At 42.3% G+C, this 57,671-nt stretch carries 46 protein-coding genes and 3 pseudogenes (2 of these 49 cut by a window edge); 23 read left to right on the top strand and 26 right to left on the bottom strand.

What is annotated here, in order from left to right; genetic code table 11:
* Together HG267_RS01955 and HG267_RS01950 are read right to left on the bottom strand one after the other, a co-directional pair.
* Positions 1–87 (bottom strand): annotated as a pseudogene (locus HG267_RS01955) (cytochrome ubiquinol oxidase subunit I) (it extends 1,358 nt beyond the left edge of the window).
* A gap of 286 nt (positions 88–373) precedes the next feature.
* Positions 374–1,366, bottom strand: a complete 993-nt coding sequence (locus HG267_RS01950) for an MbnP family copper-binding protein (protein WP_263420022.1) — start codon at positions 1,364–1,366, stop codon at positions 374–376.
* Between the two features lie 213 nt (positions 1,367–1,579).
* Between HG267_RS01950 and HG267_RS01945 the strand changes: the two genes are divergently transcribed.
* Positions 1,580–2,359, top strand: a complete 780-nt coding sequence (locus tag HG267_RS01945) for a hypothetical protein (RefSeq protein ID WP_045869835.1) — start codon at positions 1,580–1,582, stop codon at positions 2,357–2,359.
* Between the two features lie 350 nt (positions 2,360–2,709).
* Here the strand turns inward: HG267_RS01945 and HG267_RS01940 are convergent, their stop codons facing one another.
* The 4 genes from HG267_RS01940 to acpP all read right to left on the bottom strand — a co-directional run bounded on the left by HG267_RS01940 (position 2,710) and on the right by acpP (position 7,331).
* Positions 2,710–2,976 (bottom strand): hypothetical protein, encoded by a 267-nt coding sequence (locus HG267_RS01940; protein WP_045869834.1) that lies wholly within the window; start codon positions 2,974–2,976, stop codon positions 2,710–2,712.
* Positions 2,977–3,101: 125 nt separating this feature from the next.
* Positions 3,102–5,114, bottom strand: a complete 2,013-nt coding sequence (gene tkt, locus HG267_RS01935) for a transketolase (RefSeq protein WP_045869833.1) — start codon at positions 5,112–5,114, stop codon at positions 3,102–3,104.
* A gap of 540 nt (positions 5,115–5,654) precedes the next feature.
* Entirely contained in the window at positions 5,655–6,902 is a 1,248-nt protein-coding gene (fabF, locus tag HG267_RS01930) for a beta-ketoacyl-ACP synthase II (protein WP_045869832.1), read from the bottom strand.
* A gap of 177 nt (positions 6,903–7,079) precedes the next feature.
* Positions 7,080–7,331, bottom strand: a complete 252-nt coding sequence (gene acpP, locus HG267_RS01925; RefSeq protein WP_045869831.1) for an acyl carrier protein — start codon at positions 7,329–7,331, stop codon at positions 7,080–7,082.
* A 437-nt stretch (positions 7,332–7,768) separates the two neighbouring features.
* Here acpP and HG267_RS01920 point away from each other — a divergent pair, with 437 nt between their 5' ends.
* Positions 7,769–8,674: a CoB--CoM heterodisulfide reductase iron-sulfur subunit B family protein gene (locus HG267_RS01920; protein ID WP_045869830.1), complete on the top strand. Its 906-nt coding sequence runs from the start codon at positions 7,769–7,771 to the stop codon at positions 8,672–8,674.
* Between the two features lie 652 nt (positions 8,675–9,326).
* Here the strand turns inward: HG267_RS01920 and HG267_RS01915 are convergent.
* Positions 9,327–9,722: a hypothetical protein gene (locus HG267_RS01915; protein WP_045869829.1), complete on the bottom strand. Its 396-nt coding sequence runs from the start codon at positions 9,720–9,722 to the stop codon at positions 9,327–9,329.
* 545 nt (positions 9,723–10,267) lie between these two features.
* Positions 10,268–11,152, bottom strand: coding sequence for a hypothetical protein (locus tag HG267_RS01910; protein ID WP_045869827.1), 885 nt, complete (start codon positions 11,150–11,152; stop codon positions 10,268–10,270).
* A 223-nt stretch (positions 11,153–11,375) separates the two neighbouring features.
* Between HG267_RS01910 and HG267_RS01905 the strand changes: the two genes are divergently transcribed.
* The 3 genes from HG267_RS01905 (at position 11,376) to HG267_RS01895 (ending at position 16,296) form a co-directional block, all read left to right on the top strand.
* Positions 11,376–11,969, top strand: a complete 594-nt coding sequence (locus HG267_RS01905) for a hypothetical protein (protein WP_045869826.1) — start codon at positions 11,376–11,378, stop codon at positions 11,967–11,969.
* Positions 11,970–12,463: 494 nt separating this feature from the next.
* Positions 12,464–15,052 (top strand): CHAT domain-containing protein, encoded by a 2,589-nt coding sequence (locus HG267_RS01900; protein ID WP_045869825.1) that lies wholly within the window; start codon positions 12,464–12,466, stop codon positions 15,050–15,052.
* Positions 15,053–16,080: 1,028 nt separating this feature from the next.
* Positions 16,081–16,296, top strand: coding sequence for a hypothetical protein (locus tag HG267_RS01895; RefSeq protein ID WP_155539158.1), 216 nt, complete (start codon positions 16,081–16,083; stop codon positions 16,294–16,296).
* A gap of 313 nt (positions 16,297–16,609) precedes the next feature.
* On the opposite strand, the gene HG267_RS01890 is transcribed toward HG267_RS01895, so the two are convergent.
* The 7 genes and pseudogenes from HG267_RS01890 to HG267_RS01865 all read right to left on the bottom strand — a co-directional run bounded on the left by HG267_RS01890 (position 16,610) and on the right by HG267_RS01865 (position 26,593).
* Positions 16,610–21,004 carry an NB-ARC domain-containing protein gene (locus tag HG267_RS01890; protein ID WP_369792179.1) on the bottom strand — a complete coding sequence of 1,465 codons (4,395 nt, stop codon included), beginning with the start codon at positions 21,002–21,004 and terminating at the stop codon, positions 16,610–16,612.
* A gap of 56 nt (positions 21,005–21,060) precedes the next feature.
* Positions 21,061–21,135, bottom strand: a pseudogene (locus HG267_RS41855) (hypothetical protein); the annotation flags it as partial.
* 630 nt (positions 21,136–21,765) lie between these two features.
* Complete coding sequence (gene lpxD, locus HG267_RS01885; RefSeq protein WP_045869822.1) at positions 21,766–22,797, bottom strand: UDP-3-O-(3-hydroxymyristoyl)glucosamine N-acyltransferase; 1,032 nt, start codon at positions 22,795–22,797, stop codon at positions 21,766–21,768.
* A 78-nt stretch (positions 22,798–22,875) separates the two neighbouring features.
* Positions 22,876–23,448 (bottom strand): hypothetical protein, encoded by a 573-nt coding sequence (locus HG267_RS01880; RefSeq protein WP_045869821.1) that lies wholly within the window; start codon positions 23,446–23,448, stop codon positions 22,876–22,878.
* A complete protein-coding gene (locus HG267_RS01875; RefSeq protein WP_045869820.1) occupies positions 23,439–24,272 on the bottom strand; it encodes a DUF692 domain-containing protein in 834 nt (277 codons plus the stop codon). The genes HG267_RS01880 and HG267_RS01875 overlap by 10 nt, the downstream gene beginning before the upstream one ends.
* Positions 24,273–24,412: 140 nt before the next feature.
* A complete protein-coding gene (locus HG267_RS01870; protein ID WP_045869819.1) occupies positions 24,413–25,360 on the bottom strand; it encodes a TIGR04222 domain-containing membrane protein in 948 nt (315 codons plus the stop codon).
* Between the two features lie 441 nt (positions 25,361–25,801).
* Positions 25,802–26,593: an ion transporter gene (locus tag HG267_RS01865; RefSeq protein WP_045869818.1), complete on the bottom strand. Its 792-nt coding sequence runs from the start codon at positions 26,591–26,593 to the stop codon at positions 25,802–25,804.
* Positions 26,594–26,684: 91 nt separating this feature from the next.
* Here HG267_RS01865 and HG267_RS01860 point away from each other — a divergent pair, with 91 nt between their 5' ends.
* A complete protein-coding gene (locus HG267_RS01860) occupies positions 26,685–27,110 on the top strand; it encodes a nucleoside deaminase (RefSeq protein WP_045869817.1) in 426 nt (141 codons plus the stop codon).
* Positions 27,111–27,407: 297 nt separating this feature from the next.
* On the opposite strand, the gene HG267_RS01855 is transcribed toward HG267_RS01860, so the two are convergent.
* Together HG267_RS01855 and HG267_RS01850 are read right to left on the bottom strand one after the other, a co-directional pair.
* Positions 27,408–28,070: a response regulator gene (locus HG267_RS01855; protein ID WP_045869816.1), complete on the bottom strand. Its 663-nt coding sequence runs from the start codon at positions 28,068–28,070 to the stop codon at positions 27,408–27,410.
* Positions 28,067–29,299, bottom strand: coding sequence for a sensor histidine kinase (locus HG267_RS01850; RefSeq protein WP_045869815.1), 1,233 nt, complete (start codon positions 29,297–29,299; stop codon positions 28,067–28,069). The genes HG267_RS01855 and HG267_RS01850 overlap by 4 nt, the downstream gene beginning before the upstream one ends.
* A 350-nt stretch (positions 29,300–29,649) precedes the next feature.
* Between HG267_RS01850 and HG267_RS01845 the strand changes: the two genes are divergently transcribed.
* The 4 genes from HG267_RS01845 (at position 29,650) to HG267_RS01830 (ending at position 32,032) form a co-directional block, all read left to right on the top strand.
* A complete protein-coding gene (locus tag HG267_RS01845; RefSeq protein ID WP_045869814.1) occupies positions 29,650–30,204 on the top strand; it encodes a Spy/CpxP family protein refolding chaperone in 555 nt (184 codons plus the stop codon).
* 170 nt (positions 30,205–30,374) lie between these two features.
* Positions 30,375–30,902, top strand: a complete 528-nt coding sequence (locus HG267_RS01840) for a Coq4 family protein (RefSeq protein ID WP_045869813.1) — start codon at positions 30,375–30,377, stop codon at positions 30,900–30,902.
* A 272-nt stretch (positions 30,903–31,174) separates the two neighbouring features.
* Positions 31,175–31,429, top strand: a complete 255-nt coding sequence (gene sipA / locus HG267_RS01835) for a regulatory protein SipA (RefSeq protein ID WP_045869812.1) — start codon at positions 31,175–31,177, stop codon at positions 31,427–31,429.
* Positions 31,430–31,474: 45 nt separating this feature from the next.
* Positions 31,475–32,032: a peroxiredoxin gene (locus HG267_RS01830; protein WP_045869811.1), complete on the top strand. Its 558-nt coding sequence runs from the start codon at positions 31,475–31,477 to the stop codon at positions 32,030–32,032.
* A gap of 105 nt (positions 32,033–32,137) precedes the next feature.
* Here HG267_RS01830 and HG267_RS01825 read toward each other — a convergent pair whose 3' ends face one another.
* The gene (locus HG267_RS01825) at positions 32,138–32,404 is read right to left on the bottom strand and encodes a hypothetical protein (protein WP_194007813.1); all 267 of its coding nucleotides are present in this window, start codon (positions 32,402–32,404) and stop codon (positions 32,138–32,140) included.
* A gap of 250 nt (positions 32,405–32,654) precedes the next feature.
* Positions 32,655–33,053, bottom strand: coding sequence for an IS200/IS605 family transposase (tnpA, locus tag HG267_RS01820; protein WP_045870113.1), 399 nt, complete (start codon positions 33,051–33,053; stop codon positions 32,655–32,657).
* 37 nt (positions 33,054–33,090) lie between these two features.
* Here tnpA and HG267_RS01815 point away from each other — a divergent pair, with 37 nt between their 5' ends.
* The gene (locus tag HG267_RS01815; protein ID WP_045869810.1) at positions 33,091–34,272 is read left to right on the top strand and encodes an RNA-guided endonuclease InsQ/TnpB family protein; all 1,182 of its coding nucleotides are present in this window, start codon (positions 33,091–33,093) and stop codon (positions 34,270–34,272) included.
* A 90-nt stretch (positions 34,273–34,362) separates the two neighbouring features.
* Here HG267_RS01815 and HG267_RS01810 read toward each other — a convergent pair whose 3' ends face one another.
* On the bottom strand, positions 34,363–35,880 hold the full coding sequence (locus HG267_RS01810; protein WP_045869809.1) for a thioredoxin-like domain-containing protein: 1,518 nt from the start codon (positions 35,878–35,880) through the stop codon (positions 34,363–34,365).
* Positions 35,881–36,035: 155 nt separating this feature from the next.
* Between HG267_RS01810 and glsA the strand changes: the two genes are divergently transcribed.
* Positions 36,036–36,950, top strand: coding sequence for a glutaminase A (gene glsA, locus HG267_RS01805; RefSeq protein ID WP_045869808.1), 915 nt, complete (start codon positions 36,036–36,038; stop codon positions 36,948–36,950).
* A 10-nt stretch (positions 36,951–36,960) separates the two neighbouring features.
* Here the strand turns inward: glsA and HG267_RS01800 are convergent, their stop codons facing one another.
* Entirely contained in the window at positions 36,961–38,568 is a 1,608-nt protein-coding gene (locus tag HG267_RS01800) for a hypothetical protein (protein WP_052335154.1), read from the bottom strand.
* 686 nt (positions 38,569–39,254) lie between these two features.
* Here HG267_RS01800 and psaA point away from each other — a divergent pair.
* From psaA to HG267_RS01785, 3 genes are all read left to right on the top strand, one after another.
* A complete protein-coding gene (gene psaA / locus HG267_RS01795; protein WP_045869806.1) occupies positions 39,255–41,513 on the top strand; it encodes a photosystem I core protein PsaA in 2,259 nt (752 codons plus the stop codon).
* A 125-nt stretch (positions 41,514–41,638) separates the two neighbouring features.
* Positions 41,639–43,864: a photosystem I core protein PsaB gene (psaB, locus tag HG267_RS01790; RefSeq protein ID WP_045869805.1), complete on the top strand. Its 2,226-nt coding sequence runs from the start codon at positions 41,639–41,641 to the stop codon at positions 43,862–43,864.
* 178 nt (positions 43,865–44,042) lie between these two features.
* The gene (locus HG267_RS01785) at positions 44,043–44,513 is read left to right on the top strand and encodes an REP-associated tyrosine transposase (RefSeq protein WP_045869804.1); all 471 of its coding nucleotides are present in this window, start codon (positions 44,043–44,045) and stop codon (positions 44,511–44,513) included.
* Between the two features lie 98 nt (positions 44,514–44,611).
* Here the strand turns inward: HG267_RS01785 and HG267_RS01780 are convergent, their stop codons facing one another.
* The gene (locus HG267_RS01780; protein WP_052335153.1) at positions 44,612–45,826 is read right to left on the bottom strand and encodes a tetratricopeptide repeat protein; all 1,215 of its coding nucleotides are present in this window, start codon (positions 45,824–45,826) and stop codon (positions 44,612–44,614) included.
* 265 nt (positions 45,827–46,091) lie between these two features.
* On the opposite strand from HG267_RS01780, the gene cynS reads away from it, so the two are divergent.
* Entirely contained in the window at positions 46,092–46,532 is a 441-nt protein-coding gene (gene cynS, locus HG267_RS01775; RefSeq protein WP_045869803.1) for a cyanase, read from the top strand.
* A 93-nt stretch (positions 46,533–46,625) separates the two neighbouring features.
* On the top strand, positions 46,626–47,528 hold the full coding sequence (locus tag HG267_RS01770; protein WP_045869802.1) for a DNA-methyltransferase: 903 nt from the start codon (positions 46,626–46,628) through the stop codon (positions 47,526–47,528).
* A gap of 185 nt (positions 47,529–47,713) precedes the next feature.
* Here HG267_RS01770 and HG267_RS01765 read toward each other — a convergent pair whose 3' ends face one another.
* Positions 47,714–47,908: a hypothetical protein gene (locus HG267_RS01765; protein WP_167725788.1), complete on the bottom strand. Its 195-nt coding sequence runs from the start codon at positions 47,906–47,908 to the stop codon at positions 47,714–47,716.
* A 561-nt stretch (positions 47,909–48,469) separates the two neighbouring features.
* Between HG267_RS01765 and HG267_RS01760 the strand changes: the two genes are divergently transcribed.
* Positions 48,470–49,399 carry an ion channel gene (locus HG267_RS01760; RefSeq protein WP_045869800.1) on the top strand — a complete coding sequence of 310 codons (930 nt, stop codon included), beginning with the start codon at positions 48,470–48,472 and terminating at the stop codon, positions 49,397–49,399.
* 32 nt (positions 49,400–49,431) lie between these two features.
* Here HG267_RS01760 and HG267_RS01755 read toward each other — a convergent pair whose 3' ends face one another.
* Complete coding sequence (locus tag HG267_RS01755) at positions 49,432–49,626, bottom strand: hypothetical protein (protein WP_052335152.1); 195 nt, start codon at positions 49,624–49,626, stop codon at positions 49,432–49,434.
* 251 nt (positions 49,627–49,877) lie between these two features.
* Between HG267_RS01755 and HG267_RS01750 the strand changes: the two genes are divergently transcribed.
* Positions 49,878–51,548, top strand: coding sequence for an alpha/beta hydrolase (locus tag HG267_RS01750; protein WP_045869799.1), 1,671 nt, complete (start codon positions 49,878–49,880; stop codon positions 51,546–51,548).
* A 91-nt stretch (positions 51,549–51,639) separates the two neighbouring features.
* Here the strand turns inward: HG267_RS01750 and HG267_RS01745 are convergent, their stop codons facing one another.
* Positions 51,640–52,272 carry a hypothetical protein gene (locus HG267_RS01745; protein WP_263420020.1) on the bottom strand — a complete coding sequence of 211 codons (633 nt, stop codon included), beginning with the start codon at positions 52,270–52,272 and terminating at the stop codon, positions 51,640–51,642.
* A gap of 506 nt (positions 52,273–52,778) precedes the next feature.
* On the opposite strand from HG267_RS01745, the gene HG267_RS01740 reads away from it, so the two are divergent.
* The 4 genes and pseudogenes from HG267_RS01740 (at position 52,779) to HG267_RS01725 (ending at position 57,409) form a co-directional block, all read left to right on the top strand.
* Entirely contained in the window at positions 52,779–53,609 is an 831-nt protein-coding gene (locus tag HG267_RS01740; RefSeq protein WP_045869797.1) for an SDR family NAD(P)-dependent oxidoreductase, read from the top strand.
* A gap of 491 nt (positions 53,610–54,100) precedes the next feature.
* A complete protein-coding gene (locus HG267_RS01735) occupies positions 54,101–55,603 on the top strand; it encodes a glycosyl hydrolase family 57 (RefSeq protein WP_045870111.1) in 1,503 nt (500 codons plus the stop codon).
* A 282-nt stretch (positions 55,604–55,885) separates the two neighbouring features.
* Positions 55,886–56,782, top strand: a pseudogene (locus HG267_RS01730) (caspase domain-containing protein); the annotation flags it as partial.
* Positions 56,783–56,914: 132 nt separating this feature from the next.
* Positions 56,915–57,409 (top strand): DUF2808 domain-containing protein, encoded by a 495-nt coding sequence (locus tag HG267_RS01725; protein ID WP_235623043.1) that lies wholly within the window; start codon positions 56,915–56,917, stop codon positions 57,407–57,409.
* 95 nt (positions 57,410–57,504) lie between these two features.
* Here HG267_RS01725 and HG267_RS01720 read toward each other — a convergent pair whose 3' ends face one another.
* Positions 57,505–57,671 carry the 3' end of a sensor histidine kinase gene (locus HG267_RS01720; RefSeq protein WP_045869796.1) on the bottom strand. The gene runs 1,192 nt beyond the window's last position, so only the last 167 of its 1,359 coding nucleotides appear in the window; the start codon falls outside the window, past its right edge — the gene reads right to left on this strand; the stop codon is at positions 57,505–57,507.

Raw genomic sequence — 57,671 nt, 5'->3', positions numbered from 1 at the left:
AGTCAGCACAGGCCAAAGCATATGAAAGATGGCTGTCAGCGCAAACTGCATCCGTGATAGCACTACGGAATCGGATAAAAATTCCACTAAGTTTTCTCCATTAGCTAGCCACAATATTTAAGATAAATGATTACTGGTTAACGCAATTTTAGCGCCGCCAATGATGCGTTAGCGGTAGCGTAACGCATCCTACTGGCGCGGCAAGGCTAAAATGTGGCAATATAATTTTCTTGTGGGGTGGACATCTTGTCCGCCCAGGACGGGCAAGATGCCCATCCCACAAGAGTTTGACTAATGCACTACTTAAGGCTAGACACGCCACTACTGTTTTTGTAACCAATCCAAAATCCAAAATCCAAAATCTAAAATCGCTTTATTCCACTCTAAAAAATGCTTGCCCAGCAGTAGGTTTATTAGCAAATGGGATACCAATATTAGCCATAATTCCAGCGCAATCACCATCATCAGGGGATGACATACAACCTGGTGGGCTATTGGGCTGATTAGCTGCTAAATTCGTATTTGCTACTAATGCTGCAACGTCGGCAATAATTACATTCTTTGTCAGATCAAACTTCGTAAAAAATAACTTGACTCTATTACGATTGCTACAACTTGCGGGTTTTTGACTACCTTCAGCAGCTTGACAACCAGTACTACCCAAGTGAATGGGGAAACCTTGTCCGTGATGACTATGTTGATCATCCTTTGGACTTGCGCCTAGACTTTGACTCGCCAAATCCAGGCGCAGAAATTTATACCCCGATAGCCAATTCCACCAAAGTGAAGTCAAATTCAGTGGTGATGGCGCTGTCACAACATCAGCATGATTGAGATTGAAGGGTACACCCAGAGTAAATTGCAGTCCTTGATAATTGCCTTTGGGTACTGTGCCAATAACTTGATTACGTGTCTCTACTGTGCCATTTGCACAAGCACCAGATTTATTTTCAAAGTCTAGCAAGGCTACGTTTTGATATTGCCATTTATTATCTTGGGTTAAAGTTACGGGTACAGTTTTGCCGTTACTATCAACTAATGCAACATCAGATACATAAAACCTAAAGTCAGAGAAAGTGACTTTTGTTGCTGGTTTGCCTAAACCAACGTAGCTTCTACCACACTCAAAAGGCAGTTTGCCGACTTTGGCGTTAAATTTAATACTTACTTCTTGGGTTTGACCATTGGCAGTTAAAGCTACACCATCATTCCCTAAAACAGCAGTCAGGGGAATTGCCATCATTGCGATCCACTGAAGGCTTTTAGCTACACCAATCGCGGCTGATTTGACAAACAACAGCATTTCTTTACCACTGCTTAAATCGAGGTGTGTGACAATTCTCGATAACAGTGGAGTTACTGTCAAAAGACGGGTTGTCGTATTACCAAATAGTCTATGGCCTGCACCGCAAATTTCCCTGATGGTATATAAGCGCACAGTTTGATACTTTGACGATGAAGTAAAGTTGCATCTCGTATAAAAAGACAGTCTGTCAAAGATTTTTTAATTCTGTCGAGAACAATAAAAAAGCGATCGCTTAGTGTAAATTGCAGCTTAATATCTGAAAGGAGAATAGATATGCAGCTTCTGGAAGCTCCTAGCGTGACGGTCATTGCTGGTGAAAATGCGGTGACTGTTTCTCAACTACCTGCTGTGTGGCAAAATATCGCCAGAGGGGTGGCTGATGTGGGAATGTGCGATCCACAATGCTATGTTGAGATGGCGCAGTTGTTTCAATACAAATTGGAACATGGTGATGTAGACTTATTTAGCGATCGCCCAGATTTAGCTCACTTCAAACCTACTTTTTCTCAGTTATTTGGGCAGTTAGCCAGAGAAACCCTAGAATTCTACGGTCAAGATTTCCTGATTAGTAGCTATCCCAACTTTGCAGAAATTCTCCGCGATGTCGAGTCAAAGGGTGTAGAGTATGCCGATGAGGTAAAAGTAGCGCGCATTGGCATCGAACTTTTTGAAGAATTTGGTTATGAGTTACCCGCCAGCTTTTATCATGTCCATCTAGCGCCAATTTATCGAGATCATGTGTTTGAAGAACGCGCTTTAAGATTTGACAAGCGCGATATAGAACACAAACGTTCTTGGGATGCTGTATTACACGCGGGTAAAGTATTTGCTATCCAAATGAGGGTACAAAGCATTGCTGCTAAATACGGTTTTACCTATCAACATGGCTGTGGTTGCAACTCTCACCTTTCATCTATTGATGCATCGGCTGGGGCTTTTGCATACGAAATCAGCCCCCAAAAGCGTCAACGTTGGCTTCGTAGCTTCATTTGGACTGCTTGGTATGAGTACGCTTTCTTTGCGATCGTACCGAATACTATTTATCTAGTCTGAGGTTTATTACCTGAATTTCTCACCAGATTTTTGTTGGCAAATTTCTATAGCAATCCTATTGAATTCACCAAAATTGTAATACCACAAATTTTGAGAATTAATGCTTTAGGTAGATATTTGTTCTGCCTGTGAATTTTAAACTCGGGAGTGGTAGGACACTTATGTAATGACTCACACAAGCTTTTCCTCACATCATTGATGTGGGGATTTTATTTTTGTTGGGCGTGCGTAACGCACCGTCGCGTGGATGGTGCGTTAGGCGCTAGGATAGTTATTTCGTGACAAATTATATTGGAAATCAGCGCCTAACACACCCTACATTAATTTTATGTTTACTTGATAAATAAACTCTAATAAAAGTGATTATTTATATCCTCTTCTCCTTCAATCAATAACAAAGTCATCATATCTGCCTCAATAAAACTCGTTAATTTAAAATCAGACATAGCTTTCAAGTCCTCAATAGCAACTTTTTCAGAGTAGTATTTAAATATTATTTGAATCGCTTTATTTTTATCTAAATAATTTTGGTAGCTACTATCCTTTTGCATCAAATGTTCAACAATTTTTGATATTCTCTCCAACAGAGCTTCTTGATATCCATAAACTTCTGGCATAATATTCTTTGATTTTGAATCTATTACCCCAATTATAATTTCTCTTAATTCATTTACTTTGCCATTAAAAAAAGGCGGGCAAGATGCCCACCCTACAAGAGAATTCCAAGAATTTGCTGTTGCGATTAACCCAACAATTCTTTTGCTTTAGCTAATACATTATCAACACTAAAGCCAAACTTCTCTAGGACAACATTACCAGGCGCGGAAGCACCAAATGTATCAATACTAACGGTAGCGCCTTCACTACCTACATACTTGTGCCAGCCGAAGCTAGAAGCTGCTTCTACAGACAAACGCTTGGTGACGGCTTTTGGTAATACAGACTCTCTATAAGCTGCATCTTGTGCGTCAAACAAATCCCATGCAGGTAAGGAAACAACGCGAACTTTCTTACCTTCGGCTGTGAGTTTTTCAGCAGCAGTCACAGCGAGGCTCAATTCTGAACCAGTACCAATCAGGATGATATCTGGTGTGCCTTCGCTATCTACCACAATGTATCCACCCTTAGCTACACCTTCAATCGAGGTACCTGCTAAGTTAGGAACATTTTGACGGGTTAACGCTAACAAAGTAGGAGCATTTGCCTTTGCTCTCTCAATTGCTATTTTGTAAGCACCAGAGGTTTCTGTACCGTCTGCGGGGCGAAGCACTGTCAGTTTAGGAATAGCACGCAGGGAAGCCAGGGTTTCGATGGGTTGGTGGGTGGGGCCGTCTTCACCTTGACCGATGGAGTCGTGAGTCATTACCCAAATACTACCGGCTTGGGACAAAGCAGATAAGCGGATGGGTGCGCGCATGTAGTCTGTGAAGATCAGGAAGGTAGCGCCGTAGGGAATTAAGCCGGAACTGTGCAACGCGATACCATTGACAATTGCACCCATACCATGCTCCCGTACACCATAGTGGATGTTGGGGTTTTGGTATTGTCCTTTTTGGAAGTCGCCCTTACCTTTGAGTTCGGTTAAGTTGGAGTGGGTTAAGTCAGCGGAACCACCGATTAACTCTGGTAATACTGCCGCAAGTTTGTTGAGGCAAGTTTCGGAGTGTTTCCGGGTGGGTAGTCCTTTGTCTTCGGGGGTGTAGGTGGGTAGTACTTTATCCCAGCCATCAGGCAATTTACCGCTTAGGTAACGTTCAAATTCAGCTGCTTCTTGGGGATACTTAGCTTTGTAATCAGCAAAAGCTTTGTTCCATTCAGATTCGTAACCTGCACCACGTTCGACAGCTTTGTGAGTGTGGCTGAGGACATCTTGGGGAACTACGAAAGGTTCATATTCCCAACCCAAGTTTTTGCGGGTTAATGCAACTTCATCTGTACCCAAAGCCGCACCGTGAACGCCAGCGGTGTTGGCTTTGTTGGGGGAACCGTAACCAATGGTGGTTGTGACCTTAATGAAAGAAGGCTTATCGGTAACAGCTTTCGCAGCTTCAATTGCTTTGGCGATCGCATCTAGGTCGGTGTTGCCGTTCTCTACATGTTGAACGTGCCAGCCGTAAGCTTCAAATCGCTTAGAAACATCTTCGGTGAAGGCTACATCTGTAGAACCATCAATGGAGATGTGGTTATCATCGTACAGAGCAATCAGTTTGCCTAATCCCAAGTGTCCTGCGAAAGAACAAGCTTCACCAGAAACACCTTCCATGTTGCAACCATCACCCAAAATTACGTAGGTGTAATGGTCAACAATGTTGGCATCGGGTTTGTTGTATTTAGCCGCTAGGTGAGCTTCTGCGATCGCAAAACCAACTCCATTGGCAATCCCTTGACCCAGAGGCCCGGTAGTCACTTCTACACCAGCAGTCATGAAGTTTTCTGGGTGTCCAGGGGTTTTGGATTCCCACTGACGGAATAGCTTGATGTCCTCAATAGTTACACTGTCATAACCAAAAAGGTACAGCAGGGCATACTGCAACATCGAGCCATGACCAGCAGACAGGATGAAGCGATCGCGGTTAAACCATTTGGGATTTTTGGGATTAAACCGCATAAAGCGATCCCAAAGTACAAAAGCCATCGGAGCAGCGCCCATCGGCAGCCCTGGGTGTCCCGATTTTGCTTTTTCTACGGCATCAATAGCCAAGAAGCGAATCGAGTTAATAGATAGTTCTTCGAGGGATTGGGTTGCAACAGCCATAAATAAGATTGTTTTTAACGACGGGTTAGCACTCTTGGTAGCTCACACAGTTACCGGGGAGGCAAAAAAAGCTTGGATTTTGTCCAAATTGATTGCCTGATTGTTTTGACATTCCCCCTATTCTTATCATCCCACTGCCAATTGTTGATGGACAAGCGGGATATTTAGTGATGACTGTGATAAATCCAGCTAATAATTGGGTTGTTTTGAACCGTTGATTTAGTTGGAAATGAAATCGATGATACTGTTACCACCAACTTGCGGCAGAGCGACCAGCAGATAAATTGGTGATGTTCTAAAGAATTCCAGCAATTAAATTATCCAATTTTGAGAGCAAAGATCATAGGCAAAATTTGCTTTATCTGGGCATGGGGCATTGGGCATGGGGCATTGGGCATGGGGAAAATCAATTTTGGATTTTGGATTTGTGATTTTGGATTAGGTTTAAATCTAAAATCCAAAATCTAAAATCTAAAATTCCTGCTTCCTCCGCCTCCTCTGCTCCCACAGCAAAGGGATAATTTATTGACTAGAAGTCCCTTAGAGGTATTTCTTAAAGGCTAGGGTCACATTATGACCGCCAAACCCAAAGGAATTGGATAATGCCACGTTGACTTCTTGAGCGCGGCTGGTGTGAGGAATATAATCCAGGTCACACTCTGGATCGGGATTTTGAAGATTAATTGTTGGTGGAACTTGATCGTTGGCGACGGCCAGTACTGTTGCTACGGCTTCAATACCTCCAGAACCACCTAAAAGATGACCTGTCATTGATTTGGTAGAGCTGATGGCTACTTTATAGGCAGAATCGCCTAGGGCCTTTTTCATCGCAGCTGTTTCCGTGGAATCATTAGCTGGGGTACTGGTGCCGTGAGCATTGATATAGTTCACCATCTCTGGGGTTAGCTCCCCATCTTTCAGGGCTATTTCTATGGCTCTGGCTGCACCTAATCCACCGGGAACTGGGGAAGTCATGTGATAGGCATCACAGGTCATCCCATAACCGACCATTTCTGCGTAAATGTGAGCGCCTCGACTCAAAGCATGTTCGAGTTCTTCTAGCACCAAAATTCCCGCACCTTCACCCATGACAAATCCATCGCGATCGCGGTCAAATGGACGGCAGGCATTAGCTGGGTCATTGAGGGTTGAAAGTGCCCGGGCTGCAGCGAATCCAGCTACACCCAATGGTGTAATTGCTGCTTCACAGCCGCCGCAAATCATGGCTTTGGCATAACCCCATTGAATTTGGCGAAAAGCATCGCCGATGGCATTGGAACCTGCTGCACAAGCGGTTACAGAGCAGGAATTTGGCCCTTTGGCTCCGGTATGAATAGCTGTTAATCCAGCCGCCATATTGGCGATCATCATCGGAATCATGAACGGACTACAGCGATCGGGGCCGCGGTTTAGGTAGACTGTTTGCTGGTCTTCTAAAACCTTCAAACCGCCAATACCAGAACCAATAATTACACCGACCTGTTCTGCATTCAGTTCATTAATCTCTAAACGCGCGTCAGATATAGCTTGTTTTGCCGCTGACACCCCAAATTGGGAAAACCGATCCATGCGCTTGGCTTCTTTGCGCTCTAAATAAATATGTGGATCGAAGTTTTTGACTTCACCAGCAATGCGGCAATCATGGCGAGAGGCATCAAAAGCGGTGATGAAATCAATGCCATTACGACCGCTTAACAATCCTTCCCAATACTGTGCTGGTGTATTGCCAATTGGTGTAATCGCGCCAACACCAGTTACCACAACGCGTTTACGTTTATAATCTGTCATGACTCAGTTAAAGGTGGCGAGAAAGCAGCAAAAAGGTGACTAGTAATTAGGGACTGGGGGCTGGGGATTGGGGACTGGGTACTAGGTACTGGGGACTGGGTGAAAGATTTAAGTTAAATTTTTCCTGATCCCCAATCCCTAATCCCCGATCCCCAATCCCCGATCCCCAAATACCGTTCAGGCAGATGTAGGAGCTTTGCTGTTGATATAATCCACTGCATCTTGAACCGACAAAATCTTTTCAGCGGATTCATCGGGAATTTCAATATCAAATTCTTCTTCAAAAGCCATTACTAACTCCACGATATCTAAGGAGTCAGCTCCTAAATCATCAACAAATGTAGATATTGGTTTGATAGTATCGGCCTCAACACCTAGTTGTTCGACAACGACTTTCTTCACTCTTTCAAAAGTGTTCTCTTGGCTCATAGATAAAATTTCCTTAACCAGTTGCTATGATCTGTTCTTTGTGGGCGACATTGTTTTGAGCATATACATCTTATCGGAAAGCGCGATCGCCCGTATACTGCCACAAAGTTTTCCCAAAACAAAACCTGACCACGTGTAATTGCCGCATAAAACAACTCTTAATGAGCATTTAGGCACCAAACCATGCTAGATAATGCTGGGGATGTTACTGAGGCATTTTCTGCGTGAAAATTGCTCAACCTGCTCCTGGGGAGCAAGCTAGGGCAATAGAATTCGCAAGATAATTGCATATACTCTCAACATGTCTCTGTTTTGCAATTCTTACCGATTTTTTTTACAATGTCCAAATCCCGATACATAGCCTTCCAATGTACACTGGCAAGGGAAGATCAAAAATTTATTGTTGAGGGCAATTGTTCTCAACCTGCTATAGTTCTATGCTATCTCAAAGTCTAAAATACGCTTACTTTCCTGGTTGTGTTGCTCAAGGTGCTTGTCGGGAACTGTACCAATCAACTCAAGCTTTAACCAGGGCTTTAGGTATTGAATTAATTGAACTGAAAAAAGCCGCTTGCTGTGGTTCGGGTACTTTTAAAGAAGATTCCCAACTGTTAGAAGATACAGTTAATGCGCGCAATATTGCTTTAGCTGAAGAGTTGAATTTACCTTTACTAACTCATTGCAGCACTTGCCAAGGTGTCATCGGTCATGTTGATGAACGGCTCAAAGAATGTCAGACCAAAAATCCAGCATATATTGAGCAAGTGAATGGATTATTGGCAAAAGAAGGCTGTTTACCTTATCGCGGTAATACAGAAGTTAAACATCTGCTTTATGCCTTAGTCACAGATTACGGTTTAGCAGAGATTACCAAACGCGTTACCCGCAAGTTGAGTGGGCTAAAATGTGCGGCGTTTTATGGTTGCTATCTCCTCCGCGCCCAAAAATCCATGCCTTATGATGACCCCTTTAACCCAGAAGCGATGGAAAATGTGTTTCGGGCTGTAGGTGCAGAACCAGTTTATTACCGAGGACGCACACAATGTTGTGGCTGGCCTTTATCTAGTTACGCCACTACCGAATCTTTTCAAATGGCGGGGAAACATATTCAAGATGCTTTGGCGGCTGGTGCTGATTGTATGGTTACCCCTTGTCCTTTGTGTCATTTAAATTTAGACTCTCGTCAGCCAGAAGTAGAAAAGGTAATTGAAAAGAAGCTGGGTTTGCCAGTATTACATTTACCGCAATTAATTGCTTTGGCGTTAGGCGTTAGTCCTCAAGAATTGGGTTTAGATAAACATATTGTTTCGACAAAGCCAGTTTTGGAGAAATTAGGGTTTTAGGAATGGGTAATTGGGTTTTTGGTGTTTGCTATCAATTGCCAATTGATAAAAATGCTATTTCAGTAGAGACGCGATTAATAGCGCATACGTGTCAACTTAAGCTAAAAGCTATATAGGACGGGCTTTGTACAAAAACCCTCGCCCTCATCCCCTCACCCCTTCTCCCTCAGGGAGAAGGGGAATTAAATCTCTTGCTCCCCTCTCCTGCTGGGAGCTACGGTGTACACACAAGTACTCTCCGCATACGTTTCAGGGATTTCAACCCCCTTAAATTGTCATTGCGAGGAGGAACGACGAAGCAATCGCTTGGTGCTGGGATTGCTTCTCTTCGAGACGCTACGCGAACGCTTCGCTCGCAATGACAGGTTTTGAGCGATTTTTATCTGAGTTTAAAACTCCCTTCCAGGTAGGATTTCAAGACTTCTGTGTACACCGTAGCCTGCTGGGAGAGGGGCTGGGGGTGAGGGCAAAACCTTTGCACAAAGCGGGTTTCACGTTAAGTTGACACCAATGTTAATCGCGTCTCTACAACGCAGTGGGGATTAGAGGCAAAGGAGAAAGGTTTTGTATTTTCCCCTTCCCCTTTAACCTTTTCCCTTTTCCCAGATATCTAATGTTGATTGTTAACCGTCAACAGTCAACATCCGAAAGCTTATGCTGTTTCTATCGGCTCAACAGGTGGTTTCTCTACACCTGATTTTATGCGGGTAATAGTACCTTTGCGGATGCGATCGCTCTTTAGCACACCACCAGCTTGCACATATTCAGCGCTTTCTTTTCCGTATCTGCCAGCAACAGACATCAGCATATTTTCACATACAACGCTCAAGGTTTTTTCTAATTTGTCAATATCAGTTTTGGAGGCATCTATTACAGCCAAAGCTGTGTTATGAGCGTTGAGTTTATTGCGTAATTCTTCAATTATTTGCTGCATATTTTGCAAGCTGTTAGAACTGCCAAAATCAAGATTTGGATCAATAGCTTGCATTCCAGAAGCTCTCTGTAAAGCTTTTTCGAGAATCCGAGATGAGCGTTTAGGTAAGGTCATATAATAGCTTCACTCCTCATAAACTTTGCCACTACAGCACCGCGTAAATAAATCAACAATTCTCCAACAATGAAATGCTTTGCTGCATTCATTTTGAATTTTGCGGTGCTACTGTTAGCTTGTCTTAAAATAGGTGGATTTCGGTTCAGGGAAAATAACAAATTTTTAGCTTTTTTTAACAATATTTTGGGTGATAATTCTGTAATTATGCGTAATCTCTCGCGATCGCCTCTTAATGGCGAATTTCTACCAGATGAGTAGGTTGGGTTGGCGTAAGGAAACCCAACACCGAGATATCGGTTAAGCGTTTTGAAACCAAAATTGGTTTTGGGGAAAAGGTGAAAGGTTAAGGGTTAGGGATTTCCAAGAAATAAATTATTCCATCTTGTGGGGCGGGCAAGATGCCCGCCAAATAAACTGGGCGGACATCTTGCCCGCCCCACAATAAATACTAGGATATTTTTTTATTTGGAAGTCCCTTAAAGGTTTTTTCTTCCCCTTCCCCTTCCCCCTTCCCCGACAAGTTACGCTGCGCTTAACACAACTCAAGGAACGATAGTTTTAGAAACTTCTGGACTGCGAATGAGCAAATGTCCTTTATCACTGTTTTGAATAGCAATCACTGCTGGGCGATCGCTAGGTGTGGCATTTAGAGGTAAAGTTTGAAATAAATAAATCCAGCCGCCTCGTTCTAGCAGTAAGCGCCAAATTCTCGGTTGGTTGGGGTTGCTGGTATCAGTATCTTCTCTACCGCGTAAATCTTCAAATAGTCCTCTGTCACCAATGATTTTGTAACCTTTTAATGGCGGATCAGTAAACTCATCATCTAGTTTGCGTCCCGCGACAAATTTCTCTTCTGGTGATATTAGGGCAATTACAGGCAAAGTAGAATTTTGACTAGCATCTCTTCGAGCATCTGTAATGCCTTGCCACTTAGCTAACCAGAATATTGTAATTAAAACCCAAGAGACGATGACAATTTCATTGACTAAAGAACGCAAAAAATCTACAGAACGCAATTGTACAGAACTGTAGACCGCCAGAGAATTCAGCAATTTAGCTCTCTTTGTCTGCTGACGTTGGGTAGCGGGAATGATGCGACGTGATAGCAAGTGGTTGAGAGTAGCAACTACCGCTTCGCTGATGATTCTAATTAACCATAGGGTAATGTTAATGGCGATCGCAGTTAACAAAAAAGCGATCGCAGTTTTGCCAATCGCCCAACCATCCCCAAAGAAGATTTGTAGGGGAACCATGAGAAACGACTGTGCAGGTAAATCGAGGTTAGCAACTTCTAGCTGAAAAAAATAGAAATATGACCAACGATAAATCCAGCCTGCAAAGAACAGCGCCGCACCTAGTAAACCAAGTACACTTGTAAACTTACCTAAAATGTTCGGGTCTGAGGTGGGATTGGGGGCTGAACTCACAGAAGCACTCCAAAAGCAAGAGATTGGATAGAAAAAAGGCAAGGGGGCAGGGAGCAGGGAGCAGAGAGAAATAAGTAGTAAATATTTGACCCTTGACTCTTGACCCTTGACCCTTGACAATTCCTTAAATCAATCAAATTATTTTCCGTTATTTTACGGAAATTTGGTAAATAGTAAGGAAGTTAAACAAAGAATTAATACGTAATTAAACAGTGTTAAGACTATGACTGCTTTTTTTAAAGTAATAGTTGTGGGAGTCTTGGCAACAGCAGGAGTGCTGGCAGGAAACACCATATCTGCAATTGGTAAAGAAGTCAAGACAGGAAATGTTTTGCTAGCACAAACACCAGTACAATCAGAGTCAATCGCATTACCAATAGCTTTACCAGAGATGGCAGCTATTAATTTGAAGAAAGGCGGATCACAGAGTGGTCAGGTGGTTGGTATAGATGCTCAAGGGCAAAAATTAACGATTCAGCGTAATAGAAAAACTTACTTAATTCCTTTAAATCAAATTGAAAAAGTAGCATTTAGGAATAGTGCTAAAGCTTACAGAACTGATGGACGGATGATTATCCGGGGTGAAAGGCAACGTTACACAGCTAAAGTAATGACTTGGAGTGGTTTACCTTTAGATACTTTGAGGATTAAAAACCCTGTTCAAGGTCAAGCAGAAGTGAAGCTGGGGCCACCTGTAGTTTCTTCAGATTTATTATCTGGTATTCAGTCCGTGGCTAAAGATAGACAATATGTGGTGGAGCAAATCCAGTTTAATCCGCAAAAAAGAACAATGACGATTCAGGCGACACCGTATTAGGGGATGGGGAATGGGGAATGGGGAATGGGGAAGGGGGAATGGGGAATGGGTAACGTAGGGTGTGTTATGCCGTAGGCTAACGCACCTTCAACAATTCAAGGTGCATTGCACTTGATGCAATTGTCTTGCCACCCCATACAATCTGCATTACCACCCAATACAATCCCTATATCTAAATTTCTATCGTTGCATGAATTGACTTTTGTACAGACGCGATTAATCGCGTCTCTGCAACTTTTGACTTCCCAAAGGGGCTGATTCATTCCCTGTTCTCTCCCATCGCTAAAATAATTGGGCAAATTAATCTCCCATATTTTTTACTATGCCCAATGCCCAATGCCCCATGCCCAACCCAATACTTGTCGGTTAAGGGCAAAAGGGGAAGGGGAAAAGGGGTAAGAAAAAACCTTTAACCCTTACCCTTTCACCTTTTCCCCAAACCAAATTCCCAGTTGAAAATCCTTAACCGAGCAGTATTGATTCCCAACCCTTCTATGCAAAAAATTCTCACCAGTATATTAGCTGTAGGTATTTACCTAACACCCCTAACACTGACACTCATCGCTCAACCCAGTTGGGGACAAACTCAAAACCCCCAAGCACAAACAGCCGAAAACCTACTAGAACAGGCGATAGAAAAGAGACAACAACAGGAATATCAACAAGCAATACCTATATTTCAGCAAGTTCTGGTGATGCTACGAGAACTTAAAGACCAAAAACTTGAAGCACTCGTACTCAATAACCTAGGTTATTGCTACTCCGCATTAGGAGAAAAGCAGCAAGCACTGTCATTCTACAATCAAGCTCTGCCCCTTAGACGGGCGGTGGGCGATCGCTCTGGCGAAGCCACGACTCTTAATAACATCGGTTTAGTCTACAACGCATTAGGAGAAAAGCAGCAAGCATTGTCATTCTACAATCAAGCTCTGCTCATACTTCGGGCGGTGGGAGATCGCTCTGGTGAAGCGCTTACTCTCAATAACATAGGTGGAGTCTACAATGCATTAGGAGAAAAGCAGCAAGCACTGTCATTCTTCCAGCAATCTCTGCCCATACTTCGGGCGGTGGGCGAGAGATCAGGCGAAGCTGCTACTCTCAATAACATCGGTGCAGTCTACTCCGCATTAGGAGAAAAGCAGAAAGCACTAGAATTCTACAACCAATCTCTACCCCTGAGGCGGGCGGTGGGCGATCGCACTGGCGAAGCTGCTACTCTCAATAACATCGGTTTAGTCTACAACGCATTAGGAGAAAAGCAGAAAGCACTAGAATTCTACAACCAATCTCTACCCCTGAGGCGGGCGGTGGGCGATCGCACTGGCGAAGCGATTACTCTCAATAACATCGGTGGAGTCTACTACGAATTAGGAGAAAAGCCGCAAGCACTGTCATTTTTCAATCAAGCTCTGCCCATACTTCGGGCGGTGGGTGATCGCACTGGTGAAGCTGCTATTCTCAATAACATCGGTGGAGTCTACGACGATTTAGGAGAAAAGCAGCAAGCACTGTCATTCTACAATCAAGCTCTGCCCATATTTCGGGCGGTGGGCGATCGCTCAGGCGAAGCCAGAACTTTGGCTAACAGGGGTATTTTATTTCATAATACAAATCGCTCCACTGAAGCTATTACCGATTTAGAAAAATCTCTGCAAATCACTTTAGAAATGCGTCGGGGTTTACAGCAACAAAATCGCCAAAATTTTTTACAGGAATATGATTGGGGTGCAGCTTTAACCCATGTGCTGATTGAGCAAAAGAAAAATGCTCAAGCTTTTGAATGGGTGAATCTTTTCACTACTGCCGATTTAGCTGACTACAATCGCCTCATTAACGCCAAAGTTGCCAACCGCGAAGCACAACAAGCGATTGATAATTGGAATCAAAAAAATCAACAACTAGAATCGCGGCGACAACAACTGCAAAATCAGTTTTCTGAAACTTCAGCCCAAGAAATTCGCCAATTAGAAACCCAAGTCTATCAACAAGCCGAAGCAATATCCCGCAAGTTTCCCGAAGTTGCCGAACTATTTGAAACCACACCCGCAGATATTGCCAAGCTGAAATCATCCATCCCCTCTGGAACAGTGGTAATTCAACCTGTTCTATTGACAAATGTGGAGAATATACCAAAGTCTCTAACAATTTTTATCTTAACTAACAATAAATTAGATGTTATTAAAACAGAGATTAAGCCTGCAGAATTTGACAAAATTCTCACCCAATATCTAGAGCAAGTGCAGGATGATGGTGATGCTGGTTATGCAGAAAATAGCGTGAAATTGTATGATATTCTCATCCGCCCGATTGAAAAGACAATCCAGAAATTGCAACCCCAGCAATTGAGTATTATCGCCACTGGTAAACTCCGCTATCTGCCTTTTGAAACCCTGAGAGACAGTAAAACTCAAAAATATTTAATCGAAAAATATCCCGTCAATTATCTCACGCGCATTTCCACTCGTTCTCTACAACCGCTAAAGGAAACTCGCCAACCAAAAAAAGTCTTAGCTTTTGGTAATCCTATGCCCCGTGAATCACAAAATTTACCAGATGCAGAAACAGAAGTCAAAAGGATTCAGCAATTACTACCAGGAAGTGAAGCGTATATCGGTAGTGAAGCCACTTTCGCAAAGTTTGAAACTCAAGCCTTAAACTTTGATTTTTTGCATTTAGCAACTCATGGCTGCTTCCAAGACCAAGACTGTAAAACAATAAACTTAAAAAAGAATTCTTTGCTATTTGCCGATAAACAATTTGATATTGCTGATGCCGCATATTTAGGCTTACAAGGTACGCAATTACTTACTCTCAGCGCTTGTCAAACTGCTAAAGAAATTAATAATAAAGGTGCAGGAATTGCCGGAGTTGCCTATATATTTGAACGTGCTGGCGCGCAAGCCGTGATGGGTACTTTGTGGGCGGTTGAAGATAGCGCCACCAAAGATTTGATGATTGATTTTTATCAAAATCTCCAGCAAGGTAGGAGTAAAGGCGAAGCATTACAAAGAGCAAAGTTGAAGCAAATTGACCGTCATCCGTTTTACTGGTCGCCATTTATTTTAATTGGCGACGCACGATGAATAGCGTTTCGGAGAGCAAGAGATTTAGCGCTCTTTAATCATTCTCAGTAGATAAAAATCTAAACCCCTTATTATTCCGGACTTTTATGAATTTAGGCGTAGGTTGGGTTGAGGAACGAAACCCAACATCCAAAAACCTCGATATAGTTGGGTTTCACCGGGTTCAACCCAACCTACATTTATTTTCTCTCCCCAGAGCGACGGAAGAGCGTTAGTTCCCCTTCTCCTGCGGGAGAAGGGGTTAGGGGATGAGGGCGCGAGGTATTTGTACAACGCCCGCCCTATATAGCTTTTAGCTTAAGTTGACACCAATAGGCAGTACCCAGTGGTGTCAACTTAACGTGAAACCCGTTTGGTTGCAAGGTTTCGCCCTCACCCTGTGCCCCTCTCCCACAGGGTGAGGGGAGTAAGAGATTTAGTTCCCCTTCTCCTAGGGGAGAAGGGGTTAGGGGATGAGGGCGCGAGGTATTTGTACAACACCCGCCCTATATAGCTTTTAGCTTAAGTTGACACCAATGGGCACTGCCATACCCAGTGGTGTCAACTTAACGTGAAAACTGCTTGGTTGCAAGGTTTCGCCCTCACCCTGTGCCCCTCTCCCACAGGGCGAGGGGAGCAAGAGATTTAGTTCCCGCTATTACTGGCAGAGTACATGAGTTTTTGTTACTCTCCCACAGGGTGAGGGGAGTAAGAGATTTAGTTCCCCTTCTCCTGCGGGAGAAGGGGTTAGGGGATGAGGGCGCGAGGTATTTGTACAACGCCCGCCCTATATAGCTTTTAGCTTAAGTTGACACCAATGGGCACTGCCATACCCAGTGGTGTCAACTTAACGTGAAAACTGCTTGGTTGCAAGGTTTCGCCCTCACCCCCAGCCCCTCTCCCACAGGGCGAGGGGAGCAAGAGATTTAGTTCCCCTTCTCCTAGGGGAGAAGGGGTTAGGGGATGAGGGCGCGAGGTACAGACTCTTAGTGCAAAAAATTGGCTCGTTGGTTGTGAAGGAGATCTGGTTGTGAACGAAGGAGCGCTCATTGATAGACAACCCGATCGCGTTGGTTATGAAGGAACCGATGTTCTCTATGGATGAGCGCTCATTGATAGACAACCCGATCACGTTGGTTGTGAAGGAACCGATGTTCTCTATGGATGAGCGCTCATTGATAGACAACCCGATCACGTTGGTTATGAAGGAACCAATGTTCTCTATGGATGAGGCAATTTTGCTAAAGAAGGCTGATTTGGCGTAGATGCTGCATGGCTTGGTGGTAGAAATCGCAGTGAAGAGATAGAGTGCGAATCTTACAAGGTTAAGCGATCGCATTTTCTGGAGTAGTTATACCATTTTGAAACAAGACAGATGGGTAGGGGCACGGCACCAGTAAGATATTGGATATGCCAAAAGATTGTGGATGCCGTGCCCCTACAAAGAATTTATCTGTCGCCAACATTATTTGAATTGGTATTAACAGCGATCGCACTCTATACTTGTGAGACTGGGAAGGCGATCGCACTCCATACTTGTGAGGTGTAAATTACGAATTACGAATTACGAATTACAAATTATTTCCACCATCGCCCCACATCTGCGATCGCACTGGCAAGTTCTACCGTTGCAACTTCACCACCTAATGCAAAGATAACCGGAAACAATGCTTTGATATCCTGCAGCAAATTAGGGCGAGTGTGAACAGATAACTGATGAAGGGTATCTTGCCAAAGTGGAAAAAGTATGGCGGATGGCATTTGTGACAGACCAAAAGCTAAGGCACTGAGGGCCTTGGTGCGATACTGCTCATCCTCAATTGCCCTAGCAGCAGCGAGTGCTTCTGGTAATACCTCTGGCAGTTTGTCGGCTAAGGCAGTGAGGGCATCGGCGCGATAATACTCATCCTCAATTGCCCTAGCAGCAGCAAGGGCTTCTGGCAAAACTTCTGGTAGTTTCTGGGCTAAGGCAATCAAAGCATCGGCACGATAAAGGTTACCCTGAATCTTTCTAGCAGCAGTCAGGACTTCTGGTAATAATTCTGGTGGTAGTTTCTCGGCTAATTCCCTTAACCCCCCGACACGATAAGACTGATTCTCCATTGCCTCGGTAGCAGCAATAGCTTCTGGCACAACTTCTGGTAGTCTTTGGACTAAGGCAATCAAAACCTCAGCACGATCATACTCATTCTGAGTTTCTCTAGCAGCAGCAAGGGCTTCTGGCAAAACTTCTGGTAGTTTCTCTACTAAAGCTATCAAAGCATTAGCGCGCTCGTAATGATTCTGCATTTTCCGAGCGATCGCTAGGACTTCTGGTAATAATTCTGGTGGTAGGTTCTCGGCTAATTCACTTAAACGATGACCACGACAAGACTCATCTTGAATAGTCTTGGTAGCAGCAATAGCTTCGGGCAAAACTTCTGGGAATCTTTGGGCTAAGGCAATCAAAATCTCAGCACGATGATAGTTCTCCTGAGTTTCTCTAGCCGCAGTCAGGGCTTCTGGCAGTAGTTTTGGCGGTAGTTTCTCTACTAAAGGTACCAAAACTTCACCACGAGTCATTCCATCCTCAATCCCTCTGGCAGCAGCAATAGCTTCGGGCAAAACTTCTGGTAGTTTCTCTAATAAAGCTATCAAAACTTTAGCACGATAATACTCATTTTGAATCGCCCTGGCAGCAGCAACAGCTGCTGGCAACAACTCTGGTGGCAGTTTGTCTGCTAAGGCACTCAAGGCTTGGGTAAGATAATACTCATCCTCAATCGCCACAGCAGCAGCAAGAGCTGCTGGCAACAACTCTGGTGGCAGTTTGTCTGCTAGGGCACTCAAGGCTTGGGCACGATTCCGCTCATGCCCAAGTGCCACAGCAGCAGCAAGAGATGCTGGCAACAACTCTGGTGGCAGTTTGTCTGCTAAGGCACTCCAGGCATCGGTACGATCATCCTCATCTCGAACCATCCTGGCAGCAGCAAGAGCTGCTGGCAACAACTCTGGTGGCAGTTTGTCTGCTAAGGCACTCAAGGCATCGGTACGAGCATTCTCGTACCACATCGTCCTGGCAATAGCAATGGCTTCTGGCAATACTTCTGGCAGTTTATCTGCTAAGGCAATCAAGGCATCGGCACGATAATTCTCATGCCCAAGTGCCCTGGCAGCAGCAAGAGCTGCTGGCAACAACTCTGGTGGCAGTTTGTCTGCTAAGGCACTCAAGGCTTTGGTACGAGAATACTCATGCCAAATCGCCTTGGTAGCAGCAAGAGCTTCTGGCAACAACTCTAGTGGCAGTTTATCTGCTAAGGCACTCAAGGCATCGGCACGATTCCACTCATCCCCAATCGCCCTGGCAACAGCAAGTGCTTCTGGTAATACTTCTGGCAGTTTATCTGCTAAGGCACTCAAGGCTTGGGCACGATAATACTCATCCCCAATCGCCCTGGCAACAGCAAGGGCTTCTGGTAATACTTCTGGTAGTTTATCTGCTAAGGCACTCAAGGCATAGGCACGATAATACTCATCCCCAATCGCCCTGGCAACAGCAAGGGCTTCTTTTAACAACTCTGGTGGCAGTTTATCTGCTAAGGCACTCAAGGCATCGGCACGATAATTATCATCTCGAATCGCCCTGGTAACAGCAAGGGCTTCTGGTAATACTTCTGGCAGTTTGCCTGCTAAGGCACTCAAGGCATAGGTACGATAATACTCATTCCGAATCATCTTAGCGGCGGTGAGGGCTTCTTTCAACAACGCTGGTGGCAGTTTATCTGCTAAGGCATTAAAGGCATCGGCAGGAGCATTCTCATACCAAATCGCCTTAGCGGCGGTGAGGGCTTCTTTCAACAACGCTGGTGGCAGTTTATCTGCTAAGGCGCTCAAGGCTTGGGCACGATAATTATCATCTCGAATCGCCCTGGTAACAGCAAGTGCTGCTAGCAACAACTCTGGTGGTAGTTTATCTGCTGAGGCATACCAGGCAATGGCACGATAATACTCATCCCAAATCGCCCTAGCAACAGCAAGTGCTTCTTTTAACAACTCTGGTGGCAGTTCGTTTTCTAAGGCACTCAAGGCATCGGCACGATCATACTCATTCCCAAGTGTCCTGGCAGCAGCAAGTGCTTCTTTTAACAACTCTAGTGGCAGTTTGTCTGCTAAGGCACTCAAGGCTTGGGCACGATAATTCTCATCTCGAATCGCCACAGCAGCAGCAAGTGCTTCTTTTAACAACTCTGGTGGCAGTTTGTCTGCTAAGGCACTCAAGGCTTGGGCACGCTCATACTCTTTCCCAAGTGCCACAGCAGCAGCAAGTGCTTCTGGTAATACTTCTTTTAGTTTGTCTGCTAAGACACTCAAGGCTTGGGCACGATCTTTCTCTTCCTGAATCGCCCTGGCAGCAGCAAGTGCTTTTTGCAGTGCTAATTGTTGAAGATTTGGTGGCAGATAATTGACTAGTTTTGCCAGCGCGTCGATTTTCTCTTCTAACTTTGGTTTTTGCAGGGCGTAAGCTAGTCCTTGTTCGGGAGTCCAAAAGTTGTTTTTGACCAAAGCAAGTAACAAATCTCTTGGTAAATTAGCTGCCAAACTATTCAGGGATGTAGTAATCAAAGCATAGCGACACTGCAAACTTAATGTTGATGCAGTCCAATTCCTTTGGGCTAATTCCCAAGCACGAGATATATCTGTGATGTAACCCCCTGTTTGTGCCAATTGTTCCCGCGCTTCAAACCAGCCATTATTACCAGTTACCGACTCCTCCCACAACAAAGAGTGAATCTCTTCCAAGAGTCCTGCCTTTTCCAAATGCCAAACTAAATGCTGATGAATGTAACCATCATCAGGTAGGGTATGCCATAAATTATTCTGGGTTTTCTGCCGATATTTCTCCACAAAAGCAGCGTGAGCATCAGTCAGATTTAAACCTAACCCTGGCAAATCTCCTGTCTGCTTTGGCTGTGGCGCAGCAGTTAACAAATTACAGGCTAAATCATGGAATAAGTCATGTAAGCGATAGGTAGGCGTACCATCAGCCAGGGGTACTCCTGTTAATAACAATGCCTTATTCCGTAAATATTGCAATATCCTAGCAGCATCACGCTCATCCATTGCCCACAGCGTCGCCGCCATCATCTGATTAATGTTGACATCCTCCGGCAACACCCCCAACCAAGCAAAATGCTGCTTTTCTTCAGGCATTCTCTTGATACTCAAGTTTAATGATGCTGTTAAACTCAAGCGTTTTAAGCTCGCCTCATCGGTAATTTCGCCCGCTTCCGGTTGGTCAAAACTGGTTAATCTGGCTACCTCTTGCTGAATATCCGCCAATAGTTCATCCCAAGTTGTCCCACTAGCAACTTCGGCGGCTGCAAGTTCCAACGCTAGGGGGAGATAAGCAACACCTTGAGCTAAATTTTCGGCTGACTGACGTTCTGCACCTGTAATTGAGCGTCCTAATTTCTTCGTCAGCAATGCCATCGCCTGATCTGGTTTCATGATATCCAGGCTGTAGGTGCTAGCTGCTAAAGCTTCGGCAATTGACCTTTTACGAGTTGTGACTAAAATCTGACACCGCACCCCACCCACATTAAACGCCTGTGCATCTTGCGTATTCCAAGCATCATCCACCACCAGCAACACGGCTTTGTCATAAAGCAGCGTCTGTAAATGGTTGGTAGTGGCTTCTACACTGGTAGGTTTAAAGCTATAGTCTCCTAATGCTTGCACCCAGCCACTAATTAAAGACAGCACATCCGGCTGTTGACCTAATGTTGCCCACAAAATCCCATCACAGAACCGAGTTTGGATTTCTGCATCTACTGCTAAAGCTGCGGCTAAAGTCGATTTACCCACCGAACCCAAACCATGAATCGCCGTAATTACCAAAGTGCGATTATCTTCTGTCAGGAGGCGAGTTTTTAAATCATCGCTGTATTCTGGGCGTTCAACAAAGTGTGCAGGTAAAGGTGGCGCTTGAAATATCGCCAGTTTAGTTTGGGGTACATCAGCAACACCCTCATCTTCAGGGTAATTCGCTTCTAGTTCTTGAGATTTCTGTGGTCTGTGCTTTCCCATACCTCATCAAATCGTTTCAGGTTCTTTTCTTTATCCCTTGACCATAGCTTTAATGTAAAGTGCCACTCATCAGAACCCTAAGTTTGAATCCGTCAAAATATTGCCAACAAAACTATTGCTTGCATTAGGGACATCCAAATAAAAAAATATCCCAGTATGTATTGTGGGGTGGACATCTTGTCCGCCCAGTTTATGTGGCGGGCAAGATGCCCACCCCACAAGATGGAATAATTTATTTCTTGGAAATCCCTTACACAATAGGGCACAGCATTGCTCATTGGTGTCAACTTAACGTGAAACCCGCTCTTGTGCAAGGTTTCGCCCTCACCCCCAGCCCCTCTCCCGCAGGGAGAGGGGAGTAAGAGATTTAGTTCCCCTTCTCCTGCGGGAGAAGGGGTTAGGGGATGAGGGTGCAAGGCAATACTGCTCGGTTAAGGATTTTCAACTCGGAATTTGGTTGGGGGAAAAGGTGAAAGGGTAAGGGTTAAAGGTTTTTTATTGCCCCTTTTCCCCTTCTCCTTTTGCCCTTAACCGACAAGTATTGGGGTGCAAGGTATTTGTACAACGCCTGCCCTTTATCGCTTTTAGCTTAAGTTGACATCACTGAGCATTGCTGTGCCCCTACCAATTTGTCATATAATTTTTCAAAATTGGTATGATTTTGCTTCTTAACGTTGAAATTGCTTCAGCGTTTTATACATTTCTGGTAGCCGATTATAAATTGCACAGACCTTGAGATATAGTTTGTGGGGAATGGCGGGGGTACCAGAGACAATTTCCCCTGGTGCAACATCATTATGAATTCCTGCTTGCGCTGATGCGATCGCACCGTCTCCAATTTTGACTTGATTGGCTATTCCGGTTTGTCCTGCGAGGATGACACGATTACCAACTTTTACACCACCAGCCATTCCAGCTTGTCCGGCGATCGCACAACCAAAGCCAATTTTGCAACCGTGACCAATTTGCACTAAGTTATCAATGATTGTATCGTGACCTATCCTGGTTTCTCCCACTGCGGGGCGGTCAATGGCGCTGTTAGAACCAACTTCTACGCGGTCTTCTAAAACAGTGTAGCCGGATTGTTGCATTTTTACCCAACCACTACGTGTAGGTACATAGCCAAATCCTTCTGCACCGATGACAACGCCACTATGAATAAAACAATCTGCACCAATTTGGCTACGCTCGTGGATGGTACAGTTAGCTTGTAAGGTAGTGCGATCGCCAATGGTGACATCGGGATAAATCACTACATTGGGGTGAATAATCGCACCATTACCAATTTTGACTCGCTGCTGAATGACTACATGGGGGCCAATGTAAACATCGCTACCAATTACCGCCGTGGGGTCAATTACTGCCGTGGGATGAATTGCGGGGCTGGGGCGGTATGGTTGATAATAAACTGCGATCGCTTGAGCAAATAACAAGCGTGGTTCTTTGGTAGCTACCCAAACAATATTCCGTTCCTGTGCTTGGGCTTGTAAGGTTTTGTCTTGAGGTAAAATTAACGCCCCAGCATGAGTTTTACCCACCCAAGAAAAGAATTTTGGCCCTTCTATATAGCTGAGATTACTACTAGTGGCTTCATCAATGGCTGCTAAGGCTGTAATTTCTGGATCGTGATTGGGGTGAGTGTTGAGGCTGTGGTCAGTAACAATATCATCAAATCGGCTGACAATTTCGCTGAACTTCATTGTTATTTATTGATGAGACATTAATAAAAGCAAGATAATTGTCGCTCTTTGTCAGCCAGATGTTCACGATTTACATTTTTAAAATAGCGATCGCACAGTATGATGTAGGGGCGATCGCGTCTGGAAACGCCACCATACACAGATTGTGAGTTGCGGATGTATCTCTTCCCCATTCCCTAGTTTGTCAACAGCATAACGAAACCAACGTACTTTTAAGCCGTGATTTAGTTCCTCGGCTAATAGCCAAGCTTGTTCGTAGCGGACTAAATCACTTAGCCAAATTGGTTCTAACCCCTCTAGCGGTGAGGTTTGGGTAATAAAGTCAGCAAAGGCGATCGCATCTTGTCGATGTTTCTTGATACCTTGGGGTATATAGGTTTCTGCATATCGCCAAAATAAAGTTTTGAAATTTTTACCGAGTGCGATCGCAGTGCGTGGTAGTAACTTTGATAATAAATTTAATCGCTTCCACTTCAGAGAATTGGCAAATAGGTTAACTTGTGCAGTAGCAAGTTGAGATAAATTTTCTATTTCAGCATCGCTTAATCCCAATTCTGCACCAACGACTTTTGGGTTAGCAAAGAAACTGTTCCTGAATTCAGTATTAGTATACAGTTGGGCTAAAACCTGCTGCGTTTGTGCTAAACCCATTTACCATGACTCCCGGCGATATGTCGTGCTTGTTGCAGTTCTGCGACTAATTCTGCAAAGGCTGGTAAGTTTTCATCTCGTTCGAGAACTATTCCTTTAACTGGAAAGTTGGCGACAACCTCATCCATCAATTGCCAAATTTCGGCTGGTGTTGAGTGGGAATGGCTATCAATCAAAATACCATCATGCCAATGTCCACCCACGAAATGCAACTGTACAACCCGTTCTAGCGGTAATTGTTGGAGAAACTGTTGCACATCATAGCCGTGGTTAACAGCATTAGTGTAGAGATTCGTCACATCTAACAGCAACCCGCAATCAGCACGTTCTGCGACTTCCGCTAAAAATTGGGCTTCTGTCATCTCCCCACCAGGAAGTGCCACCATATAAGTAATATTTTCCACTATTAATGGCACATCAATCCGGCGACGCACTTCAGCGATGTTGCGACAAACTACTTCCACAGCTTCCCGGGTATAAGGTAGCGGTGACAAATGTCCGATATCAATTCCCCCAGCTTTGGTAAAACAAAGATGCTCACTCCACCAGGGGGGGTTAAGCTGCTTAATTAGTGCTGCTAGTTTAGCTAAATAATCTCTATCCAAACCTTCAGCACTACCTAAAGACAGATTAATTGCATGGGGAATTATGGGGAAATGCGCCGCCAGCAATTCTAATTCCTGCTGTTTTGCTGCTGGTGCATCTAAATAATGTTCAGCAACAATTTCCAGAAAGTCTACTGGCTGACGATTGAGAAACAATTCACTTTTAAATAGTTCTCGAAAGCCTAGCCCTACACCTAAATTAGGGAGATGAGATAACATCTTATTAGAAATTCAAAATTAACAAAGCCATCTATGACAAAGATTCCAAAGTTTGCATCTGTTTCTGAAATTGTATATTTATTGTGGGGTGGGCATATTGCCCACCCAATCTATGCAAATTAAATGCCTTAACAGCTTATTTAACTACCACCACAGCCACCACAGCCGCCACCACAACCGCCGCCGCAAGAACTTCCACCACTACAGGAACTCCCACCACTACAGGAAGTTGTACTACTGCAAGAACCATTAGAAGTGTTGCTTCTTTGGCTACTAGTTCTAGATATAGCAGGATAGAAAACTTTGTAGTATGAATCGTATTCACTACCAGCGAGTGCTTCTACACCAAAGATTGCTACTAGCAAGTTGTAATTGAATACTGAAAGAAAGCTGGAATTCTTTGCCTTATTCTTCAATTGAGCAAATGTATTTTGGAGTTGTTCAAGGTAAGCTTTACCTCGATGACTAAGACGCGGTCGCTGATTGACTAACGAAAAAATCCACATAATTGATAGGATACCCATAATAATGAGAAAACCCACGTTATAATGTCCTTTCGCTAAAGCAATGAGTAGCTTATAAAAGCCTAAACTGAAAATAATTGCGGCTGCAATTAAGCCAACTTGTCTATTTCTTACTTGCCATTTATGAGCATATAGTAGTTGCTCATCGTGTAATTGCCTTTCATATCTATCGCAGTCTAGCTGAATTTTGTTAGCTATTGACTCTATTGATTTTACTTTTGGAGAAGTAGAATAACTAGAAAATACCTGATGTTCTATCAACTGTAGTTCTGATAGACTGCCATGAGTGGATGTTTGGCTAATTCCTTCTTTTGTGATTTGTAAAAAGTTCCTCTGAATTAAATTTAAGATTACTACCTTTACTACTTCTGATTTTCCCGAACGCAGATAGGCAATTTTGTAGATATCTAGTTCGCTAGGGATTAAAGGTAAGGGTTGATTTTTTGTCGGATCTTGTACAAGTTTCCAGCAAACTAAAAGTGTCAAGCTAATGACGCTACCATACAAAAGTAAGAATTTTGGCCCGTACATATCTGCAATTGGGTTATGTAGCAAGGCTTCCATAAGGTTTTACTCCAGATTTTCACACCACTAGTACCGCAAGGCGGAAGTCAAAAGTCAAAAGTCAAAAGTCTTGTTTTCTCTGGCTTTGACGTTTTATAAATGGTCTATTGATTCCCGCCAAGTTGTACGAGATATATTAGCTCCATATATATAAACAACAAGAGTTATCGTGTTTACGGAAAACTTTGATATTAGAAACCATTTATCAAGTAAATCTTAAGTAGGAGACTAACACGACTAAAATAGTGCATAAAAAAACTCTTGTGGGATGGGTGTCTCACCCGTCCAAGGCGGACAAGATGTCCACCCCACAAGAAAAATTATTGCACAAAATTAGCTGTGTCAGTCCACTACCGCTACTATTTTGACTTTTGTACAAACGCGATTAATTGCGTCTCTGCAATTCTTTATTCATTAAAAACCCGAATTCTCAAACAGAAATTAATCAGCCCTCATCACAGGTAATTTGGTTCCGCATCTTTTGCAAAATCCAGCATCTGCATCGTGGTAAGCTAAACCGCACCCAGAACAATTCGCTTCTATTTGGTTCGCAGTTTTTACCAAGCGCTTAATTAAATCACCAACTTGCCAAGGAATGAGGGCAATACCTGTCAAAATCATTAATACTGTTAACCAGCGCCCTAATTCAGAAGCGGGTGTCACATCCCCAAAACCCACAGTTGTCATGGTAACAATCGAAAAATACAATGCATCTAAAAAAGTGGCAAAACCTTGGGGATTAACAGGATGTTCAACTTGATAAATTAAGCCCGAGTAAACAAATATAATCGCAAATAAGGTAAATAATATTCTTGCAAATATTACACCATCTTCAGTACTCACACTACCAAAGAAAAATCTTTTATCGATAAACCTGATTAATCTTAAAATCCGAAACCATCGTAATAAACGAATAAAGCTTAAATCTACGGCTCCTAGAAAAAATGGCAAGATAGCAATTAAGTCAATAATGGAATATAAGCTAAAAAAGTATTTAACCTTATTTTCTGCGCTCCATAGACGAATGGCATATTCAACTGCAAAAACTATGAATATAACAGTATCAATAATTTGTAATTGAAACCGGAGAGAATCAGGAATATTATAAGTTTCTGCGACAAAAATCCCTGAAGACAAAAGAACCAATCCGGCGATAGTTAAGTTAATTACTTGTCCTAGTGGTGTTTCTATGTCTGTTAAATAGAATTCGGCTTTTTCTCTGCTAAGTAACATATTTAACCCTAACTATTTTTCAGTATTTCGTAGAAACAACATTTAAAATACGATATTGTTAACAAGTATCTTTTTCAACTCCTTCAGGAATATGGATCATGAATATTTTATGCGCCTAGCGATCGCAGCAGCAAAAAAAGGTGATACACCTTATGGTGCAGTGATTGTGAAAGATAACGAAGTTGTTGCCGTAGGTCATAATACTGTAAGACGCGATAACGATCCATCTGCTCATGCAGAAATCAATGTTATTCGTAGTTTAACAGCTAAAATTCAAAATCCTTCTTTGGCAGGTTATAGCATATATACAACTGGAGAACCTTGTCCGATGTGTGCAACGGCTTGTGTGTGGACGGGTATCTCTGAGATTATCTATGGTGCTTCTATTCAAGATTTAATTTCTATCAATCAATCACAAATTGAGATTTCTTGTGAAGAGGTGATTGCTAAATCATTTAGAAATATCAATGTGATTAAAGGGGTTTTAAAAACAGAATGCTTGGCATTATTTAATTAAACGCCAAGCTATCTATTTTATCTCAACTAAGAATTACGGAAGTTTAACTAGTTCTAATTCTTTGGGGCCAGTAGGACGATATAAAGTTACTGTCTTGTCCATATTTGGATATTGAATAAAATAAATAAAACCGTTTTAAAAACAGAACGCGACACATGGGTAGGGGCACGGCACCTGTAATATATTTGATATACCTAAAGATTGTAGATGCCGTGCCCATACAAAGAATTTATCTGTCGCAAACATTATTTGAATTTGTATAAACTTTAGTTTATTAGTAATAATTTTAATTGATACTTAATCGCCGTCATTTAAATATGCTAAAAATGTATTAGCAAAAATGGCCGCTTGAGTGCGATCGCGTAAATTGAGACGATTCAACATATTGGTCACATGGTTTTTAACTGTCCCCTCAGAAATGTAGAGTTGTTGGGCTATTTCTCGATTACTAGCACCTTGAGCAATTAGACGTAAAACTTCTTTTTCTCTAGGAGTCAGTTCTGCTAAACTAGGCGGAATTTCTGGTGGTGGGGTTGGTTCTAAGGTCGGAAACTGCGTTAATAATTTTTTGACTATCCCTGGCCCTAATTGAGTGTAGCCTCTGTGAACAGCACGAATGGCAAAAGCTAATTCTTCTGAAGGTGTATCTTTGAGTAAATAACCCATTGCCCCATTCTGGAGTGCAGCTTTGACATATTCATCATCATCAAAAGTTGTTAATACTAAAACTTTAATACCGCTAAATTGCTGTTGAATTTCTCTTGTAGCTGCAACTCCATCCATGATCGGCATTCTAATATCCATCAATACTACATTCGGTTGCAATTCAGCAATTAAATTCAGTGCTATAGCTCCATTTTCTGCTTCTCCCACAATTTCTAAATCTGTTTCTAGTTCTAATAAAGCTCTTAATCCTTGTCGAATTAAATTTTGGTCATCTACTAGTAATACTTTAATCATCTATTCAGCCTCATTAGAGGAACATCAACTATAATTTTACAACCCTCCCCAGGTGTACTGTTAATATTAAATACACCACCAATTGCTAAAGTGCGATCGCGCATACTTTGCAAGCCAAACCCAGTAGTATTTTGCCTAAAGTCAAAGCCGTGACCGTTATCCTGAACAGTTAAATGTAACCCCCTAGGAGTTTTATCTATTTCTATCCTCACTTCTGTGGCTTTGGCATACTTAGAAATATTAGTTAATGATTCTTGAATGATGCGGTAGATAGCAATTTTAATTTCGCTGGGTAAAGGATGATCTAAGTTAATCATGCAAATTGGTGAAAAACCATTTCCATGATGAAAATCTTCTAATAATTGATTAATTGCTTGTTCTAAAGATTGTTCTTGCAAGGGATGAGAACGCATCGTAGAAATAGACTGTCTCACATCTTGTAAGGCTTTAGAACCTAATTCTTTCGCTCTCTTCAAAAAATCATGAGCTTTATTGGGATTAGATTGTGAAAGCTTTAAAGCTGTTTCTAATTGCAGATTTAATGCTGTTAAGGAATGTCCCAAAGAATCATGAATTTCCCGCGCAATGCGATTACGTTCTTCTAAAGTTGCTTGATTCTCAATGCGGAGAGCATATTGACGCAATTTTTCGTTAGCAACAGCTAATTCTTCGCGGCTTTGGCGTTCGGATAATACTGTATTCATTAACATTAAGACAAAAATCAAACTTAAGCCAAATAATAAAGATAAACTCAGAGTAAAAAATTGAAAGCGCTCTTGAAATTGCGGTGGTGGCGGAAAATTCTGCCACTTACGCTGTAGTGTTAGCCAGAATAAAAGAAATGATATGAATGTAACTATTAAACGCCCTGGTAACTGAAAAATTAAGCAACTACGAGTTACTAAAATCATATAGATAAAAGGGAAAAGCCGAGAAATTCTTCCTCCTACAAAACCAGTAGTAAAAATCAAAAAAACTTCAATAGCTGTAAAAATTATTTTACTTATTTGGTTGCCAGTGGGTAATCTCAACCCCATCAAACCAAAAATAATTAAACAGCCAGTAGCAACTATTAAATTCTCGGGACTGGGTTCGTGAAACCTCGCAGCAAAACGTGGCGGTGGTGGAGAAGGCATAATCGCAGTTAGCATAGCAATTGCTAACAGTATCCACTCTAAATAAAGTAGAAATCGAAACGGATGATTGTGAATCTTTATTGGAGGTTTCATAACAGTAAAAGTTAATTAAATGAATTAATAAAATTAGTTGCTGAAATTTTTATTGGATAATACTTCTATATAGCAAGAGCTTGATTCCTCAAATTCTTACAGCATGGTTCTTATTTACGTACATCCACCGAGGGAATTACAAGCCTTTTAAATAGAAATACAAAAATAAACTGCTAAATCAGCAGTTTTTTCACCTTAATTTAATTTACCTGAAATGACTAGTATGATTGCTCATGAATGAATAATGACTAAAGTCATGGGTGTATCCATGACTTTTTCCTCATGTGTTGACTGAAGACGAGTTCGTAAGATGGTGACATCAGAAAAGGAAAAAACACACGAGGTCAATCATGAAAGTTAAAACATTATCTTTGGTAGCTGGTGCGATCGCTTTAACTTTAACCGCAACTCCCTTTGCCGCTCAAGCACAACGAGGTTTTTCTGGACATAAGCAAGTAGTTGCACAAAACACCAATGGACAACGTGGAGAACGCCCAAATAAAGGGCCTTGGCAACAATTAGGGTTGACCGATGCACAAAAAACCCAAATTCAACAAATTCGCCGCGATAGCCGCACCCAAATTGAAGGAATTCTCACCCAAGAACAAAAAGACCAGTTAAAAGCGCAATTTGAGCAACGTCAAGCGCAAAGAGGTCAGCGTCGCGCCCAAGGTGCACAGCGTCCCCAAGGTCAACAGCCTGGTGAGTTTGGGAAGAAAGGTTTTGAGTCTCTGAATTTAACAGAAGCCCAAAAAACCCAAATCAAGCAAATTATGCAGGCTTCACAACAAAAAATTCAAGCAGTTTTGACTCCCGAACAACGCACAAAATTACAGCAAATGCGTGAGAATGCACGTGCACGCTGGCAACAACGTAATTCTAACCAAGGCACACAACAACCATAAATAAAATCATAAAATAAAGGCTGACTACCACTTTCTACCGCATTAGTTAATAAGTGTTAATTCCTAAGATTATCTTGGTTGTTTGTTTGTTCTAAACCATTGTTAAAAACTAAATTCCCAACTTCTTTGCTAAAGTTGGGAATTTGCATATCACAATCTACAAATAGAAGATGATGCAACCTGTTACTGCTTCCGCAAATGCCATTCCTCGGCTGCAACAACTCTTAGATTTACTTGACCGTAAAGCTGAAGCCAAAGGGCTAGCAGTGCCGCAAATAGTATACATCGAGAAATTGCGATCGCTTCCTCAAGGCACTTTTGGCAGAGCTTGGGCAGATTTATTGGAGCAGAATAACTTAAAACCCTTCACTACAGGCCCTCGTCGCAAACAACTCCACGATGGTATTCATGCGATTACAGGCTATGGTACAGACTTGATTGGGGAAGCAGAAGTACAGGCTTTTCTCTTAGGAACCAAGTTTAGCCCCATTAATTTTATGTTGGGGTTGGGACTATTACGCGCCATCCACAAACGCCAAAATCAGCGACAAAATTTTAGTTGGGACAAACTGTGGCAAGCATACCAACGCGGTTACAATTCCCACTTAGACCCCGATACTTGGCAACCAGAATTACTTTGGCATCTACCTGTCACTGAGGTGCAAGCGTTATTTGGTATAAGTGAGCGGTGCAATTAAAGATAGCTGGTAAAGGCTGTCATTAGTCATTGGTCATTGGTCATTTGTAAGAATTTTAAGCCTATTTACGTTTTTTAACATAGTTGGGTTTATTTCCACCGCTTTACTTAGTCCAGAATCAATAATCCGAATTCATCAACTTTTTGTCTCTTGAGTACAAACGCGATTAATCGCGTCTCTCCGACTCTTGACTTTCACCCTGTTGCCTTGACCCCTAGCTTTTGCTGGGGGTTTTGAGTTATGAGTTATTCAAAACTCTTTGTTGGATCAAAATGTCTAAAGAATTCATTATTGGTAGTAAAGTACGTGTTGTAGCACTACCGCCCTACGTCAAAACAGCCGAACCCATGCCCATGCTTCGCCCCCCAAATGTGATTCAACTGGGAGAAGAAGGTATAGTGATGGATCATCGTCCTGGTGGATATTGGGGTATTCGCTTTGCTAAAGGGGCTTTTCTCCTCGATAGCCAATACATAGAAAGTACAGATGTCCCAGCCGAATCTCAGCCGGAATCAGAAGAACAGTGAATAAGAACTGTAAACTTATGTTAAGTTATCATTCTTATCTGTACCATGATTTCTCGTCGCAATTTTTTAAGCATATTATTTGCCAGCTTTGTTGCTGTCATTAGCTGGCTGAACTTTACACCAACTGCTGATGCGCTAGGTGGAAAACTACCCGCCATTAATCAACCTGCACCGGACTTTACCTTGCCTACTAACACAGGCAACGGTAACATTTCTCTTTCGGACTTGCGTGGTAAATGGGTAGTTCTTTATTTTTATCCCAAAGACTTTACCTCTGGCTGCACCATAGAGGCGCGGCGTTTTCAGCAAGACTTACCCAAATATTTAGCCCAGAATACTCAAATTATTGGTGTCAGCGCTGATGATGTAGATTCTCATGCGGAATTTTGTGATTCAGAAGGTTTAAAATTCCCCCTGTTAGCAGATACAACTGGCGCAGTTAGTAAAGCTTATGGTTCTTGGATTGGTTACGTTTCTATGCGTCATAGTTTTATCATCGATCCAGATGGGATTCTGCGTGAGACTTTCGTTAAAGTCAATCCCAATATTCACAGCACAGAAGTATTAGCGAGACTGGAACAGTTACAGTCAAAAGCTTCTTAGGATAGACAAGGGATGAGGGGGATGAGGAGAAATAATACCATTTTGAAAAAACAACGCGACAGATGAGTAGGGGCACGGCACCAGAAGTAGCGACTGTCTTAAAAGTCAAGCGATCGTTAACAAAAAAGCGCGACAGGGAAGATTGACGCAACTGCGGAACGCTACCCTAGACTCAGAGGTGCCTGGTACGGGCAAAAAGACTTGTGGTGCTTGGTCAAGATGGACGCAGCCAGCACCAGGCACTCCGCTTCGCCGCTGAATCTTCCCCAGTTGCTGGATTTCAGTAGTAGGCAAAAAGGGTATGAAAAATTGATCCCACAGATAGCGATCGCATAAAATCGTCGGCGATCGCCAATTCTCGTGAACTAGCATTGTAAGTAGTTAAACATAATTAATTACACAATGTCATTGCGAATGGAGCGTTCGCGTAGCGTCCCGTTCGCGTAGCGTCTCCGTCAGGAGACGGGAAGCGGAATGAAGCAATCGCAAGGGCTGGGATTGCTTCTCTACGAGACGCGACCACCATGAATCATCCGCTTACCTTTGTGTTGACCGATAATCCATGCAGCGCAAGCCCCTGGCTTTAGACATGGGGTAAGCTGCTAGGCGATTTTAATCGCCGTCAAGTATTTTTCTGGTTTTGAATATACTCCTTAACTGCCTCTAGTGGTGCGCCCCCTACTGTCGATACAAAGTAAGAGTTAGTCCATAAAGTAGGCAGTCTTTGTTTGAGATGCGGAAATTCTAGGCGCAAGTAGCGAGATGTTGCACCCTTGAACCGCTTAACTGCTTTGTGGACACCGAACTGAGGATCAACCTCAATCAGTAGATGAACGTGGTCTTCCACTACTTCCATCTCAATCATCTCAACTTTGATTTCTGCTGCTATTTGTTGGAGTAGTTCTTTTAGCCGAGTATCTACACCGTCTTTTAAGACCTTGCGTCTGTACTTGGGAGTCCAGACTATATGGTACTTGCAAGAATAAACAACATTGTTGTTAGAGTTATATTTTCGCCTCATGTCATCATTATACAGCTTTATGCTATATACTATTTCTATGAGCGAATACACAGTAAGGAAACTCAAGATTGGCAACAATCAACAGATGGGTGAACTGGCTTTAGCTGCTGGCGAATTATACTCTCGCACAGTAGTTAGTTTCTGGCGCACAGTTCGTAATAAGGGATTGTGGCTCAAACCATCTTCTATGATGCGTTGGCACAACTCCGACAGCTTACACGCTCACAGTGCAGATGCGGTTGTCCAGAGTTTTTATGCCAGTCTCAAATCATGGAGATCAAGACGCAAAGCAGACCCAAACGCCCATCCACCAAGAAGACGTAGACGATTTTTCAAAGTTCAATGGAAATCATCAGCCATCAAGGTGAAAAATGGGAAACTGCAATTATCCAACGGCAAGGGGAACGCACCCTTGATTATTGATTGGAATTGGGAAACTCCTAAATTGGTAGAAATGGGATGGGACGGCGAGCAATATGAAATTAGAGCTTGCTATGCTGTCACCCCTGTACAACCAGCTAATTCGGGAACTGTTGCAGGAATCGACTTAGGAGAAATTCATCTTGCCGTTGCCCATGATGGAGCGCAAACCTTCATACTTAATGGTCGTTTGCTGAGATCTAAACGCCAGTACCAAAACAAGCTAAAAGCTAAGTTAGCGTCATTAGTTGATACAAAAAAGCGAGGTTCCAAGAACAGGAAAAGACTAGTCAGATCCAAACAACGTCAGTTAGCTAAAGTCAAAAATCAAATTAAAGATATCCTGCATAAACAAACCAGTAAGCTTGTTTCTACGCTCAAATCTAGAGGCGTACAAACCCTGGCAATAGGTGATGTCAGAGATATTAGAGCGCGAATTGATTTTGGAACTAAGTCTAATCAAAAACTGCATCAATGGTCACACGGCGAAACTCGCACCTTTCTCACCTATAAAGCTCAAAGAATGGGGATGAAAGTTGAGATTCAGTGCGAGAAATATACCAGCCAAACTTGTCCATCATGCGGTCAACGCCACAAACCCAAAAATCGCACCTACAAATGTAAATGCGGCTTTGAGTTCCATCGAGATGGTGTTGGTTCCATCAATATTCGTAGAAAGTATCTGGGATGTTTTGATGTCCCAGTAGTCGGCGTTATGGCTGCGCCCACTGGTTTGAGGTTCCGCCCTCACTCTAAGTGTAGCTCTGTGTGCTTAGGGACGTGCGAGCGTTCGCGTTAGCGTCTCGCAGACAAGCGATGCACAGTGAAAGAATCCCCTTGCTTTAGCAATGGGGAGACAGTCAATTTGTCGAATGTGTGAGAAATCATCCTAAAAATTAGACGGAACGCAAACATCTGGCGCACACAAACCCTGAAACTGCAATGTTGTCACCTCAAAAGAATTTAAATCTACACAACGAATAGCATGATTATTCGTATCAGCAATATATAACTTTGAACCCATCACACTCAATCCTGAAGGCTCAAAAAATCTACTATTTTTACCTTGTCCATCCTGCAAACCTATGACACCATCACCCAAAATTGTTTGACAATTACCTGTGCTAGGACTAACTAATTTAATTTTGTGATTGTAAGTATCTGCTACCCATAAAAAATTCTCTGCATATTCCACTCCTAAGCAATGCTGTAAGCGGACATTTTCACCCTGTCCATCAACATCTCCAAAACCAAATAAATCTCCGCTACCGCACAGAGTTCTAACTACACGCGGTTCTATAATTCCCACACCGCGAATAGAACTAATTTCACTATCAGCAATATATAATTCTTCACCATTGCTAGTAATTCCACTTGGTTGAGCAAAAGCGGATTCATTCAGTGAACCATCAACACAACCTTCTGCACCAGTACCAGCATAAGTTTTAATTACGCCATTTTCCAAATTCATTTCCCAAATTTGATGCGGCCCAGCCATAGCAATAAATAGAGTATTTCCTACCTTCACCAAATCCCAAGGCGAATTTAATTTAGTTGACAAACCAACACCACCATCAGGACGAATATTACGGCTTTGTTCACCAGTTCCCGCTATAGTTTCTACAACTTGGCGCTGTAAATCAACTCGCCGCAAAGCATGGTTTTCTGTATCAGCAACATAGAGAATTTGATGATCTGTATCAAACGCCATTCCTTGCGGTGAAGAAAACTCAGCTTCACTGAAATTACCATCAGTTAAACCAGATTTACCCGTACCAATAATCTGTATAATTTCGCCTTCTAAGCTACTCATTACCAAGCGATGATGACCAGAATCAGCAATAAATAAACCTGCTGATGTCGCTAATACTTTACCAGGAAAAGCTAAAGGTGTAATTAATGGTTGACGCTGCTTTTCTAAATTTAGACTGAGTTCTTGAAAATTTATCGTACCTTTTTCTTGATGTTCGGAAATTAGTTTTTCTAGTGATTCATCTAAAGCATCACAATGTCCTTCACCAGAAACATAGCCAATTACATAACCTTGCGGATCGATAATCATTAAAGTCGGCCAAGCACGCACAGTATATTCTTGCCAAACCCGAAAACCACTATCGACTACAACAGGATGTTCAATGTCATAACGTAAGATGGCTTGGCGAATATTTTCAGTCTCTTTTTCGTTATCAAACTTGGCAGAATGAACGCCAATAACTGTCAGACTATCTTTATATTTTTGTTCTAAATATTTTAATTCTGGTAAAATATGTAGACAATTTATACAACAGTATGTCCAGAAATCTAAAATTACGACTCTGCCCTTGAGTTGCTTAATAGATAATGGTGTATCGGTATTAAACCAAGTACTATTTTGTGGTAATTCTGGCGCTCTTACACGGGGCATCATAAATAATCTAAAATTCCAAATGAAACGACATAGTTATGAATAAGCGTCATACCTATCAACCAATGCAAATTGAATAGGTGATCGCTTCGGCTATTCTTATCTTTTAGAGTTGCCTTTTTACTTTATCGAAAAATCTTGCAAGGGCTGTATCTATTTTGAAAGGACTGACAGCAATCACCACTATAGAGTTATCTGCTTGGGTACAGCAAGCCAAATCCCAAGCCGATCGCGGAAGAGTCGCCGATCGCACTCCCCGATTGAATATGGCTAACCCTGATTGGTTTGCAGTTCACATCTGTTGTGGAACGGGACAAACTTACAGCTTAGGTGATACCCGTTGTGTGTTTCCCTTGATGAGTGTAATCAAAGCCTTTTCTCTACTCTATCTCTTAGAACATTTCGGTGCGGAGAAGGTTTTGCGATGGGTAGGGGTGGAACCCTCAGACGCGCCCTTCAATTCCCTTGATCAATTAATTAGCGATCGCGGTTACCCCCGCAATCCCATGATTAATAGTGGCGCAATTACTCTGGCTGATAAATTACCGGGAGAAAATGCCAGCGATCGCACTCAGCAATTTTGTCTCTGGCTGAACCAATTAGCAAGCTGTGAACTCAAGTTAGATGAACTTATGCTAGCTTCAGTCCGATTAACTCGTTCCCCAGCTAATCAAGCGATCGCTAATCATCTCGCGCAAACCGGACACCTGAAAAACCTTGACATGGCTCTTGACACATACGAGCAAATATGCTGTCTTTCAGGAACTGTAGAAGATTTAGCCAAACTGGGACAACTTTTAGCTTGTGAAAATTCCTTCTTAGCAACAAAAAACCGCAGGATTGTTAACGCTGTCATGTTAACCTGCGGTTTATATGAAGCTTCTGCGGAGTTTGCTGTCAAAATTGGTCTACCAATGAAATCTGGTATTGGTGGGGGGCTGGTAGCAATAGTACCAGGTGAAGGTGCGATCGCTTGTTATAGCCCCGCCTTAGATAAAGTAGGTAATCCCGTAGCGGGGCTAGCATTTATAGAAGTTTTAGCCCAAAACCTCAATTTAAGTATTTTTGGGTAAATCCTAACCGCTATTCCTGAACGCTTTCGCCTTCAGCAGCAGGCGTTGGCGGTGCAGGAGATTCGATAATTTCCGGTAGTGTTGGCGCTAAAGTGGGCAATGTTTCAGGAGTAGGGCGTGGACGACGCTGGAAATATTTACTCAAATCCGTTCTTGTCCGCTGTTTTACCTGAGGCTTGGGTGATTCCGTCGCCGCAGGTGTTGGCGTTACCTGGGGTTGAGGTGATTCTTTTACCGTAGGCGTAGGCGTTACCTGGGGTTGAGGTGCTTCTGTTACCGCAGGCGTAGGCGTTACCTGGGGTTGAGGTGCTTCTGTCGCCGCAGGTGTTGGCGTTACCTGGGGTTGAGGCGATTCTGTCGCCGCAGGTGTTGGCGTTACCTGTGGTAATGTTGGCGACACGCTAGGAGATGGTGTAGCCGTAGGGCGAGAACGGCGTTGGAAATATCCGCCTTTTGGTGTTTCTGGTTGTGGAGTAACTTTTTCAGGTAATTCAGGTGCAGCAGGTGATGGTACAACTGGCAGTGGTTCTGGGCTAGTTTCTGGTGATGGTAGAACTGGTGGTTCTGTTATAGGTGTTTCTGGAATCTCAATTGCTGGAGTTGGCTTAGTTTCGGGCGTGGGTTCAGGGGTAGGTGCAGGTTCAGCAGGTGGTGTCTTCGGAATATAGTTTGGATCGACAATGCTACGCACATCATCAGCTTTGAGTTCGCCGCTAACAATTCGTGAAAGAGTATCTTTACCTTTAGGCTGGTAATTAATCAACCCAACTGTAGTATTAAAGACATTTTTGACAGGATTACCCTGGTTATCAAGAAATTCTAGCTTCACCCAGTTTTTACCAGGTTTGAAACCTTTGAGGTAAACTGCTTGCCAGCGATCAAGAACAAAGCTTTCACCATTAATTGTGCAACGAATCCGCCAATCACTGATTCCGCTGTTGGAGTTGTCTTGCGAAACAAGGTGTAGGGGAGCGTTAGTTAAATAAAAGTCTAATAATATTGGTTCTGCCCCATAGTCACCTTGAGGACTGCTGTAGGTTAGTACAGGTAGTGCTGGATCGGGATTATTATCATCAGTTTTGGCTAAAATATGAAATTTTATCTGGGCGTAAGCACCTTCATTTTTAAAACTTTCATCCCAAGGGCGAGATGCGAATACACGTAAGCTGTGAGTTCCTGGGGCTAAGTCCGAGAAAACTAATGGCTTATTTAAGTCATAAACAGCTATATGTGGTTGGTTATCCAAAATTACATGGAGATGAGGCCCCAATTCCCATTTTGGATTTTTATATATAGGCAGATCCTTAACTTGAAAGCGGACTGTTATCTGATTATCAGACAAGACTTCATCAGCTTGAGGTGTAACAATCGCCACCTGTGGCTGGTAGATCTCCAATGCGGAGCGCAGTTCTTGGATTGTTGCTGGTGGAGAAACTTCCGCAAATTCCTGAAAACTTTTTTGTGGGGTTGCTCGATTACCCACTGCGACATCTTGGCTGACAGCTTTATCACCACAGCTTGCCAAACTCAAGACTAATAAAAATGTCATTAACCATCTCACCACAGCGAACCTCCAACAGAGGAGATTCTCTAACACTGCTTTGTGCCACGAGTTCATGCCTTATTCCACCCAGCGTATATTTTCCAACAACTGACAGATTGTTTTGGCTCACACTGCCCATAGGGAAATATAGCCCAAAAGTAAGGCAGATGAGGGAGCAGAGGTAGTAAGGGGTAGAGAAGTAAGAGAGAAATTCTTCCCATTACCGATTACCAATTACCCGTTATCTTAAAAATTTTTGACTATATGAATAAAAAATACTAATACCTACTTCCTCACACCTAGTTCCTTGTTCCTAAGTTGTGAACTTATACAGTTTGTCACAGCTAAATTATCTTTAGTTTGTGTTTTTTCGTGAACTACCTCAATATGTCATCTTCGTGACAGTTTTTTTTCCCAATAGCAAATTTGTCGACTACAAAAGCAAGCACAACTGCTGAAACTCTTGCTGTGAGTAGGTAAACTATAAGTTTTACGAATTGTTATCGTTTGTAAATAAAATGGATAATCTATTGACTTTTTGTCAATTAGTTTGAACTTCAAAGGCAGAGTAGACAATTATTCCAGTGATTTTGAATTATTGTTAAATTCTCTCCAACAATGTACAACTTAAGACTTTATAATTCAACAGAAACAAACTTCCACATCGGGTCTTAATCGCCCCCCAGAAAATCTGGCGGATGCGATAATGGTTAACTTTGTGGTTTCCTGATTCCTCATTCCTTATCTTGAGAGGAGGTCGAATGACGATTAGTCCTCCGGAGCGAGAGGAAAAAAAGGCAAAAGTACTAGTCGATAACGATCCGGTACCTACCTCTTTTGAGAGATGGGCACAACCTGGACACTTCGACAGAACCTTAGCCAGAGGTCCCAAAACCACCACATGGATTTGGAACCTACACGCCCTCGCCCACGATTTTGATACACATACAAGCGATCTACAAGATATCTCCCGCAAGATATTCGCAGCCCACTTTGGTCACTTAGCTGTAGTGACTATTTGGTTGAGCGGGATGATATTCCACGGTGCTAAGTTCTCTAACTACGAAGCTTGGCTCAGTGACCCACTCAACGTTAAGCCTAGTGCTCAAGTCGTTTGGCCTATTGTCGGGCAAGACATCTTAAATGCCGATCTCGGCGGCGGCTTCTATGGTATCCAAACCACCTCTGGCTGGTTCCATATATGGCGTGGCTGGGGTATTACCAACTCATTCCAGCTCTACTGCACTGCCATTGGCGGTTTAGTATTAGCAGGCTTGTTCCTGTTTGCTGGTTGGTTCCATTACCACAAGCGTGCTCCTAAACTGGAATGGTTCCAGAATGTGGAATCCATGCTGAATCACCACCTGCAAGTATTGCTAGGCTGTGGTTCCTTGGGATGGGCTGGACACTTAATTCACGTGTCTGCACCAACAAACAAGCTATTGGATGCAGGGGTAGCTGTTAAAGATATCCCCTTGCCCCACGAGTTGATCCTGAACAAGAGCGTGCTAATTGACCTCTTCCCAGGTTTTGCAAATGGTATAGCACCTTTCTTCACCTTGAACTGGGGTGCTTATGCTGACTTCCTAACCTTTAAAGGTGGTCTTAACCCAGTCACAGGCGGCTTGTGGATGACTGATATTTCTCATCACCACTTAGCGATCGCTGTACTGTTCATTATTGCTGGTCACCAATACCGCACCAACTGGGGTATCGGTCACAGCATTAAAGAGCTCCTCGAAAACCACAAAGGCCCGTTCACAGGTGAAGGTCATAAAGGTCTTTACGAAAACCTGACCACATCTTGGCACGCTCAGTTGGCAACAAACCTTGCCTTCTATGGCTCCTTGACTATCATCGTCGCGCACCACATGTACGCGATGCCACCCTATCCATATTTGGCAACTGACTACGCTACGCAGTTGTGTATCTTTACTCACCATATGTGGATCGGTGGTTTCCTGATTGTTGGTGGTGCTGCTCACGCTGCGATTTTCATGGTGCGTGATTACGATCCAGTTGTTAACCAAAACAACGTACTGGATCGGGTACTTCGTCACCGAGATGCGATTATCTCTCACTTAAACTGGGTTTGTATCTTCCTTGGCTTCCACAGCTTTGGACTGTACATCCACAACGACACAATGCGTGCCTTGGGCCGTCCCCAAGACATGTTCTCCGATACAGCAATTCAATTGCAGCCAGTATTTGCTCAGTGGATACAAAATATCCATGCCTTAGCTCCAGGTGGAACAGCGCCCAATGCTTTAGAACCTGTTAGCTATGTATTCGGCGGCGGTATTTTGGCTGTAGGCGGTAAAGTAGCAGCTGCTCCCATTGCTTTGGGTACAGCAGACTTCTTAATTCACCACATTCATGCCTTTACCATTCACGTAACCGTTCTCATCCTATTAAAGGGTGTGCTGTATGCTCGTAGTTCTCGTCTGATTCCAGACAAGGCAAACTTGGGCTTCCGCTTCCCTTGCGATGGGCCAGGTCGTGGTGGTACATGTCAAGTATCCGGTTGGGATCATGTATTCCTCGGACTATTCTGGATGTACAACTCCCTATCAATTGTACTTTTCCACTTCAGCTGGAAGATGCAATCTGATGTTTGGGGAACTGTAGACGCAGCAGGTAATGTAACTCACATTACTGGTGGTAACTTTGCCCAAAGTGCCATCACAATCAACGGCTGGTTGCGTGACTTCTTGTGGGCGCAAGCTTCACAGGTAATCAACTCCTACGGAAGTGCGCTGTCTGCTTATGGTCTAATCTTCTTGGGCGCTCACTTTGTATGGGCATTCAGCTTGATGTTCCTGTTCAGTGGTCGTGGTTACTGGCAAGAACTCATTGAATCCATTGTTTGGGCTCATAATAAACTGAAGGTAGCACCAGCAATTCAACCTCGCGCTTTGAGCATCACTCAAGGTCGGGCAGTAGGTGTAGCTCACTACCTCTTAGGAGGAATTGCTACTACCTGGGCATTCTTCCACGCACATATTCTTTCAGTAGGGTAGCAATCAGCTATATGGAGTACTGAGTGCTGAGTACTGAGTGCTGAGAATTCAGAAATCAATACTCAAAACTCAGAACTCCCAAAGCTGAAACATGATGGCTAAAGGTCAGAGGAATTATCAAACCTATGGCAACAAAATTTCCAAAATTTAGCCAGGATCTCGCACAGGACCCGACTACTCGTCGGATATGGTATGCGATCGCAACAGGCAATGACTTTGAAAGCCATGATGGCATGACTGAAGAAAATCTTTACCAAAAGATTTTCGCCACTCACTTCGGTCACTTGGCAATCATCTTCCTGTGGGCTTCCAGCCTCCTGTTCCACGTAGCCTGGCAAGGTAACTTTGAACAGTGGATCACAGATCCCCTTCACATTCGCCCCATCGCCCATGCGATTTGGGATCCCCACTTTGGTAAACCAGCTATTGAAGCTTTTACCCAAGCTGGTGCTAGCAACCCCGTAAACATTTCTTACTCTGGTGTTTACCACTGGTGGTATACCCAAGGTATGAGAACCAATGCTGACCTCTACGCAGGTTCTATCTTCCTGCTGTTGTTCGCATCAGTTCTATTGTTTGCTGGCTGGTTGCACTTGCAACCCAAGTTCCGTCCAAGCCTAGCTTGGTTTAAGAATGCTGAATCTCGCCTTAACCACCACTTAGCAGGTTTGTTTGGCGTTAGCTCTTTGGCTTGGGCTGGTCACTTGATTCACGTTGCTATCCCCGAAGCTCGCGGACAGCACGTAGGTTGGGATAACTTCCTCACAACTCCTCCTCACCCAGCAGGGTTGCAACCCTTCTTTACTGGTAACTGGGGTGTTTACGCTCAAAACCCTGACACAGCTGGTCATGTATTTGGTACATCCCAAGGTGCAGGTACTGCAATTCTCACCTTCTTAGGTGGTTTCCACCCTCAAACAGAAGCTCTGTGGCTGACTGACAACGCTCATCACCACTTGGCAATTGCTGTTCTCTTCATTGTTGCTGGTCATATGTACCGTACCAACTTTGGTATTGGTCACAGCATCAAAGAAATGATGAATGCCAAAACTTTCTTTGGCAAACCAGTTGAAGGGCCATTCAACATGCCTCACCAAGGCATTTATGACACCTACAACAACTCCCTGCACTTCCAATTGGGTTGGCACCTAGCAACATTGGGTGTTCTCACCTCTTGGGTAGCGCAACATATGTACTCCATGCCTTCCTATGCGTTTATCGCTAAGGACTACACCACACAGGCAGCGTTGTACACCCACCACCAATACATAGCCATCTTCTTGATGGTTGGTGCTTTCGCTCACGGCGCTATCTTCTGGGTTCGTGACTATGATCCCGAACAAAACAAAGGTAACGTACTAGAGCGTGTGCTACAGCACAAAGAAGCGATTATCTCCCACCTCAGCTGGGTATCTCTCTTCTTAGGTTTCCACACCTTAGGCTTGTACGTTCACAACGACGTAGTAGTTGCTTTCGGTACACCTGAAAAACAAATCCTGATTGAGCCAGTATTTGCTCAGTTCGTCCAAGCAGCTAATGGTAAGGTACTGTACGGATTGGATGTACTTTTGTCCAACCCCGAAAGTGTTGCTTACACAGCTTATCCTAACTACGCTAACGTCTGGTTACCTGGTTGGTTAGATGCTATCAATGCTGGTACCAACTCTCTGTTCTTAACAATTGGCCCTGGCGACTTCTTGGTACACCATGCGATCGCCTTAGGTCTGCACACCACCACCTTGATTCTCGTTAAGGGTGCTTTGGATGCTCGTGGTTCCAAGCTGATGCCCGATAAAAAGGACTTCGGTTATGCATTCCCTTGCGACGGCCCTGGTCGTGGCGGTACTTGCGACATCTCTGCTTGGGACGCTTTCTATCTAGCTCTGTTCTGGGCATTGAACACAGTAGGTTGGTTAACCTTCTACTGGCACTGGAAACACCTGGGTATTTGGCAAGGTAACGTTGCTCAGTTCAACGAAAACTCCACATACCTCATGGGCTGGTTCCGTGATTACCTCTGGGCTAACTCTGCTCAGTTGATCAACGGTTACAACCCATACGGCGTGAATAACCTGTCTGTTTGGGCTTGGATGTTCCTATTCGGACACCTAGTATGGGCAACAGGCTTCATGTTCCTCATCTCCTGGAGAGGTTACTGGCAAGAGTTGATTGAAACTATTGTTTGGGCACACGAGCGTACTCCTCTAGCTAACCTAGTTCGCTGGAAAGACAAGCCCGTTGCACTCTCCATCGTTCAAGCTCGCTTGGTTGGTCTAACTCACTTCGCTGTGGGCTATGTTCTCACCTACGCAGCGTTCCTAATTGCTTCTACTGCTGGTAAGTTCGGTTGATCTGGCTACTAGTTTTGTAGGTAATTAATAAAAAATCCCCTGCCGCAAGGTAGGGGATTTTTTATTGGGATAGTAACAAGATTAAATTTTCTTTTTATTAATGGGAAGGATAAAGAAAGGGCGGGCAAGATGCCCACCCCACAAGAAAAAGCACAATAAAAATAAGTAATTCAACTAAATGCACCAGCCAAAGTTGAAAATTTTTCAGAGAAGATTGCCTCATTGGGAGTTAGAGGGGGCAATTTATTTTATTACCTTTAATACTTGGGAGAAGTTAGAACTTAGCCCAGAAGCTAGAGAAATAGTTTTTAATTCTTGCTTGTTTTTTGATAAAAACAGATATCAGTTATTTGTCTTTGTAGTTATGACAAATCATGTGCATTTACTCATTCAGCCATTACTCAAATCTGACAATGAGTTTTGGTCACTGAGTAGTATTATGAACAGTATTAAAAGTTATAGTGCTAAACAAATTCCCAAAGTTATGAAACATATAGGCACAGTTTGGCAAGATGAAAGATATGACCGTATTGTTAGGAATGACCAAGAGTTTCAACAATACTGGCAATACATTAGAGAAAATCCTGTAAAAGAAGGGCTGTCATCAAGCCCAGAAGATTACCCTTTCTTTTGGCAACTTCCCGAATAATTTCAATCATGAAATTTTCTCTTCTCCTGTCAAATTTTCTCTTGTGGGGTGGGCATCTTGCCCGCCCTTTGTAGCCTTAAGTGGCAATTTAAAATTAACTATTGACTCGATTTAATTCTCTCTATTGCCTCTGCATATTGTTTTGTATCTCCTTGTTGTAAATAAAGGTTAGCAGCTTGCTGCCAATCTTTAATTGCACCTTGCTTATCTCCTAATACATAGCGAACCCAAGCCCGATTATAGTAAACAGTAGGCTTTTTTGCGTTTAAATGAATCGCTTTATTATAGTCTTGTAAAGCTCCCTGGTTATCACCTAAATTGAAGCGAGCAAGACCTCGATTGTTATAAGCATCATCATATACAGGTCGGAGTTTAATTGCTATGTTGGAGTCTTGTAATGCTCCTTGATTATCTCCTAATTCAATCCGCAAGCCAGCGCGAACGGTGTAAGCTAAAAAGCTTTGAGAGTAAAACTCAATTGCTTTATTGCAGTCTTGCAATGCACCCTGTCTATCCCCTAATTCCCCTCGTAATCTAGCGCGAGCGATGTAATTTAAATAACTTTTAGATTCAAGCTCAATTGCTTTATTGTAGTCTTGCAAAGCACCCTGTTTATCCCCTAATTCATTCCGTAATCTAGCGCGATCGCTGTAAGAATAACTGTTAAGTTCAGGTTCAAGCTCAATTACTTTATCATAGTCTTGCAAAGCACCTTGTTTATCCCCTTTCCTAGAAATCGAATCATACCGAAGTTCAGCGCGCTTTTTGTAAGCAAAATGCTTTTTAGGTTCAAGCTTAATTGCCTTATTGTAGTCTTCTAAAGCTCTTTTTTTGTCATTGTCATTTAAGGAATAGTGACGTAATTCACCTCGCCCAAGATAAAGTTGGTAATTATTTGGGTCAATTTGAATTGCTTGGTTGTAACGTTTTAACCTTGCATTGCTATCACCATTCCATGAAGTAAAATTTAATAGATAACTACCCTTGTTATTAGGGTCAATTTGAATCGCTTTTTTGATATCTTCTATAAATCCTAACTCATCGCCTAATTTATCACGAACTTCAGCCCGTTCAATGTATAACTGGGGGTTTTTAGAATCTAGCTTAATCGCTGTGTTAAGAGCGTCTAAAGCTGCTTTATAATTTCCAGAAGCCCTATGAGCATTACTTGATTCAATATATTTTGATGGAGAAGTAAAAGATTTCTGCACAGTAGTATAAGCCAAGTGGATTATACCTACTCCTATAATTGCTGCACCTATATAATATATTAAGAAATATTTAGACTTGTGATTATTTAAGTTGTTTGTCATACAAATAACACCAATTACTGAATTGAATAGAATTTTTTATAAGAATAAAATTTTTTTGTAGCATTATAAGCATTATAGTAATGTACCAAAAATTTGATTATTATGAGGAAACACAAAAGAAATGACTCAAGCATGACTAGAATGGGCTAAACGAAGGGGTTATCAGTGGTAGTTAATATTGAGCAATCGCCTCTTTTACTGAATCCAGCCGATAGCATGGTAAAATTTGACTCTAGCAAATTTAATTTACTGACATAAGTACCAAATGTCCCTTCCCGAAATTACGCAAACACTATTAAAAGCTAAGAAAGAGAAAGGTTTGAGCTTTGCTGATTTAGAAAAAATTCTGGGACGAGATGAAGTCTGGATTGCTGCTGTATTTTATCGTCAAGCTAGCGCTTCTGAGGAAGAGGCTAAGTTGCTGCTAGAGGCATTAGAATTAGGGGCTATCTATATTAAAGAGTTAACTGAATGCCCTGTAAAAGGATTAGGCCCAGTCGTACCAACTGATCCGCTGATTTATCGCTTCTACGAGATTATGCAGGTGTATGGTTTTCCCATTAAAGATGTGATTCAGGAAAAATTTGGTGACGGGATTATGAGCGCAATTGATTTTACCCTGGATATCGAAAAAGAAGCAGATCCCAAAGGCGATCGCGTGAAAATTATTATGTCAGGAAAATTTCTACCATACAAAAAATGGTAGGGTAAGATTTTATCTCTAGATAGGATAGGTTTTTTCCTATCCTTTTGTGAGTAAATATTGTTTTTAACTGCTAATTTTAAACATTAACTACTCTTGACAATAAAAGCTCAAAAATCACAGAAATCGAGTAATTTTAACCCTTATTATACTCAGAATAATGGAGCATTATATTTAGGTGACAGTCTAGAACTAATCAAGTGCATTGATGACAACACTATTAATTTAATCCTCACTTCACCCCCATTTGCACTGACACGCAAAAAAGAATACGGTAATGAAAGTGCAGAAAAGTATATTGAATGGTTCCTACCTTTCGCTTCAGAATTTAAAAGAGTACTAGCTGAGGATGGCTCATTTATTTTAGATTTAGGTGGCGCTTATCTTCCTGGAAATCCCGTGCGGAGTATCTATCAATATGAGCTTTTGGTGAGATTATGTAAAGAAATTGGCTTTTTTCTCGCCCAAGAATTCTATCACTATAATCCAGCTAGATTACCTACCCCTGCTGAATGGGTAACAATTAGGAGAATCCGCGTTAAAGATTCAGTCAATGTGGTTTGGTGGTTATCCAAAACCCCCAACCCTAAAGCAGATAATAGAAAAGTTTTAAAACCATATAGCCAGAGTATGCAGCAATTACTTAAGCATGGCTATAAAGCAAAAATACGTCCTAGCGGACATGAAATTTCTGATAAATTCCAAAAAGATAATCAAGGCGCAATTCCGCCTAATTTGCTAGAAATTGCCAATACAGAATCCAATAGCGCTTATTTACGTCGCTGTAAAGAGGCTGGTATAAAACCTCATCCAGCTAGATTTCCCCAAGCCTTTGCAGAATTCTTTATTAAATTCTTGACTGATGAAGGCGATCTAGTATTAGATCCATTTGCTGGATCTAATACTACGGGATTCGTTGCTGAAAATTTGCAACGTCAATGGATTGCTTTTGAAATTAATGAAGATTATGTTACTGGAAGTCGTTATCGTTTTAGCTAACAATCAGTAAAAAGCGAACAGTGAGCAGTTTTTCTCGAGAATACTGAATTATTCACTGTAATAACTACTAAGCTTTTGTGAAGACTAAATCGCCAATTCTAACATTGAACCCACTAACTCTTTTAATAGTTATTTAACTAATATTTTTACCTAAGATTGTAAACTTTTGACTCCTACCAGCAAATTTAGATTTCGCCATTAACCTGCATTTTATGCACTTCGTCTGCTAGCTCTTGACGACTTTGTTCGTCCATTTTGTCAATTGCTATCATGCCCATGAGAATAACCTCTTTTAAAGTTAACCGTGTTGAATGTGCTTGTTTTTGCACAATCTCCTTAATGATGGGACTAACTCCTATCGCTGTACTCGCTCTTGCCACAAAATAATACTTAAATATGAACGACTGCGCCTAAATCTTAGCATTTTATCTCGCGTTATTCTACATAAGTCGAGTAATAAATTAAATTACTCAAATGCATAATATGCATAACAGCATGAATAACACACACACTTAGATATAGCAGATTAAAGGAAATTTTTCCTACTCCTATAGCTATAAAATTGGCAAAATTTTGATAATACTGTAGGATGCTAAATAACTCTGATTTTGATGGCATAAAAATCTTTATTTGAGCGTAATTTGATATTTTCTCTCATTTATAGTGAGGATAAAAGCATTTATAGTGAAATTATCTTTATAGTGCTAGAATGCTGCCAATCAACTCAATTTGCGCTATAAATCAGAATTGCGATCGCACTTAGTACATCTGGGTTTAAACTTGGAAAAACTTTGTTAGACAAGGGTTATGGAAAATCAAAAGATTTTTCCATTCATCAACAGAATGTGGGTTAATGAGAATGATTGCATATTGGATAGATGTTAATTTCATGTAGCGGCACTAGTTATGCTACTGATTAGCAGTGATTTTGGCTACTCCCAATGAGATTCCCACTCAAGAAACTTTTTCGCAAGCCAGGGGCGCATAGGCGGTCGCGTGTACATATTAAAATCAGGGATGGGCAATTCCAGATTGTGGGGATGGGTGCTTGGTATTCTTACTGGCGTGACCCCTACCATCTGCTGTTAACAATTCCCTGGCCTGGGTTTTTTCTACTGATTGCTTTAGCATATTTGGCTACTAACGCTGTATTTGCTTTAGCTTACCTGGCTGGAGGAGATTGTGTAGAAAATGCTAGACCTGGCTCTTTCTTAGATGTCTTCTTTTTTAGCGTGCAAACCTTGGCATCCATCGGCTATGGTGCGATGTATCCTAAAACACCTTATGCCAATAGCATTGTGACTATTGAAGCAATGGTAGGTTTGATGGGAATTGCTGTCATGACAGGGTTAGCGTTTGCTCGCTTCTCCCGTCCTAATGCACGTGTAGTTTTTAGCCGTGTCGCAGTGATTACACCCCATGAAGGACAGTCAACGCTGATGTTTCGCACCGCTAATAAGCGCCGCAACTTGATTTTGGAAGCACAGATGCGGGTGTACCTGATGCGAGACGAAGTTACCGCAGAGGGACATTATATCCGTCGCATTCACGAACTCAAACTACTGAGGAATTTATCACCTAGCTTTACATTAAGCTGGTTAGCAATGCATATTATTGATGAGTCTAGCCAGCTGTATGGAATGACTACAGAATCTTTACTCAAAACAAATAGCTCTATTGTGGTTTCACTAAGTGGTATTGATGAAACCGTAGCCCAAGTGCTTCATGCCCGTCATACTTATAGTGCCACTGATTTACTGTGGAATTATCAGTTTGTCAATATTATGCACGAGACAAGTGATGGACATCGCTACATTGATTACCAGTATTTCCACGATGCCGTCAGTTTAGATGAAATTAGTGAGAACTAATCCTGAACTCTATTGTTTCGATGCTTTACAAGCTAATCAATCTCTTTTAGAGGTGGTGTTTGTAGTGGTTTAACTACTACTCGACCATTTTCAACCACTGTGCAGTTTTTGACAGGGACGTTGTTGTAGTTAACCTGTTCATCCTGACAACGCTTTTGGTGAGAGATATTTTCCTCTTGTTGTTGAGTTAGCACAACCACACAACAAGGGCATGGTGTTGGTGACATATAAAAACTTTGATCTCTAACTTAATTATCGCGCTAATTAGAGCTTTAAGCGGAAAAATTTGGCTTAATACTGACTATAAAGATGCAGAGAAGCAGGAAAGAAGTATTAACGCCTAACCTCTGGGATATATGTGCATTAACGAGGTATTTGGTATATCTAAATGTAAATCAATAAGAAAGCGGTATTTATCCCGCCCCGCTTTCTTCGCCGCCCAAATTTTTGTTTATTGGGTAAAAAGCGGGTTTTGCTCATGAAAAAATTTCTAAAATATCTCAGTTTAGGTTTACTATCTACAATTTTGACGGCAACCCCTGGATTAGGAGCCGAGCGCATCAGTTTTTTTTATCCGCCATTTGGGGAATTTTCTTTATCGGCTAAATCTTTAGAAAAATTTGCGAAAGAGGGCAAAATCGACAGTGAATTATCATTTTATGCCAGTCGTGCTACTCCAGAGCAACTTGCTCAATTAAGGCAGCTTTTACAACAGAAATTTGTTATTACACCTGTTTTGGTTTCTCAGTTTACCTATTCGCCTCTCGGTGAAGCAGTACTGAAACGTTTGGGAGAATTGTTACTGACTGACTCGCGCCAAAATGGTTTTTATGCCATCCGTGCTGCTTTGATTTTATCGGCTGCCGATCCTCAAGGCTTAACGGTTGTCAACTTATTGCGTAAGTACCCAAGTGAAAGTTTGCGGTTAAATTTTTCTGAGGGGTTACAGATAGTCAATAGCTTGTCAAATTTGGTAAAAGCCCAGGATCAAATTGTCGCGTTGATTAAACAACAGACAACCACACAAGCTCAAACTAATAATGCCACGGTTAATTATGCTCAATTGCCAGATTTGCGATCGCCTGGAAAATTACCTTGGCAGAAAACCAGCTTCCAATTCAACGATACTGCGCGCAATCGCAATCTCCCTGTAGATTTGTATCTACCGCAAGCCTCAGCACCAAGTCCTCTAATTGTCATTTCTCATGGTGTGGCTTCCGATCGCTTCGCCTTTGTCTACCTAGCTGAACATTTAGCATCCTATGGCTTTGCGGTGGCTGTCTTAGAACACCCCGGTAGTAATGCCGAGCGCTTTCAGCTATACTTTTCTGGCTTGGCTGGCCCTCCAGAAGCACAAGAATTTATTAACCGTCCTTTAGATGTCAAGTTTGTTCTCGATCAACTCCAGCAGCGAGACAAAAGCGATCGCAACCTCCAAGGTAAAATCAATTTTCAACAAATTGGGGCGATTGGACATTCTTTTGGCGGTTACACTGTTTTAGCTTTGGGGGGAGGAAAGCTGAACTTTGAGCAACTGCGCCGCGATTGTGCGCCTAATCGCACCTTGAATGTATCAGTCTTTTTACAGTGTCGCGCCTACGAGTTACCTGCCCAAAATTATCCACTGCAAGACGAACGCATTAAAGCAGTACTGGCGGTTAATCCCATTGATAGCTCTGTTTTGGGCGAAACTGGCATAAATCAAATTAAATTACCAACAATGTTAGTCGCAGGTACCCAAGATATTTTTGCACCCCCTCTATCTGAACAGATTTACCCCTTTACTTGGCTACCAAACCAGAACAAATATTTGGTAGTTATAGAAAATGCTACTCACTTTAGTGCGATCGCAGAACCCACGGCGGAAAATAATGTTTTACCTGTACCAGAAGCCTTATTAGGGCCAAATCGTGCGCCTGCTTATTCCTATTTAAAAGCTTTAAGTGTCGCTTTTTTTGACACCCATCTTTTAAACCGCCCAGAATATCGTCCGTACCTGCAGCCTGGCTATGCTCAATATATTAGTCAGGCTCCGCTCAATCTCAGTATTGTCGAATCTTTAACTACAGAACAGTTAAAACAAGCATTAAGTGGCGTAGATCCGCAACCAAAAGTCCCTGCACCACAGCCAACTCCGGCTGCGCCATGAGGGGATTGGGGACTGGGGAAGGGGGAAGGGGGAATGGGGAATGGGGAATGGGGAATGGAACAAACACCAAACACCTAACCCCAAAATTAATTTATGGTATTGCGTCTTTGAGATAAAACCTCAAATATGCATACCAATAAAAGAGATTGGTTGCTATTAATAGTCCTTTGGTGAAGGGTGATCGCATTGTGGGAAACAAGTAAATACTAGCTACTAATACTAAGGAAATCTCTATAAAAGCGATGATCCCGCCGTAATGGTTACGATCCCAATAGGAAATCGGACTAATAAAACGGTAATTACTAAAGGGGAAAAAGTGCCTATGGGCATCATTATTGTGAACTGGTAAATCTAAAAGTGAGTGCAGCACCATACTGCTAAACCCAACTTCTATAACTTTCCAATTTAAAAAATGGGCAATTATTAGCCCAATTAATGCTAAAGGAATGGAGTGAAAAGTACTGATTATTCCTTGCCAAAATGGCTGGTAGTAAGCTTCTGACCAAATTTCGCGTGATGGTAAACGATAGACAAATTTCATCAAAAAGTAAAACAAGAATATTGGCACGTCGGGCAAGATTGCACCAATAAAGATTGCATAACTCGCCTGATTTCTCAGTTGTTGGTTAAAAACAACCAGATTGAGAATCGCATGGCTAGGAGTATTCATAAAGTAAATGTAATCAGTATATTGACGGAAATTTTTCTGATCAAGTTTCCTCAACTGTATGTATTTTTCTTGTGTCAGCGATGACAAATTTTGTCATAATTCAGCCATATTGAGGATTTTATTAAATTTATTTTGGTAATTTAGTCTGATTGTCAAGAAATTTCTATATTAGACCAGCAGTATTTATAAAAACTTATTTCCCAAAAAATCACTTATATATATACTTGTTGTAAACAACTATTAAGAAATTCTTATTAAAAATTGTTGCTAGAACTTGATTTAGTTGTTAACGTGTGTATGGAAACGCTCCGGTGAACAATTGAGGAAATGTTAAAACCTATGAGCTATATCCACACAGACGATAGTAGGAAGTGCTGATGATTTAAAGCAAAGCGAGAAATTTCTGTTGTTGAAAGACTGATGATTAAGGGTTGTAGATTAGCTCAGAAATATCTCCTACTTACAGGCTTAGTTTTGATTTAAATAACAATTGCTAATTTGTCTGCGCTGCGAATGCAATCAGTAACGCAGTAGGACTGACATTTTGGAGGTAAAAATTTATGAAGATTCAAGGTAAAGTTGCCTTAATTACTGGGGCTTCCCGTGGTATTGGACGTGCGATCGCTCTAGAATTAGCACAGCAAGGCATCAAGCGAGTTATACTCATAGCGCGCGATCGCCAAAAGTTAGCTGAGGTTGCAGAGGAAATCTCTGCACTAGGTACAGAAGTTTCAACTTTAGCAATCGATTTGACGCAAACAGTAGAAGTAAATATTGCTGTTGCTCAACTTTGGCGTAATTATGGCCCTATACATCTACTAGTTAATTGTGCCGGAGTTGCTTATCAGAATTCGTTTTTGCAATCTAAACTTCCCCAAGTTCAAGAGGAAATTTCCGTTAATTTAATGGGAATGTACAACTTGACTAGTCTTGTAGCACGGCGCATGGCTAGCCAAAGACAAGGGACAATTGTGAATGTATCCAGCTTGATGGGCAAAATTGCTGCACCGACAATGGCGACATATTCAGCCACAAAATTCGCCATTTTAGGATTTACCCAAGCTTTGCGCCATGAGCTAGCACCATACAATATTCAGGTAAAAGCATTACTTCCTTCCCTCACAGACACAGACATGGTGCGGAACTTTCAATTATTTCGCTGGGTAATTCCCTCAACTCCTCAGAAAGTAGCGCAAACGCTTGTCTCAGGATTGCAAAGAGACTCACCAGAAATTTTAGTAGGATGGCAAAGTCATCTAGCAGTATGGTGTCAACGCCTTGCACCTTGGTTGCTAGAGATAATTTTAACTGTGACTACCCCTTCAGCGCCAAAAAGCAAACAGCCATACAAACAACTTAGAAAACTTATTCCCAGTACATTGGAACAATAGAAATTTTTTGGTACAATAAAAATCTCTACCCCCTGTTCCCCTCGTTACCAGGCCCCACCTGGTAACGCCCTACAGGACGCTCTGCCTCAACCCCATGAGGCAGAGCTTCAAAATATTTATAGTTATACCGAGCAGAGGAATAATCGCGAGTCAGGTTATACAGCCTTGGGACGCTCCAAATAAGCAAGCTAATACCTGAGCGAAAAAAGTGCTGAGTAAATTTGGCTATTCACTTCTCTCTAGGCTCAAGCACCTTGAATGTTTGGTGGTGCGTTGCGCTACGCGACAACACACCCTACTGAACAAAGGTTTAAATCTAGAGGCTGAGAGACTTTCAGCATTACCAATTGGTTTAACACTTGCGTGGAAACATTACTGAGTGTTGAGTAAGTTTGACTTTTGACTCTGAACTCTTGACTCGCGATCGCCTCACCAGTAATTATGCAAGTTTAGCGTCACAACCTATTACCCTATTTTCGGAGCAACCAGAAATGCAGACTTTGCCTGAGACTCTCCCCGCTTTGCCCGAAATTATAGATGGTTTACCGAATATTTCTGGTTGGGAAACAGAGGTTCTCTCAGTAGTGAATCATAATGAGCCTGTTTTCTTACCAAAAACGAATCTCCGCTTAGAAGATATTAACGCTGGATTTGCGATCGCTTTACATATGCATCAGCCAACTATCCCGGCTGGCTATGATGGCGGATTGATCAGTAATCTGCAATATATGTTTGAGCATCCTGGAGAAGGGGATAATCATAATGCCGGGCCTTTTGCCTATTGTTACAGCCGTATGGGAGATTTTATTCCCGAACTCGTCAGCCAAGGTTGCAATCCCCGCGTGATGTTGGATTACTCAGGGAATCTGTTCTGGGGATTGAGGCAAATGGGACGCAGCGATATTATTGATAACCTCAAGCGTATTACTTGCGATCGCACTTATCAACCTTATGTAGAGTGGTTGGGTACGATGTGGAGTCATGCTGTGATTCCTTCCACCCCCATAGCAGATATTAAATTACAAATAGTGGCATGGCAACAGCATTTTGCTGCCATTTTTGGTTGGGAAGCGCTAGCAAGAGTTAAAGGATTTTCTCCACCAGAAATGCATCTGCCAAATCACCCTGATACTTTTTTTGCTTTTGTCAAAGCACTGAAAGAATGTGGTTACCGTTGGTTACTTGTTCAAGAACATAGTGTAGAAACAATTAACGGTCAATCTCTGATCCACAAACATTTACCACATCGTTTAATTGCCCGCAATTCCCAAGGCGAAACAATTAGTATTACTGCTTTAATTAAAACCCAAGGTTCGGATACGAAATTAGTAGGTCAAATGCAACCTTACTATGAAGCCAAAACTTTATCTAAACAGCAACTAGGAAATGTCTTAATACCACCCATTGTCAGCCAAATCGGAGATGGTGAAAATGGCGGTGTGATGATGAATGAATTTCCCAGTGCCTTCAACCAAGCTTGGTGGGATATGGTAAATCACGGTGGAGGTAAAACTGGTGTAGTGGGAATGTGTGGTACGGAATATTTAGAATTAATCGCGGCTGCTGGTTGTCAACCCGAAGATTATCCCACTTGTCAGCCAGTGGGACAACATTATATTTGGGAAAGGGTTTCACCAGATAATGTGCAACCCGAAGCTGTAGAGAATGCCATTTTGGAATTAAAGCAAAATAATCCCAATTTTCATATGGATGGAGCCTCATGGACAAATCATATCAGTTGGGTGAAAGGATATGAAAATGTCTTATCTCCTATGTATCAATTAAGTAGTGCATTTCATGAAAAAGTCAATGAATTATTAGCAACCCAATCACCAGCATCTCTGACTAAAAAATCAAATTACCGCCACCTTCTCTTACATAACTTATTGCTACAAACTAGCTGTTTTCGTTATTGGGGACAAGGTACTTGGACAGACTATGCCCGTGAGATTTTTCAACGTGGTGAAAAGTTGCTGCAAGCAAATAATTGGTAATTGCTAATTCAGGTAAATCTAGGATGCGTTACGCCAAAGGCTAACACATCCTACGAGCTTCTATAGCCATATTTCAGAAATCAAATATTAATTGTATAGCTGATACCAATTCACGAAATCTTTGCAATGCATGAATAATTTATAGGAATGCAAAGCTTTGCACCCCTACTTCATTTATTTGTCACATTCTTTTTTAAAAGTGGTATCACATAGAATTACACTGATATAATGAATAGTCAATTTTTTTGAATTTGACCTCACTCTTAAGAGAGAAGTAACAAAATGTTACGTCGAAAATGGCTACTCTTATTAACAACCACAGCACTGCTGTTACCGCTAGCATCAATTTTAATAGTCAAAAAAATCTGGACAATTCCCGAGTTCGCTTCTGATGAATGGATAGCGACCACTGAAGAGAAAATCATCAATGTTGCTAATAACTTGCCAGTTGCCAGCGATAATTCAGTGATGGATGACAAGCTGAAAAACGTCATGGGTGAGTTAATTGCCCAAAATCGCTTGGCAATGCAAAAAGAATACCGCACAGCACTGGTAATTGGTAATTCTAAATACAAACTCGCAACGGAATTAGCCAACCCCATCAATGATGCTACAGATATTGCTAATTCTTTACGTAAATTAGGATTTGAGGTGACACTCCTCAAAGATGCAGATTTGCGGCAAATGGAACAAGCGATTGATAATTTTAATCGCAACTTACGTCAAGGTGGCACAGGATTGTTTTACTATGCCGGACATGGAACTCAAGTAGATGGAGAGAATTATTTAATTCCCATAGATGCACGTCTAGAAAGAGAACAAGATGTGCGATATGAATCTCTACCTGTGGGTAAATTACTAAATGTTATGGAAGATGCATCTAACGATGTCAATATCATTATTTTAGATGCTTGCCGTAATAATCCTTTTGGGCGCAAATGGCGTTCTTTGCAGCGCGGTTTAGCACCACTTACACAGACAGTTAAAGGTACATTAATTGCTTACGCTACTTCACCAGGGAAAACTGCTTTAGATGGCGAAGGTCGCAATAGCCCTTATACTACAGCGTTGTTGCAACACATGAAAACTCCCAATTTAGATGTGGAGCAAATGTTTAAGCAAGTCAGAGCAGATGTATTAAAACAGACTGGTGGTAAACAAACTCCTTGGGAATCTTCTTCTTTAGTTGGTTCATTTGCCTTTAATGCTGTTGGTGGTAATAATGTGGCAACTTCAGCAGGTAAATCTTCACCACTACCGACAAGTACAACACCAATCACAACTCCTGCAGCTTCGCCAATTACATCTCTTGTGATCACCCCATCGCCAACTTTATCGCCCACTGCTGGAACCAGAACCGCATATTTTACCCAACCACCAAGCTTGCTGAAAGCTTCAACTACATACAATCGAGTTAGTGAACCAGGCGCAGTTTATTACTTTACGATTAACCTGCCAGAAAATGCTGGCGAACCATTACAAAAAATTACCATCCAACAGCGCGAGGGTTTAGAATACATTCGCTTTCAGCTAGATAAAAGTATCGCTTTTGAAGGAACAGAATCTCAAGAGGGACAAAAACTAGAGTTAAAAGATATTAGCAGCGATCAAAAAACTCAAACAGTCTCAATTGCTTTTAACCCACCAGTATCTCCAGGTAAAAAGATTACGATTGGTTTACAAGCTAGGCAAAACCCACAATTTGATGGCGTTTATCTCTTTGGGGTGACTGCATTTCCTCAAGGTGAAAAATCTCATAGCCAATTTTTGGGTTTTGGCAGGTTACATTTTTACCGTCGTAACTAAATTATGAATGATGGATTTCAAAATAAAGGGTGTGTTATGCCGGAGAATAACACACCTGGAATGGCTAACTATAGATATTATCAAGATTATTTTGATTAAAGTAAGGGTAGCAATACCTGAAATTCTGTACCCTGACCGAGATGGGAATGAAAATTTAATTTACCTCCATGTTTAGCAGTAATAATTCGATAACTCACAGCTAAACTAGTAGCTTTATCAGCGCGTTTTTCTACTGAAAAAGAATCAATAATTTGTTGTTGCA

The organism is Tolypothrix sp. PCC 7601 (genome assembly GCF_025677855.1).
Taxonomy (GTDB): domain Bacteria; phylum Cyanobacteriota; class Cyanobacteriia; order Cyanobacteriales; family Nostocaceae; genus Aulosira; species Aulosira diplosiphon.
This window is presented reverse-complemented; position numbering and strand designations above follow the sequence as displayed.

Bases quoted from the DNA above. Each gene is read 5' to 3' on its own strand.
- HG267_RS01740 (WP_045869797.1), top strand. From the start codon at position 52,779: ATGAAGATTCAAGGTAAAGTTGCCTTAATTACTGGGGCTTCCCGTGGT.
- HG267_RS01825 (WP_194007813.1), bottom strand. From the start codon at position 32,404: ATGCTAGTTCACGAGAATTGGCGATCGCCGACGATTTTATGCGATCGC.
- acpP (WP_045869831.1), bottom strand. From the start codon at position 7,331: ATGAGCCAAGAGAACACTTTTGAAAGAGTGAAGAAAGTCGTTGTCGAA.
- HG267_RS01750 (WP_045869799.1), top strand. From the start codon at position 49,878: ATGAAAAAATTTCTAAAATATCTCAGTTTAGGTTTACTATCTACAATT.
- HG267_RS01940 (WP_045869834.1), bottom strand. From the start codon at position 2,976: ATGCCAGAAGTTTATGGATATCAAGAAGCTCTGTTGGAGAGAATATCA.
- HG267_RS01830 (WP_045869811.1), top strand. From the start codon at position 31,475: ATGATTTCTCGTCGCAATTTTTTAAGCATATTATTTGCCAGCTTTGTT.
- HG267_RS01840 (WP_045869813.1), top strand. From the start codon at position 30,375: ATGATGCAACCTGTTACTGCTTCCGCAAATGCCATTCCTCGGCTGCAA.
- HG267_RS01920 (WP_045869830.1), top strand. From the start codon at position 7,769: ATGCTATCTCAAAGTCTAAAATACGCTTACTTTCCTGGTTGTGTTGCT.
- HG267_RS01880 (WP_045869821.1), bottom strand. From the start codon at position 23,448: ATGGGTTTAGCACAAACGCAGCAGGTTTTAGCCCAACTGTATACTAAT.
- HG267_RS01855 (WP_045869816.1), bottom strand. From the start codon at position 28,070: ATGATTAAAGTATTACTAGTAGATGACCAAAATTTAATTCGACAAGGA.
- HG267_RS01735 (WP_045870111.1), top strand. From the start codon at position 54,101: ATGCAGACTTTGCCTGAGACTCTCCCCGCTTTGCCCGAAATTATAGAT.
- HG267_RS01760 (WP_045869800.1), top strand. From the start codon at position 48,470: ATGAGATTCCCACTCAAGAAACTTTTTCGCAAGCCAGGGGCGCATAGG.
- HG267_RS01900 (WP_045869825.1), top strand. From the start codon at position 12,464: ATGCAAAAAATTCTCACCAGTATATTAGCTGTAGGTATTTACCTAACA.
- HG267_RS01905 (WP_045869826.1), top strand. From the start codon at position 11,376: ATGACTGCTTTTTTTAAAGTAATAGTTGTGGGAGTCTTGGCAACAGCA.
- HG267_RS01755 (WP_052335152.1), bottom strand. From the start codon at position 49,626: ATGTCACCAACACCATGCCCTTGTTGTGTGGTTGTGCTAACTCAACAA.
- HG267_RS01800 (WP_052335154.1), bottom strand. From the start codon at position 38,568: ATGAACTCGTGGCACAAAGCAGTGTTAGAGAATCTCCTCTGTTGGAGG.
- lpxD (WP_045869822.1), bottom strand. From the start codon at position 22,797: ATGAAGTTCAGCGAAATTGTCAGCCGATTTGATGATATTGTTACTGAC.
- psaA (WP_045869806.1), top strand. From the start codon at position 39,255: ATGACGATTAGTCCTCCGGAGCGAGAGGAAAAAAAGGCAAAAGTACTA.
- HG267_RS01815 (WP_045869810.1), top strand. From the start codon at position 33,091: ATGAGCGAATACACAGTAAGGAAACTCAAGATTGGCAACAATCAACAG.
- tkt (WP_045869833.1), bottom strand. From the start codon at position 5,114: ATGGCTGTTGCAACCCAATCCCTCGAAGAACTATCTATTAACTCGATT.
- HG267_RS01865 (WP_045869818.1), bottom strand. From the start codon at position 26,593: ATGTTACTTAGCAGAGAAAAAGCCGAATTCTATTTAACAGACATAGAA.
- HG267_RS01945 (WP_045869835.1), top strand. From the start codon at position 1,580: ATGCAGCTTCTGGAAGCTCCTAGCGTGACGGTCATTGCTGGTGAAAAT.
- HG267_RS01845 (WP_045869814.1), top strand. From the start codon at position 29,650: ATGAAAGTTAAAACATTATCTTTGGTAGCTGGTGCGATCGCTTTAACT.
- HG267_RS01780 (WP_052335153.1), bottom strand. From the start codon at position 45,826: ATGACAAACAACTTAAATAATCACAAGTCTAAATATTTCTTAATATAT.
- tnpA (WP_045870113.1), bottom strand. From the start codon at position 33,053: ATGAGGCGAAAATATAACTCTAACAACAATGTTGTTTATTCTTGCAAG.
- HG267_RS01785 (WP_045869804.1), top strand. From the start codon at position 44,043: ATGCACCAGCCAAAGTTGAAAATTTTTCAGAGAAGATTGCCTCATTGG.
- sipA (WP_045869812.1), top strand. From the start codon at position 31,175: ATGTCTAAAGAATTCATTATTGGTAGTAAAGTACGTGTTGTAGCACTA.
- HG267_RS01860 (WP_045869817.1), top strand. From the start codon at position 26,685: ATGGATCATGAATATTTTATGCGCCTAGCGATCGCAGCAGCAAAAAAA.
- HG267_RS01915 (WP_045869829.1), bottom strand. From the start codon at position 9,722: ATGACCTTACCTAAACGCTCATCTCGGATTCTCGAAAAAGCTTTACAG.
- cynS (WP_045869803.1), top strand. From the start codon at position 46,092: ATGTCCCTTCCCGAAATTACGCAAACACTATTAAAAGCTAAGAAAGAG.
- psaB (WP_045869805.1), top strand. From the start codon at position 41,639: ATGGCAACAAAATTTCCAAAATTTAGCCAGGATCTCGCACAGGACCCG.
- fabF (WP_045869832.1), bottom strand. From the start codon at position 6,902: ATGACAGATTATAAACGTAAACGCGTTGTGGTAACTGGTGTTGGCGCG.
- HG267_RS01870 (WP_045869819.1), bottom strand. From the start codon at position 25,360: ATGGAAGCCTTGCTACATAACCCAATTGCAGATATGTACGGGCCAAAA.
- HG267_RS01850 (WP_045869815.1), bottom strand. From the start codon at position 29,299: ATGAAACCTCCAATAAAGATTCACAATCATCCGTTTCGATTTCTACTT.
- HG267_RS01875 (WP_045869820.1), bottom strand. From the start codon at position 24,272: ATGTTATCTCATCTCCCTAATTTAGGTGTAGGGCTAGGCTTTCGAGAA.
- HG267_RS01810 (WP_045869809.1), bottom strand. From the start codon at position 35,880: ATGATGCCCCGTGTAAGAGCGCCAGAATTACCACAAAATAGTACTTGG.